Source organism: Pseudomonas sp. FBF18 (genome assembly GCF_024261405.1).
Lineage (GTDB): Bacteria > Pseudomonadota > Gammaproteobacteria > Pseudomonadales > Pseudomonadaceae > Aquipseudomonas > Aquipseudomonas palmensis.
In genome coordinates this window covers 147,452-203,741 of the sequence record NZ_QKRS01000001.1, presented here as the reverse complement: position 1 = coordinate 203,741, position 56,290 = coordinate 147,452, and the positions used below count along the sequence as shown (strand labels likewise).

The 56,290-nt window shown below is 63.8% G+C and carries 54 protein-coding genes, 1 other RNA gene and 1 pseudogene (2 of these 56 cut by a window edge); 14 read left to right on the top strand and 42 right to left on the bottom strand.

The window, feature by feature from the left end:
- Positions 1-2,641 carry the 3' portion of a multidrug efflux RND transporter permease subunit gene (locus tag DN387_RS01030; RefSeq protein WP_054914825.1) on the top strand. 407 nt of this gene lie to the left of the window's left edge, so the window shows 2,641 of its 3,048 coding nt (coding positions 408-3,048); its start codon lies off the left edge, out of view; the stop codon is at positions 2,639-2,641.
- Positions 2,642-2,727: 86 nt separating this feature from the next.
- Here DN387_RS01030 and DN387_RS01025 read toward each other — a convergent pair whose 3' ends face one another.
- The 5 genes from DN387_RS01025 to colR all read right to left on the bottom strand — a co-directional run bounded on the left by DN387_RS01025 (position 2,728) and on the right by colR (position 6,422).
- On the bottom strand, positions 2,728-2,955 hold the full coding sequence (locus DN387_RS01025) for a hypothetical protein (protein WP_043862096.1): 228 nt from the start codon (positions 2,953-2,955) through the stop codon (positions 2,728-2,730).
- Positions 2,952-3,665 (bottom strand): lipopolysaccharide kinase InaA family protein, encoded by a 714-nt coding sequence (locus DN387_RS01020; protein ID WP_043862095.1) that lies wholly within the window; start codon positions 3,663-3,665, stop codon positions 2,952-2,954. The genes DN387_RS01025 and DN387_RS01020 overlap by 4 nt, the downstream gene beginning before the upstream one ends.
- Positions 3,666-3,669: 4 nt before the next feature.
- Positions 3,670-4,350 carry a class I SAM-dependent methyltransferase gene (locus DN387_RS01015; protein ID WP_043862094.1) on the bottom strand — a complete coding sequence of 227 codons (681 nt, stop codon included), beginning with the start codon at positions 4,348-4,350 and terminating at the stop codon, positions 3,670-3,672.
- 97 nt (positions 4,351-4,447) lie between these two features.
- Complete coding sequence (locus tag DN387_RS01010; protein WP_043862093.1) at positions 4,448-5,749, bottom strand: HAMP domain-containing sensor histidine kinase; 1,302 nt, start codon at positions 5,747-5,749, stop codon at positions 4,448-4,450.
- Positions 5,739-6,422 carry a two-component system response regulator ColR gene (gene colR, locus DN387_RS01005; protein WP_043862092.1) on the bottom strand — a complete coding sequence of 228 codons (684 nt, stop codon included), beginning with the start codon at positions 6,420-6,422 and terminating at the stop codon, positions 5,739-5,741. The genes DN387_RS01010 and colR overlap by 11 nt, the downstream gene beginning before the upstream one ends.
- A 181-nt stretch (positions 6,423-6,603) precedes the next feature.
- On the opposite strand from colR, the gene DN387_RS01000 reads away from it, so the two are divergent.
- The gene (locus DN387_RS01000; RefSeq protein WP_054914826.1) at positions 6,604-7,359 is read left to right on the top strand and encodes a phosphatase PAP2 family protein; all 756 of its coding nucleotides are present in this window, start codon (positions 6,604-6,606) and stop codon (positions 7,357-7,359) included.
- 87 nt (positions 7,360-7,446) lie between these two features.
- Here the strand turns inward: DN387_RS01000 and groL are convergent, their stop codons facing one another.
- From groL to DN387_RS00975, 5 genes are all read right to left on the bottom strand, one after another.
- Positions 7,447-9,096, bottom strand: a complete 1,650-nt coding sequence (groL, locus tag DN387_RS00995; RefSeq protein WP_043862090.1) for a chaperonin GroEL — start codon at positions 9,094-9,096, stop codon at positions 7,447-7,449.
- Positions 9,097-9,142: 46 nt separating this feature from the next.
- Positions 9,143-9,436: a co-chaperone GroES gene (locus DN387_RS00990; protein WP_009050540.1), complete on the bottom strand. Its 294-nt coding sequence runs from the start codon at positions 9,434-9,436 to the stop codon at positions 9,143-9,145.
- Between the two features lie 261 nt (positions 9,437-9,697).
- Positions 9,698-10,156: an FxsA family protein gene (locus DN387_RS00985; RefSeq protein ID WP_054914827.1), complete on the bottom strand. Its 459-nt coding sequence runs from the start codon at positions 10,154-10,156 to the stop codon at positions 9,698-9,700.
- A gap of 66 nt (positions 10,157-10,222) precedes the next feature.
- Complete coding sequence (locus tag DN387_RS00980; RefSeq protein WP_054914828.1) at positions 10,223-10,954, bottom strand: HugZ family protein; 732 nt, start codon at positions 10,952-10,954, stop codon at positions 10,223-10,225.
- Positions 10,955-11,055: 101 nt separating this feature from the next.
- Positions 11,056-12,063, bottom strand: a complete 1,008-nt coding sequence (locus DN387_RS00975) for a DUF481 domain-containing protein (RefSeq protein ID WP_043862087.1) — start codon at positions 12,061-12,063, stop codon at positions 11,056-11,058.
- Between the two features lie 143 nt (positions 12,064-12,206).
- Here DN387_RS00975 and DN387_RS00970 point away from each other — a divergent pair, with 143 nt between their 5' ends.
- Positions 12,207-12,560, top strand: a complete 354-nt coding sequence (locus DN387_RS00970; RefSeq protein ID WP_043862086.1) for an MGMT family protein — start codon at positions 12,207-12,209, stop codon at positions 12,558-12,560.
- Positions 12,561-12,603: 43 nt separating this feature from the next.
- Positions 12,604-14,157 (top strand): AmpG family muropeptide MFS transporter, encoded by a 1,554-nt coding sequence (locus DN387_RS00965; RefSeq protein WP_043862085.1) that lies wholly within the window; start codon positions 12,604-12,606, stop codon positions 14,155-14,157.
- Here DN387_RS00965 and DN387_RS00960 read toward each other — a convergent pair.
- The 3 genes from DN387_RS00960 to DN387_RS00950 form a co-directional block, all read right to left on the bottom strand.
- On the bottom strand, positions 14,154-15,398 hold the full coding sequence (locus DN387_RS00960) for an MFS transporter (RefSeq protein ID WP_054914829.1): 1,245 nt from the start codon (positions 15,396-15,398) through the stop codon (positions 14,154-14,156). The genes DN387_RS00965 and DN387_RS00960 overlap by 4 nt on opposite strands.
- Before the next feature lie 195 nt (positions 15,399-15,593).
- Positions 15,594-16,439 carry a mechanosensitive ion channel family protein gene (locus DN387_RS00955; RefSeq protein WP_043862083.1) on the bottom strand — a complete coding sequence of 282 codons (846 nt, stop codon included), beginning with the start codon at positions 16,437-16,439 and terminating at the stop codon, positions 15,594-15,596.
- A gap of 117 nt (positions 16,440-16,556) precedes the next feature.
- Positions 16,557-17,042, bottom strand: a complete 486-nt coding sequence (locus DN387_RS00950) for a YajQ family cyclic di-GMP-binding protein (protein WP_043862082.1) — start codon at positions 17,040-17,042, stop codon at positions 16,557-16,559.
- Positions 17,043-17,158: 116 nt separating this feature from the next.
- Between DN387_RS00950 and DN387_RS00945 the strand changes: the two genes are divergently transcribed.
- The 3 genes from DN387_RS00945 to DN387_RS00935 are packed head-to-tail and all read left to right on the top strand — an operon-like array spanning position 17,159 to position 20,722.
- Positions 17,159-18,076 (top strand): putative 2-dehydropantoate 2-reductase, encoded by a 918-nt coding sequence (locus DN387_RS00945; RefSeq protein WP_054914830.1) that lies wholly within the window; start codon positions 17,159-17,161, stop codon positions 18,074-18,076.
- A 46-nt stretch (positions 18,077-18,122) separates the two neighbouring features.
- Positions 18,123-20,159, top strand: coding sequence for an ATP-binding protein (locus tag DN387_RS00940; RefSeq protein WP_054914831.1), 2,037 nt, complete (start codon positions 18,123-18,125; stop codon positions 20,157-20,159).
- Positions 20,160-20,161: 2 nt separating this feature from the next.
- A complete protein-coding gene (locus DN387_RS00935; protein WP_043862079.1) occupies positions 20,162-20,722 on the top strand; it encodes a cob(I)yrinic acid a,c-diamide adenosyltransferase in 561 nt (186 codons plus the stop codon).
- Positions 20,723-20,800: 78 nt separating this feature from the next.
- Here DN387_RS00935 and DN387_RS00930 read toward each other — a convergent pair whose 3' ends face one another.
- The 4 genes and pseudogenes from DN387_RS00930 to secA form a co-directional block, all read right to left on the bottom strand.
- Positions 20,801-21,745, bottom strand: coding sequence for a Nudix family hydrolase (locus DN387_RS00930; RefSeq protein ID WP_043862078.1), 945 nt, complete (start codon positions 21,743-21,745; stop codon positions 20,801-20,803).
- The gene (locus DN387_RS00925) at positions 21,742-22,374 is read right to left on the bottom strand and encodes a glutathione S-transferase (protein ID WP_054914832.1); all 633 of its coding nucleotides are present in this window, start codon (positions 22,372-22,374) and stop codon (positions 21,742-21,744) included. Before DN387_RS00925 ends, DN387_RS00930 begins: the two co-directional genes overlap by 4 nt.
- Before the next feature lie 101 nt (positions 22,375-22,475).
- Positions 22,476-23,584, bottom strand: a pseudogene (gene argJ / locus DN387_RS00920) (bifunctional glutamate N-acetyltransferase/amino-acid acetyltransferase ArgJ).
- A 232-nt stretch (positions 23,585-23,816) separates the two neighbouring features.
- Positions 23,817-26,552 (bottom strand): preprotein translocase subunit SecA, encoded by a 2,736-nt coding sequence (gene secA, locus DN387_RS00915; protein ID WP_054914834.1) that lies wholly within the window; start codon positions 26,550-26,552, stop codon positions 23,817-23,819.
- 262 nt (positions 26,553-26,814) lie between these two features.
- Here secA and DN387_RS00910 point away from each other — a divergent pair, with 262 nt between their 5' ends.
- Positions 26,815-27,264, top strand: coding sequence for a DUF721 domain-containing protein (locus tag DN387_RS00910; protein ID WP_054914835.1), 450 nt, complete (start codon positions 26,815-26,817; stop codon positions 27,262-27,264).
- A gap of 99 nt (positions 27,265-27,363) precedes the next feature.
- Here the strand turns inward: DN387_RS00910 and lpxC are convergent, their stop codons facing one another.
- From lpxC to rsmI, 18 genes are all read right to left on the bottom strand, one after another.
- Positions 27,364-28,275, bottom strand: coding sequence for a UDP-3-O-acyl-N-acetylglucosamine deacetylase (lpxC, locus tag DN387_RS00905; RefSeq protein WP_043862073.1), 912 nt, complete (start codon positions 28,273-28,275; stop codon positions 27,364-27,366).
- Between the two features lie 112 nt (positions 28,276-28,387).
- A complete protein-coding gene (gene ftsZ / locus DN387_RS00900) occupies positions 28,388-29,578 on the bottom strand; it encodes a cell division protein FtsZ (RefSeq protein ID WP_043862072.1) in 1,191 nt (396 codons plus the stop codon).
- A 56-nt stretch (positions 29,579-29,634) separates the two neighbouring features.
- Positions 29,635-30,888, bottom strand: coding sequence for a cell division protein FtsA (ftsA, locus tag DN387_RS00895; RefSeq protein WP_043862071.1), 1,254 nt, complete (start codon positions 30,886-30,888; stop codon positions 29,635-29,637).
- Between the two features lie 15 nt (positions 30,889-30,903).
- The gene (locus DN387_RS00890; protein ID WP_043862070.1) at positions 30,904-31,770 is read right to left on the bottom strand and encodes a cell division protein FtsQ/DivIB; all 867 of its coding nucleotides are present in this window, start codon (positions 31,768-31,770) and stop codon (positions 30,904-30,906) included.
- A 4-nt stretch (positions 31,771-31,774) separates the two neighbouring features.
- Positions 31,775-32,731, bottom strand: a complete 957-nt coding sequence (locus DN387_RS00885; RefSeq protein ID WP_043862069.1) for a D-alanine--D-alanine ligase — start codon at positions 32,729-32,731, stop codon at positions 31,775-31,777.
- Positions 32,728-34,182: a UDP-N-acetylmuramate--L-alanine ligase gene (gene murC, locus DN387_RS00880; protein WP_043862068.1), complete on the bottom strand. Its 1,455-nt coding sequence runs from the start codon at positions 34,180-34,182 to the stop codon at positions 32,728-32,730. Before murC ends, DN387_RS00885 begins: the two co-directional genes overlap by 4 nt.
- Positions 34,175-35,254, bottom strand: coding sequence for an undecaprenyldiphospho-muramoylpentapeptide beta-N-acetylglucosaminyltransferase (murG, locus tag DN387_RS00875; RefSeq protein ID WP_054914836.1), 1,080 nt, complete (start codon positions 35,252-35,254; stop codon positions 34,175-34,177). The genes murC and murG overlap by 8 nt, the downstream gene beginning before the upstream one ends.
- Positions 35,244-36,455 carry a putative lipid II flippase FtsW gene (ftsW, locus tag DN387_RS00870; RefSeq protein ID WP_173925074.1) on the bottom strand — a complete coding sequence of 404 codons (1,212 nt, stop codon included), beginning with the start codon at positions 36,453-36,455 and terminating at the stop codon, positions 35,244-35,246. Before ftsW ends, murG begins: the two co-directional genes overlap by 11 nt.
- Positions 36,455-37,801 (bottom strand): UDP-N-acetylmuramoyl-L-alanine--D-glutamate ligase, encoded by a 1,347-nt coding sequence (gene murD, locus DN387_RS00865; RefSeq protein ID WP_054914838.1) that lies wholly within the window; start codon positions 37,799-37,801, stop codon positions 36,455-36,457. Before murD ends, ftsW begins: the two co-directional genes overlap by 1 nt.
- Positions 37,802-37,807: 6 nt before the next feature.
- On the bottom strand, positions 37,808-38,890 hold the full coding sequence (gene mraY / locus DN387_RS00860; RefSeq protein ID WP_043862064.1) for a phospho-N-acetylmuramoyl-pentapeptide-transferase: 1,083 nt from the start codon (positions 38,888-38,890) through the stop codon (positions 37,808-37,810).
- A complete protein-coding gene (gene murF / locus DN387_RS00855) occupies positions 38,890-40,257 on the bottom strand; it encodes a UDP-N-acetylmuramoyl-tripeptide--D-alanyl-D-alanine ligase (protein WP_054914839.1) in 1,368 nt (455 codons plus the stop codon). Before murF ends, mraY begins: the two co-directional genes overlap by 1 nt.
- A complete protein-coding gene (locus DN387_RS00850) occupies positions 40,250-41,716 on the bottom strand; it encodes a UDP-N-acetylmuramoyl-L-alanyl-D-glutamate--2,6-diaminopimelate ligase (protein WP_043862062.1) in 1,467 nt (488 codons plus the stop codon). Before DN387_RS00850 ends, murF begins: the two co-directional genes overlap by 8 nt.
- A complete protein-coding gene (locus tag DN387_RS00845) occupies positions 41,716-43,449 on the bottom strand; it encodes a penicillin-binding protein 2 (protein WP_162484872.1) in 1,734 nt (577 codons plus the stop codon). The genes DN387_RS00850 and DN387_RS00845 overlap by 1 nt, the downstream gene beginning before the upstream one ends.
- Entirely contained in the window at positions 43,449-43,742 is a 294-nt protein-coding gene (gene ftsL, locus DN387_RS00840) for a cell division protein FtsL (protein WP_043862060.1), read from the bottom strand. Before ftsL ends, DN387_RS00845 begins: the two co-directional genes overlap by 1 nt.
- On the bottom strand, positions 43,739-44,680 hold the full coding sequence (gene rsmH, locus DN387_RS00835; protein ID WP_088515589.1) for a 16S rRNA (cytosine(1402)-N(4))-methyltransferase RsmH: 942 nt from the start codon (positions 44,678-44,680) through the stop codon (positions 43,739-43,741). The genes ftsL and rsmH overlap by 4 nt, the downstream gene beginning before the upstream one ends.
- Before the next feature lie 2 nt (positions 44,681-44,682).
- On the bottom strand, positions 44,683-45,138 hold the full coding sequence (gene mraZ, locus DN387_RS00830) for a division/cell wall cluster transcriptional repressor MraZ (protein ID WP_043862058.1): 456 nt from the start codon (positions 45,136-45,138) through the stop codon (positions 44,683-44,685).
- 308 nt (positions 45,139-45,446) lie between these two features.
- An RNA gene (rnpB, locus tag DN387_RS00825) (RNase P RNA component class A) lies at positions 45,447-45,806 on the bottom strand.
- A 67-nt stretch (positions 45,807-45,873) separates the two neighbouring features.
- Complete coding sequence (rsmI, locus tag DN387_RS00820; RefSeq protein ID WP_043862057.1) at positions 45,874-46,749, bottom strand: 16S rRNA (cytidine(1402)-2'-O)-methyltransferase; 876 nt, start codon at positions 46,747-46,749, stop codon at positions 45,874-45,876.
- A 188-nt stretch (positions 46,750-46,937) separates the two neighbouring features.
- Here rsmI and DN387_RS00815 point away from each other — a divergent pair, with 188 nt between their 5' ends.
- From DN387_RS00815 to DN387_RS00795, 5 genes are all read left to right on the top strand, one after another.
- The gene (locus tag DN387_RS00815; RefSeq protein WP_054914840.1) at positions 46,938-48,752 is read left to right on the top strand and encodes a penicillin-binding protein activator; all 1,815 of its coding nucleotides are present in this window, start codon (positions 46,938-46,940) and stop codon (positions 48,750-48,752) included.
- Entirely contained in the window at positions 48,752-49,123 is a 372-nt protein-coding gene (locus tag DN387_RS00810) for a YraN family protein (protein ID WP_043862055.1), read from the top strand. The genes DN387_RS00815 and DN387_RS00810 overlap by 1 nt, the downstream gene beginning before the upstream one ends.
- Before the next feature lie 135 nt (positions 49,124-49,258).
- The gene (locus DN387_RS00805) at positions 49,259-49,852 is read left to right on the top strand and encodes a phosphoheptose isomerase (protein WP_043862054.1); all 594 of its coding nucleotides are present in this window, start codon (positions 49,259-49,261) and stop codon (positions 49,850-49,852) included.
- Positions 49,849-50,427, top strand: a complete 579-nt coding sequence (locus tag DN387_RS00800) for a BON domain-containing protein (protein WP_043862053.1) — start codon at positions 49,849-49,851, stop codon at positions 50,425-50,427. Before DN387_RS00805 ends, DN387_RS00800 begins: the two co-directional genes overlap by 4 nt.
- Positions 50,428-50,519: 92 nt before the next feature.
- Positions 50,520-50,738 (top strand): YgdI/YgdR family lipoprotein, encoded by a 219-nt coding sequence (locus DN387_RS00795; RefSeq protein WP_043862052.1) that lies wholly within the window; start codon positions 50,520-50,522, stop codon positions 50,736-50,738.
- 45 nt (positions 50,739-50,783) lie between these two features.
- Here the strand turns inward: DN387_RS00795 and DN387_RS00790 are convergent, their stop codons facing one another.
- The 7 genes from DN387_RS00790 to rplM all read right to left on the bottom strand — a co-directional run bounded on the left by DN387_RS00790 (position 50,784) and on the right by rplM (position 55,669).
- Positions 50,784-51,212: a ClpXP protease specificity-enhancing factor gene (locus DN387_RS00790; RefSeq protein WP_043862051.1), complete on the bottom strand. Its 429-nt coding sequence runs from the start codon at positions 51,210-51,212 to the stop codon at positions 50,784-50,786.
- 17 nt (positions 51,213-51,229) lie between these two features.
- Positions 51,230-51,847: a glutathione S-transferase N-terminal domain-containing protein gene (locus tag DN387_RS00785; protein ID WP_043862050.1), complete on the bottom strand. Its 618-nt coding sequence runs from the start codon at positions 51,845-51,847 to the stop codon at positions 51,230-51,232.
- A gap of 118 nt (positions 51,848-51,965) precedes the next feature.
- Entirely contained in the window at positions 51,966-52,745 is a 780-nt protein-coding gene (locus DN387_RS00780) for a cytochrome c1 (RefSeq protein ID WP_043862049.1), read from the bottom strand.
- The gene (locus tag DN387_RS00775; RefSeq protein ID WP_043862048.1) at positions 52,745-53,956 is read right to left on the bottom strand and encodes a cytochrome bc complex cytochrome b subunit; all 1,212 of its coding nucleotides are present in this window, start codon (positions 53,954-53,956) and stop codon (positions 52,745-52,747) included. The genes DN387_RS00780 and DN387_RS00775 overlap by 1 nt, the downstream gene beginning before the upstream one ends.
- Positions 53,956-54,549 (bottom strand): ubiquinol-cytochrome c reductase iron-sulfur subunit, encoded by a 594-nt coding sequence (gene petA / locus DN387_RS00770; protein WP_043862047.1) that lies wholly within the window; start codon positions 54,547-54,549, stop codon positions 53,956-53,958. Before petA ends, DN387_RS00775 begins: the two co-directional genes overlap by 1 nt.
- Before the next feature lie 284 nt (positions 54,550-54,833).
- Complete coding sequence (gene rpsI, locus DN387_RS00765) at positions 54,834-55,226, bottom strand: 30S ribosomal protein S9 (protein WP_043862046.1); 393 nt, start codon at positions 55,224-55,226, stop codon at positions 54,834-54,836.
- A gap of 14 nt (positions 55,227-55,240) precedes the next feature.
- A complete protein-coding gene (gene rplM, locus DN387_RS00760; RefSeq protein ID WP_043862045.1) occupies positions 55,241-55,669 on the bottom strand; it encodes a 50S ribosomal protein L13 in 429 nt (142 codons plus the stop codon).
- Positions 55,670-55,916: 247 nt separating this feature from the next.
- Here rplM and DN387_RS00755 point away from each other — a divergent pair, with 247 nt between their 5' ends.
- Positions 55,917-56,290: the start of an NADP(H)-dependent aldo-keto reductase gene (locus tag DN387_RS00755; RefSeq protein ID WP_043862044.1), read on the top strand. It continues 667 nt past the right edge of the window; the window shows 374 of its 1,041 coding nt (coding positions 1-374); the start codon lies at positions 55,917-55,919; its stop codon lies beyond the right edge, outside the window.

The window sequence follows — 56,290 nt, the reverse complement described above, 5'->3', positions numbered from 1 at the left end:
GGCGCTGATGTACATCAGCTTCTACAGCAAGGAGCTGAGCAACCCGCAGATCACCGACTACCTGTCGCGGGTGATCCAGCCCAAGCTCGCCACCCTGCCCGGCATGGCCGAAGCCGAGATTCTCGGCAACCAGGTGTTCGCCATGCGCCTGTGGATCGACCCGGTGAAGCTGGCCGGCTACGGCCTGAGCGCCGGCGATGTGACTGCCGCGGTGCGCCGCTACAACTTCCTGTCCGCCGCCGGCGAGGTCAAGGGCCAGTACGTGGTCACCAGCATCAACGCCACCACCGAACTCAAGTCGGCCGAAGCCTTCGCCGCCATCCCGCTCAAGACCAAGGGCGACAGCCGCGTGCTGCTGGGCGATGTGGCACGGGTGGAGATGGGCGCGGAGAACTACGACACGGTCAGCTCGTTCGACGGCACGCCGTCGGTGTACATCGGCATCAAGGCCACCCCGGCCGCCAACCCGCTGGACGTGATCAAGGAGGTGCGCAAGCTGATGCCGGAGCTGGAAGCGCAGTTGCCGCCCAACCTCAAGGCCTCCATCGCCTATGACGCCACGCTGTTCATCCAGGCCTCCATCGACGAGGTGGTCAAGACCCTGGTCGAGGCGGTGCTGATCGTGATCGTGGTGGTGTTCCTGTTTCTCGGCGCGCTGCGCTCGGTGCTGATCCCGGTGATCACCATCCCGCTGTCGATGATCGGCGTGCTGTTCTTCATGCAATTGATGGGCTACTCGCTGAACCTGTTGACGCTGCTGGCGATGGTGCTGGCCATCGGCCTGGTGGTGGACGATGCGATCGTGGTGGTGGAGAACATCCACCGCCATATCGAGGAGGGCAAGACGCCGTTCGACGCCGCGCTGGAAGGCGCCCGGGAGATCGCCATGCCGGTGGTCTCGATGACCATCACCCTGGCGGCGGTGTACGCCCCCATCGGTTTCCTGGAGGGCCTCACCGGGGCCCTGTTCAAGGAGTTCGCCCTGACCCTGGCCGGGGCCGTGGTGATTTCCGGCATCGTCGCGCTGACCCTGTCGCCGATGATGTGTGCCCTGCTGCTGCGCCCGGAGCAGAACCCCAGCGGCCTGGCCCATCGTCTCGACCAGCTGTTCGAGCGGCTCAAGCGCCGCTACCAGACGCTTTTGCACGGCACCCTCGAGACCCGGCCGGTGGTGATCGTTTTCGCCCTGATCGTGCTGTGCCTGATCCCGGTGTTTCTGATGTTCAGCAAGAACGAGCTGGCCCCGGACGAAGACCAGGGCATCATCTTCATGATGGCCACCGCCCCGCAACCGGCCAACCTCGATTACCTGAACGCCTACACCGACGAGTTCATCACGATCTTCAAGTCATTCCCCGAGTACTACTCCTCGTTCCAGATCAACGGCTTCAACGGCGTGCAATCGGGCATCGGCGGCTTTCTGCTCAAGCCGTGGAACCAGCGCAGCCGCACCCAGATGGAGTTGCTGCCCGAGGTGCAGGCCAAGCTGGCGACCATCAGCGGCCTGCAGATCTTCGGCTTCAACCTGCCCTCCCTGCCGGGCACCGGCGAAGGCCTGCCATTCGCCTTCGTGATCAACACGCCGAATGACTACGTGTCGTTGCTGGAAGTGGCGCAACGGGTCAAGGACCGCGCCCAGGCCTCGGGCAAGTTCGCCTTCCTGGACATCGACCTGGCATTCGACAAGCCGGAGGTGGTGGTGGATATCGACCGGGCCAAGGCGGCGCAGATGGGGGTGTCGATGGATGCCCTGGGCGGCACCCTGGCCACGCTGCTGGGCGAGGCCGAGATCAACCGCTTCACCATCGAGGGGCGCAGCTACAAGGTGATCGCCCAGGTCGAGCAGGCCTACCGCGACAACCCCGGCTGGCTGAACAACTACTACGTGAAGAACGAGCAGGGCCGGATGCTGCCCCTGTCGACCCTGATCAGCGTCAGCGACCGCGCGCGGCCGCGCCAGCTCAACCAGTTCCAGCAGCTGAACTCGGCGATCATCCAGGGCTTCCCGCTGGTGAGCATGGGCGAGGCCCTGGAGACGGTGCGCAGCATCGCCCAGCAGGAGGCACCGGCAGGCTTCGCCTTCGACTACAGCGGGCAGGCACGTCAGTTCGTGCAGGAAGGCAGTGCGCTGTGGGTGACCTTCGGCCTGGCGCTGGCGATCATCTTTCTGGTGCTGGCGGCGCAGTTCGAGAGTTTCCGCGACCCGCTGGTGATCCTGGTGACGGTGCCCCTGTCGATCTGTGGAGCATTGATCCCGCTGTTTCTGGGGTGGTCGAGCATGAACATCTACACCCAGGTGGGGCTGGTGACGCTGATCGGGCTGATCAGCAAGCACGGCATCCTGATCGTCGAGTTCGCCAACCAGTTGCGCCTGCACAAGGGGCTGACTGCGCGGGATGCCGTAGAGGAAGCGGCAGCGATACGCCTGCGGCCGGTGCTGATGACCACGGCGGCGATGGTATTCGGCATGGTGCCGCTGATACTGGCGACGGGCGCCGGGGCGGTGAGTCGGTTCGACATCGGCATGGTGATCGCAACCGGGATGTCGGTGGGCACGCTGTTCACGTTGTTCGTGTTGCCGTGCGTGTATACGTTGCTGGCCAGGAAGGAAATGCCAAGTACGGCGCTGGAATCGAGTTGAACGCATCGCGGGTCAAGCCCGCCCACGCAAGGATCACTGCAACCCTGGGGGAGCGGGCTTGACCCGCGATGGGTCGATACACTTCATCACCCGTTGGAGCGCAGCCCCCGGCTCATGCCGAACAGGAACAACAGCAGGTCATGGTCCGGTTGCGCCGTGACGACCGGCTTGGCCGTCCGCGGCAGCGGACACTGCGCGCCCAGGTCGATGGAACTGAGCACCTGCGGACGCGGCTCCTCCCACGCGGCGAAAGCCACCGAAGCCACCGCCAACGCCACAAGCAGAAACAAACCTCGTGCTATTTCTAGTTTCATTGCTCTAAACCTTTGACAGCGCTGCCAAACGCCACTTCGTAAAAGTAGAGCAACTTCTTCCAGTCCGCATCGTTCCACGACGAATGGCGGCGCAGTTGCTTCAGGTCATTGGCGGCCGCACGCTGGCAGCTGATGCGCCGGCGGCACTTCTCCAGGTCCAGCAAGGCGACCTCGGCACGCGCATCCGCGCCCTCGCCGGTCACCTTCACGAAAATATGCTTGCTGTACAGGCAGCCATGCTGCCAGTGCCCGCGGTGCATGCGCGCCAGGTTGCCGGCCAGGTCCTCGAGCACCCGGTCGTGCAGCGCCTCGCCGTGCTGCTCGCGCCCGCCGCCGGCGTACCACAGGTCGATCTCCTCGAAACCATCCAGCGCCTCGCTGACCAGCAGCGCCCGCCACTGGTGCTGGGCATCGCGCTCCACGCCGCAATAGACGATATGCGGCACCCGCACGCCCAACTGCTCGAAACTGCTCAGGGCAGCGAACTCACGCAATACCGTGGGGCGACCGAAGGGGTGCAGCAGGCTGCGGTAGATATGCCCGACCTGGCGCTTGGCATACAGCAGATGGCCCGTCTCGTCGCTCAGGCGCTGCACGCCGCTTTCGCCGCCACGCCGCTGGTTGGGTGCCTCCACCCATTCGCCCTGGCGCTGCCAGAAGTAATCGAATTGATCCGAGACCGCCGTACCGCCCGTTCCTTCCACAGCCATTCCTTCACCCCTTGCGCAATACGTAAACTCGCCACATCGCATAGAACGGCAAAAAGTCCATTCGTTCCTGAATACGGAAACCTGCGGCCTCGAACTCCTGTTCAACCGTAGCAGCTGGTAACACAAAACGGTTCTGGTAACTGCCATCGGCCTGCCCGTTGTTACGGCGTGCTTCCAGGCGTTTACGCCGCCAGGCCTTGATGTTGCCGTCCACCCACAACGAGATGATCACGCTGTCGCGGCTAACCCGTTGAAACTCCGAAAGAATCGCCTTGCGATGGGCCGCTTCGCCAATGTGGTGGAACAGCCGCATGCAGAAAATGCTGTCTACCGCGTTGTCCGGCAGATCGATGGCGAAGGCTGATGTCTGCAAGGGCCGTACCCGTTTGACCACTTCTGCCGGTTGCGACCCGCAGGCGATCTGCAGCATGGCGGCGGAATTGTCGGCGCCGATGATCACGCGGTTGGCCTTTTCGGCCAGCAGCGGCCAGAAACGGCCGGCACCGCTGGGCAGGTCCAGCACCAGGCCAGGCTCGCCGGCCAGCGCCAGGGCACGCCGGGCCAATTGCTCGTCACGCTGGTGGGACAAGCGGCGGGCAATGCCGTCCTGGTGCTTGTGCAGGTACTGTTGAGCGTGCTGCTCGTCGTACTTTTCGGAAAACTTGAGCTTGATGGGACTGCGCATGGTGCATCTCCTGACTCCAATGCCGCCTACCTTAAGCAGGTCGACGTTGGCGTCAGGTCATGCGAACGTGAAAAAAATGTCAGGTTGCGTCGGTAAGTTACAAGGTGTTTCCGGAGGCCTGCGACCCAGCCGTGCCCAATTTCACATGGAACCGGCAACCATGGGGCTCGGCGGCGCTCAGGCTGACGCTCCAGCCCTGGTCCTCGCAGATCCGCTGCACCAGCGACAGGCCCAGCCCGAGCCCTTCCCCGCGTTTTTCGCCGCCGCGCACGAACGGCTGGAACATGGCCTCGCGATGCTCCTCGGGAATTCCCACGCCGCTGTCCTCGACGGTGAAGCCATCGGGCTCCAGGGTGAGGCGGATGTACCCCTGGTCGGTGTAGTGCGCCGCATTGCGCAGCAGGTTGCCCATCACCGATTGCAGGAACGTGGCGTTGTACAGGGTCGGCAGCGCGCCGGTGTCGTGGTAGGTGAGGGTCAGCCCCTTCTGCTCGATGGTGTCGCGCCAGACGCCGATCAGTTCGTTGCCCACCTCACGCAGGCTTGCCCGCGAAGCGACGGCACCCTCGTCGCGCTGGGCGCGGGCGAGCATGAGGAAGGTCTGCACCAGCTCGCGCATTTCTTCGGTGGCCCGCGAAATGCGTTCGACCTGGGCGCGGGCGCGATTGTCGATGGCCGGGTTCTCCAGCAGCAGCTCGCACGAGCTGGCCAGCACCATCAGAGGCGTGCGCAGTTCATGGCTGACATCGCTGGTGAACAGCCGCTCGCGGGTCAGTGCATCACGCAGGCGCCCCAGGGTGGCGTCGAAGGCCACCGCCAGTTGCCCCACTTCGTCGGCCGCGTAGTCCGGCGCCAGGGGCGGCGCCAGGCCCAGCAACTGGTCGCGGTGACGCACCTGGCGCGCCAGCCGGATCACCGGGGCCATCACCCGCCGTGCCAGCACCCAGCCTAGGAACACCGCCAGTGCCAGGCTGAGCACGAAGCCCACCACCACCACGGCGAACAGCACGCGCTCGCGTTCTTCGAAATCGCTCTGGTCCTGCAGCAGCACGTAGTGCCGCCCGTCCACCACCTCGACCATGGCGTGGTACGACAGGTGCTCGCGAAACACTTCATGAAACCCCGGGGTGAGGTGGCGCAGGTCCTTGGGCAGGTCGAAGTCGTCGCGCCCGCCACTGTAGTAGAACAACTGGTCGGGCCGCGGGCGGTGGCTCCACTCCGATACGCTGTCCATCAGCAGCATGCGCTTGAGGTCGCCCCCCAGTACCGAGGAGATCAGGCGCTCTTCCACCAGGTGCACGGTGGCCACGATGCCAAAGGCGAAGGCCCCGGCCACCAGCGCGCTCATCAGCGCGAAGGCGATGATGATGCGCTGGGCAAGGCTTTGCTTAAACTCCATCACGACCCTCGGCCAGTCGATAGCCAACACCGTGCACGGTATGCAGCAGGGGCTTGTCGAATGGCTTGTCGATCACCTGGCGCAACTGGTGGACGTGGCTGCGCAGGCTGTCGCTGTCGGGGCAGTCGTCGCCCCACAGGGCTTCTTCCAGTACCTCGCGGCGCAGCACGTGGGGGCTCTTCTGCATCAGCACTGCAAGCAGCTTGAGGCCGACCGGGTTGAGCTTGAGGAACTTGCCCTGGCGGGTGACCTCCAGGGTGTCGAGGTCGTAGCTCAGGTCGCCGACGTTCAGGCTGCGCCGGCCACCGCCCTGGGCCCGGCGCAGCACAGCTTCGATGCGCGCGGCCAGTTCCGACAGGGCGAACGGCTTGAGCAGGTAGTCGTCGGCGCCGGAGCGAAAGCCCTGCAGGCGGTCGTCGAGCTGGTCGCGGGCGGTCAGCATGATCACCGGGGTATCGCGCCGGGCATCCTCGCGCAGGCGCTTGCACAGCGTGTAGCCGTCGATGCCGGGCAGCATGATGTCGAGCACGATCAGGTCGTAGTGCTCGGTGGCAGCCAGGTGCAGGCCCGACAGGCCGTCCTGGGCGCAGTCGACGGTGTAGCCCTTGAGGCCCAGGTAATCGGCCAGGTTGGCCAGGATATCGCGGTTGTCTTCAACCAGTAGAATTCGCATCGGTACCTCTCCCCCGTCCTCGTTTGCCTGCTTGGCAGGCGCAGCTTAAGGCCATCGTCCAGGCCCCGCCAGCGCCGCATGGATTTAATCGCAACTGACATTTTTTTCACCCCAGCTTCACACATAGCGTAGGCGCGGCGGCACACAATCGGCAGTTTCCATTGCCTGCCTGGACCCTGCCATGCCTGCCACTCCCCCTTTGCCCGCGTCCCGCCCGCTGAACCTGTGGATTGCCCTGGGCATTCCGCTGCTGACCGCCGTGTGCCTGATCCTGCTGGAGCTGACCGACCTGGACATGGCCCTGGCCAACCTCGCGTTCGACCCGCAGGCGGGCCAGTTCATCGGTCGTCACAGCTATTTTCTCGAAGACATCCTGCATGACCGCGCCAAGGAGCTGGTCATCCTGTTCGCGGTGCTGGCCATCGTCGGCTTTGCCGCCAGCTTTGTGCTGCAGCGCCTCAAGAGCTGGCGCCGGGAACTGGGTTGCCTGGTGCTGGCGATGGGCCTGTCGACCGGCTTCGTGACGCCGCTCAAGGCCGCGACGGCGGTGCAGTGCCCCTGGAGCCTGAGCGAATTCGGCGGCCAGGAAACCTACAGCAAGCTGTTAGAGGCCCGCCCCGCCACCGACAAGCCAGGGCGCTGCTGGCCGGGCGGGCATGCGGCCACGGGGTTTACCCTGTTTGCGCTGTTTTTTGTCCTGCGTGATCGCAAGCCACGCCTGGCCAAGGCCGCGCTGGTGTTCGCCTTTGGCCTGGGGGTGGTGTTTTCGGTGGGCAGGATGCTGCAGGGCGCCCACTTCTTTTCGCACAATGTGTGGACCGCAGTGTTCTGCTGGCTGATCGGGTTGGGGTGCTACTGGCTGGTGTTGTATCGCAAGCCGTCACTGGCCGCTTCGCCAGCCAGGCTGGCACCTACAGGATTCGCTGAACGTCTGTAGGAGCCAGCCTGTCTGGCGAAGGGTTTCTGCCAGACATAAAAAAGCCCCGCACAAGGCGGGGCTCTTCTTCAAGCGGGTAAGGCTGGCTTACATCATGCCGCCCATGCCGCCCATGCCACCCATGCCGCCCATGTCAGGCATGCCACCGGCAGCCTTGTCTTCAGGCGCATCGGCAACCATGGCTTCGGTAGTGATCATCAGACCACCGATCGAGGCCGCGGCCTGCAGAGCCGAACGGGTCACCTTGGCAGGGTCCAGGATGCCCATTTCGATCATGTCGCCGTACTCGCCGGTAGCAGCGTTGTAACCGAAGTTGCCCGAACCTTGCTTGACCTTGTCGACTACCACGCTTGGCTCGTCGCCGGCGTTGGCAACGATCTGGCGCAGTGGGGACTCGACGGCGCGACGCAGCAACTGGATACCCACGTTCTGGTCTTCGTTGTCACCCTTGAGCTCGGCAATGGCCTGCAGCGAGCGAACCAGCGCCACGCCACCGCCAGGTACCACGCCTTCTTCGACGGCTGCGCGGGTAGCGTGCAGGGCGTCTTCAACGCGGGCTTTCTTCTCTTTCATTTCAACTTCGGTGCCGGCACCGACCTTGATCACGGCAACACCGCCAGCCAGCTTGGCCAGACGCTCTTGCAGTTTTTCACGGTCGTAGTCCGAGGAAGTCTCTTCGATCTGGGCACGGATCTGCTTGACGCGTGCTTCGATGTCGGCTTCAACGCCAGCACCGTCGATGATGGTGGTGTTTTCCTTGGACAGGGTCACGCGCTTGGCGTTGCCCAGGTGCTCCAGGGTGGTCGACTCCAGGCTCAGGCCGATTTCTTCGGAGATCACGGTACCGCCGGTCAGGACGGCGATGTCCTGCAGCATGGCCTTGCGGCGGTCGCCGAAGCCAGGTGCCTTGACCGCAGCCACTTTCACGATGCCACGCATGTTGTTGACCACCAGGGTAGCCAGCGCTTCGCCTTCGACGTCTTCAGCCACGATCAGCAGCGGACGACCGGCCTTGGCAACGGCTTCCAGTACTGGCAGCAGTTCGCGGATGTTGGAGATCTTCTTGTCGACCAGCAGCAGCAGCGGGCCGTCGAGCTCGGCAACCATGGTGTCCGGCTTGTTGACGAAGTAAGGGGACAGGTAGCCACGGTCGAACTGCATGCCTTCTACAACCGACAGTTCGTTTTCCAGGCCCGAGCCTTCTTCGACGGTGATCACGCCTTCTTTACCGACTTTTTCCATGGCTTCGGCAATGATTTCACCGATGGAGGTGTCGGAGTTGGCCGAGATGGTACCGACCTGAGCGATGGCCTTGGAATCGGCGCATGGCTTGGACAGGTTCTTCAGCTCTTTGACGATGGCGATGGTGGCCTTGTCGATACCGCGCTTGAGGTCCATCGGGTTCATGCCGGCAGCAACGGCCTTGAGGCCTTCGCTGACGATGGCCTGAGCCAGAACGGTAGCGGTGGTGGTGCCGTCGCCCGCTTCGTCGTTAGCCTTGGAGGCCACGTCTTTCAGCAGTTGGGCGCCCATGTTCTCGAAGGCGTCCTTGAGTTCGATTTCCTTGGCAACCGAAACACCGTCTTTGGTGATGGTTGGCGCGCCGAAGCTCTTGGCCAGAACCACGTTGCGGCCTTTCGGGCCCAGGGTCGCTTTTACCGCGTCAGCCAGAACGTTGACGCCAACCAGCATTTTCTTACGGGCGGAATCGCCGAATTTTACGTCTTTAGCAGCCATGATCGTTTAATCCTTGAATACTTTGGAGTAACGGGAAACCAGCGGATCAGCCTTCGATAACGGCGAGAATCTCGTTCTCAGCCATTACCAGCAGGTCTTCGCCGTCAACTTTCACAGTGTTGCTGCCCGAGTACGGGCCGAAAACCACCTTGTCACCCACTTTCACGGCCAGCGCGCGCACTTCGCCGTTGTCCAGGATGCGGCCGGTACCCACGGCGACGATTTCGCCACGGTTGGGTTTTTCAGCGGCCGAGCCTGGCAGAACGATACCGCCAGCGGTTTTCGATTCTTCTTCGCTGCGACGGATGACGACGCGGTCATGCAGAGGACGAAGCTTCATTGTCGATCTCTCCTGATAGTGGTTTTCATCGGCCGGTATCGTTACCGGCGTGTTGATGCTTTCGGCGTAGCCGATCGTGGACCGCGGGGCGGGCCACGCATGTATTGTCTGGGGCAAATGCCCAGAAACCTTGCGGTGACCCATACATGAGGTCGGCCAAGGCGATTACAAGGCTTGCCGATGAAAATTTTTGCAGCCCGGCGCGCCAAATGAAAAACGGCCCCGAAGGGCCGTTTCATGCTACGCGGGCGAGCGCTCGCGTCACGGGTCACGCTTTTCGTATTCGCCTTCGATCACATTGGGCTGACGCGGTGCACCGGGCGGCGCATTGAACGGGTCGTCGCCGAAGGCGCGCTGACGCATGGCCTGGGCTTCGGCGCGCTGGCGCAGCTTGTTGGCCAGCAACCGGCGGCTGAACGGCAACAGCACGATCAGGCCGATCACGTCGCTGATGAAGCCGGGGAGCAACAGCAGACCGCCACCCAGGGCCAGCATCAGGCCGTGGAACATGTCTTCGGCCGGCAATTCGCCGCGCTGCAGGCTCGCCCGCGCACGCAGCGCGGTGGCAAGGCCCGCGACCCGCACCACCAGCACACCAAGGGCCGAGCCCGCGATGATCAGCAGCAGCGCCGGGAAAAATCCGATCGCGGTGCTGACCTTGAAAAACACATACAGCTCGAGCACCGGGAAAAGCAGAAACAGCAGTAGAAAAGCACGCATCAAGGGTTCCTCTACGCAAGATGTCCTTGCAGGTACGACCTTAAATGGTTGCTGGCCGTTGCAATTTCAACCCTCGACCGCCTCGCGAGCAGGCCACTGTTCGGCGCGGGCCAGCAAAACCAGGGCTTCGCGTACTTGTATCGGTGTATTGCAAGACCTTGGAAACGCCAGCCAGTGCAGGCCCTGGCCGATGCGCAGGTGCATGCCCTCGGTATCGATCCCTACCAGCGAGGCCGGTGCGCTGGCAGGCAGGCCGCTGAGCTCGACGTAGTGCGCGATGGCGTTGGCATGGTCGTCGTTCATGTGCTCGACCATGCTCACCTCGGCCTTGCCGGCGAACGGGTTGGCCAGGGTCACGTCGTCCAGCCAGTGAATCGCGCCGAAGCCGCCGATATAGCGATGGCGCACCGGCCTGAGCACCCAGAAGTCGAAGTCGTGGGCGCTGTGGTACTGGCTCGATTCGGGGAAGTAGCGGTAATAGCGCCCGGCGGCGGCCTCGATGGCCTCGGGGTCGGCCAGCTTGTGGGCCTCGGCCATCACGGTAAGACGACCCACCGCCTGCACGTCCTCGGCATCGCGCTCACCTACCAGCAGCGAACACTTGGGGTCTTTTTGCAGGTTGTGGGTGTGCTGGGCAATGCGACTGATCAGGATCAGCGGGTTACCGTCGGCGTCCAGGCAATACGGCACCACGGAACCGAAGGGGAAGCCGGGCATCGATTTGGAATGGGTCGAGAGTACGCCACGGTACTCCTTGAGCAGCAGCTCTCTTGCCTGCCTTGCAGCCTTCGCGCTCACGGGGGTGCTCCTGGGAAAGGTGTGATCGCGACAAGCTAATCATTATCAGTGGCGATTGCCAAGGGGGCCTGCAGGCGCCGGCCCCTGAATGCGAAAGCGGTTTACCAGGCCACGCCGAAGCCGACGGTGTAGCGCGTCTTGTCCAGGTCGCTGTCGCTGGTGCCGCTGATGATGTCCTTCTCGGCCTTCAGGTTCAGCGATGCCCATTCGGTGACCTTGTAGCGCAGGCCCACCTCGGCATCCAGGCTGTAGTCCGCCACGCCGCCCAGCGGCTTGCCAACCTCGCCGTTGGTGAACAGCTCGACCGACTTGCCGATCAGGTAGCGGTTGTAGTCCCACTTCACGCCCAGCGAATAGAAGTTGTCCTTGCCGCCGTCGCTGTACTCGTAGTCGGTGCGGTTGAGCAGCGAACCCAGCGAGAACGCGCCCAGCTCGTCGTCCCAGAACTGGTAGCCCGGGCCGGTACCGACCGTGCGCTGGCGGGTCAGGTCTTCGATGTGGTCGCGCTTGTAGTTCAGACGCCCCTGCCAGAACCACTGCTCGGTAATGAAGCGGTCCAGCGCGTATTCGGCGCTCCAGTTGTTGGTGGTGGTCGTGTCGTTCTTGGTCTCGCGGTTGTACTCGCCCTCGGCGTTATGCCGCCAGCGACCGTGACGGGCAGTGGTCTTGAAGTCGACGTCGTAGTCGTCACTGTCGGTCTCGGCGCGCTTGTAGTCCAGCGCCAGGTCGATGTTGCCCTTCCACAGCATGTCTTCGACCAGCGGCTTGGGCTTCATGATCTGCTGGATGCTGGCCAGTTCAACCGCCTTGGGCGCCTCGCCATTGGCCAGGATCACCTGGCCGTCTTCACCGGCCTGCAGCGACTTGGCCTTCTCGCCGGTGTAGGCGTCCTGCTTGACCAGCAGTTCCTGGTCGCTCTCCAGGGTCTTGACCTTCTTCCAGTCCAGCGCGATGGAGCCACCGTACTCGGTCTGCAGCACCAGCTTGCCACCGTCGAAGACCTTGATCTTGCCGCTGAGCCGGTCGCCGTTCTTCATCCATACGGTATCGGCCACCGCAGGGGCGCAGACACCGGTCATCACAAGGCACAACAAGGCTCTAGAATACATAGGCAGTACAGAAACTCGGGTTCGCAGAAAAATCGGGCATTATCCAGATACCCGCCAGCAGAACAAGGACTGACCCAGCCAATGCCGATGAGTTCAATTCGTATTTGTGCGCCCTGCCCCCTTCACTGCCCCGCAACGCCCCGATGAGCGCGGCCTTGACCGACGCGCAGCAGCGCGCAGAAGACCGACGGACGGCGCTCTACCTGGTGCTGGGCCAACTGCCGCCAGGCAAGGTGGTCAGCTATGGTGAACTGGCGGCCATCGCGGGCCTGGGCCGCGCGGCGCGCTGGGTGGGGCGCACCCTCAGCCAGTTGCCGAGCGACACTCGCCTGCCCTGGCACCGCGTGCTGGGCGCCGGCGGACGCCTGAGCCTGGCCCTTGGCACGCCCTCCGGGGATGAGCAGCGGGCCCGCCTGCGGGCCGAAGGGGTGACCGTCCGGAACAATCGTGTGGATATGTTGCGCCATGGCTGGCGCCCGATGGAGCACAGCGGTTAGAGTGCGCGCTTTGTTTTCGCAAACTTGAGGCAGATGTTGGCCCATGCCCCGTAAAACCTGGCGCGCTGCGCTCGCTGCCTATGCCAGCCCGTCGACCCTGGTGCTGTTGCTGCTCGGCTTTGCCGCCGGCCTGCCCTATATGTTGGTGTTCTCGACCCTGTCGGTATGGCTGCGCGAAGCCGGGGTTGCCCGTGAAACCATCGGTTATGCCAGCCTGATCGGCCTGGCCTACGCCTTCAAGTGGGTATGGTCGCCACTGCTGGACCAATGGCGCCTGCCATTGCTGGGCAAGCTTGGCCGACGCCGTTCCTGGCTGGTGCTGTCACAGATCCTGGTGGTCATCGGCCTGGTCGGCATGGGCTTTTGCGACCCGCAGAAGCACCTGTCGTGGCTGATCGCGCTGGCGGTGCTGGTGGCCTTCGCCTCGGCCACCCAGGACATCGCCGTGGATGCCTACCGCCTCGAGATCGCCGGCGACCAGCGCCAGGCCGCCCTGGCCGCCAGCTACATGGCCGGCTACCGGGTCGCCGCCCTGCTGGCCACTGCGGGCGCGCTGTTCTTTGCCGAAGGGTTCGGCTCCACCGGCTTCAGCTACAAGCACAGCGCCTGGACCGGCACCTATGTGCTGTTCGGCGTGCTGATGGTGCCCGCCCTGATCACCAGCCTGCTGATGCGCGAGCCGCCCGTACCACTGCGTACCCAGCTGTCGGCGGCGCGCTACGGCTTCGGCCACCAGCTGGCCTCGGTCTTCGTGCTGATCATTCTGCTGGTGTCGGTACCGGCGATGTTCACCCAGCTGTACAACACCGATTTCGCCAGCGTGCTGTTCGAAGGCGCCAGCCTGCTCGACCTGCTGCTTGAAGACCGCGCCTTCCTGCGCGCGATCCTCTACATCACCCTCACCACGCTGTGCCTGTCGTCCATGGGGCGACGCGGGCTGGCCCCGGTGCTGACCCCGGTCAACGACTTCATCGTGCGCTACCGCTGGCAGGCGTTGCTGCTGCTGGGGCTGATCGCCACCTACCGCATGTCGGACACGGTGATGGGCGTGATGGCCAACGTGTTCTATATCGACCAGGGCTTCACCAAGGACCAGATCGCCAGCGTCAGCAAGATCTTCGGCCTGTTCATGACCCTGTTCGGGGCCGGCATGGGCGGCCTGCTGATCGTGCGCTTCGGCATCCTGCCGATCCTGTTCATCGGCGGTGTGACCTCGGCGGCGACCAACCTGCTGTTCCTGATGCTCGCCGACATGGGGCCGAACCTGCAGATGCTGGTGGTGACCATCTCGCTCGACAACTTCAGCTCGGGTCTGGCGACCTCGGCCTTCGTGGCCTACCTGTCGAGCCTGACCAACCTGAAGTTCTCGGCCACCCAGTACGCCCTGCTCAGCTCGATCATGCTGCTGTTGCCGCGCCTGATCGGTGGCTACTCAGGCGTGATGGTCGAGAAGTACGGCTATCACGACTTCTTCCTGATCACCGCGATGCTCGGGGTGCCAACGCTGATCCTGATCGCCTTGCACTGGCACCAGGAACTGCGGCGCGGCAAGCTGGCCCCCGTGGAGCCCGAGACCACCGAGCGCCCCGGAGCCTAGGCCAGCGACGCCAGTTCGGCGTCGTCCTGCAGCACCGTGCGCAACGGCCACAGCGCCAGCAACCCGGCGCAACCTGCCGCCAGGGCGAAGCTCAACAGGCTCGCCCCTGCCCCCAGCATCGCCAGCAAGGCGCCGCCCAGGCCCAGCAAGGCGATGGTGATCATGCCCAGCATCGCCGACACCAGGCCCTTGCTCTGCTCGCTGGAGAACAGCGTCATGCGGTACAGCACCGCGTTGGCGATGCCCAGGCCCAGTGCGTACAGCGACATGCCCGCCACCAGGCTGAACACCGAAGGGTACAGCCAGGTGCCCAGCATGGCCGCGCCCAGGCCGATCAGATACGGCCACAGGGCCTTGCGGATCAGCACGCGCAGGCTGTAGCGCTCGGCAATGCGGTTGATGATCAGGTTGCCCGCAATCAGGCCGCCGAACACCGGCAATTGCCACAGTGCATAGTCCAGGGTGCTCAAGCCCTCGTCATGAATCAGCAGCACCGGCGACAGACCGATCCAGCCGATCAGCGGCAGGCCCACCAGGCCCAGGGCAGCGCTGCCGGCAACGAAGCGGCGGTTGCCCAGCAGTTGCCCGTAACCGGCCAGCAAGGGCAGCAGGTGGATGGGCTGGAAGGCCAGGCGCGTACCGTCGCGCCGCTCCACCCCCAGGGTTTCAGGCATGAAGCGGTACAGCGCGCACCAGGTCAGCACGGCGAACCCTGCGAACAGTACGAACAGCCAGCGCCACGACACCCACTCCAGCAGCACGGTGCCTACCAGTGGGCCGAGCAGCGGCGAAAGCAGCGCGATGTTGGCCAGCAGGGCCATCATGCGCACCGCATCCGCCTCGCTGAAGGCTTCGTTCAGGGCCGGGTAGCTGACCGTGACCACAAAGCCCAGGCCGATGCCCTGCAACAGGCGCAGCAGGTTGAACAGCTCGATGCCCTCGACCCAGTAGGTGGCCAGGCAGGCCAGGCAGAAGATGGCGCACCCCCACAGCAGCAGCGGACGCCGCCCGTAGCGGTCGGCCAGCGGGCCGATCAGCCACTGCAGCAGCACACCGCCAAGCAGGTAGAGGTTCAGCGCATGGGGGATGAATTCGGGGCTGGCATTCAGGTCGCCCACCACCGTGGGCATGGCAGGCATCACCACGTCGCTGGCCAGGTAGGTCAGCAACTCGAACAACGCCAGGGTCATGGCGAAACAGAATGCCCGGAACGGGGTGATGTTTATCAGCGGGGTAAGCATGGCAAGGCCTGGCAGGGAAAATCAGCCAGCCTGTATGCCAGAAAAGGCAAAGGTCGGACAGTAACAAGAAGTGAACAAGTGTAATCGGTGCACCCGAATCGCGGGGCAAGCCGCGCTCCCACGCGGTCATCACTGTCTCCAGACACATGATGTACCTGTGGGAGCGGGCTTGACCCGCGATGAGCTCGAGGCGTGTTACTGCACGGCCGCTTCCTGCACCACACGGATTACCCGCTGCGGAAACGGGATGTCGATGCCCTCGGCCTTCAACCGGTCGCGCGCATGCTCGTTGAGCATGAACATCACGTCCCAGTAGTCAGCCGTCTTCACCCATGCTCGCAGCGACACGGTGATCGAGCTGTCGCCCAGTGCCGAAATCACCGCCTGGGGCGCGCCCGGTTCCTGCAGCACCCGTGGGTCATTGGCCAGGTCCAGCAGCACCTTGCGCGCTACCTGCAGATCGGCCTCGTAGTCCACGCCCACATCGAACACCACCTTGCGGGTCGGCTGGCGGTTGGTGTTGGTGATGATGCCGTTGGACAGGCTGCCGTTGGGCAGGATCACCGTCTTGTTGTCACCGGTACGCAGCACCGTGTGGAAGATCTGGATGCTGTCCACGGTACCGCTGACCCCCTGGGCCTCGATCCAGTCGCCCAGGCGGAACGGACGGAACAGCAGGATCAGCACCCCACCGGCGAAGTTCGCCAGGCTGCCCTGCAAGGCCAGGCCGATGGCCAGGCCGGCGGCACCGATGGCGGCCACGAACGAGGTGGTCTCGATGCCGATCATCGAGGCCACGCTGACCACCAGCAGGATCTTCAGAATGATGTTCGCCAGGCTGCTGATGAAGCCTTGCAGCGCCAGGTCGGCGTTGCGCAGGGCCAGCAGCTTGCCCAGGCGGTAGGTGACCTTGTTGATCACCCACCAGCCGATGGCCAGGGTCAGCAGCGCCAGCAACAGGCGACTGCCATATTCCATGATCATCGGGATCCAGGTCTGCGAAGTCCTGACCAGCTGATCCACTTCAGCGTTCAAATCCATAGGTTGTCTCCTGATGCCGGGCGGCAAAAAACGGGGAAAGCGTGGCGCCGCAATCGTTTCAGCGGCCGCAGAAACCTCGGACGCCGAAACGGCGCCAAGGTTCCGGGTACACGGGGATCAGTCGCGGAAGTTGTTGAACTGCAGCGGCATGCCGAACTCCTTGGCACGCAGGGCCGCGATGGCTTCCTGCAGGTCGTCGCGTTTCTTGCCGGTGACACGTACCTGCTCGCCCTGGATGGCGGCCTGGACCTTGAGCTTGGCGTCCTTGATGTGGGCGACGATCTTCTTGGCCAGTTCCTTGTCGATGCCTTCCTTCAGCGTCGCTTCCTGCTTCATCACCTTGCCCGATGCGAAGGCATCCTTGACCTCCAGGCACTGCACGTCGATCTTGCGCTTGACCAGCGCCAGCTTGAGGATGTCGATCATCGCCTCGAGCTGGAACTCGGCCTCGGCGGTGAGGTTGACGGTCAGTTCCTTTTCCTTGAACTCGAAGCTGCCCTTGCCCTTGAGGTCGTAGCGGCGGTCGAGCTCCTTGACCGCGTTTTCCACGGCGTTGGTGACTTCGTGCTTGTCCAGTTCCGATACCACGTCGAACGACGGCATATCCATTCTCCAAAAAAATAAACGCACGCTCATGGGCCCCTGGTCGCAGAGCATGATGGAGCGTGCCGGGTTTGACGGTTAAAATGCGGGTTCATTATAACGGTTGCGAAACGCAGATGAGCAGCACCTGGCATATTCTCGGCGCCGGCAGCCTGGGCAGCCTCTGGGCCTGCCGCCTGGCACAGGCCGGCAAGGCGGTCCGCCTGATCCTGCGCGACCCTGCGCGCCTGCACGCCTACGAGGCAGCGGGCGGCCTGAGCCTGGTACACAACGGCCAGGCGCAGCGCCACGCGATCCCCGCCGAAACCGCCGATGCAGGCACGCCTATCCACCGGCTGCTGGTGGCCTGCAAGGCCTACGACGCGCCCGCGGCAGTGGCGCAGCTGGCGCCGCGACTGGCGCGCAATGCCGAGCTGGTGTTGCTGCAGAACGGCCTGGGCAGCCAGGACGAAGTCGCCAGCCAGGTCCCCCACGCACGCTGCATCTTCGCCTCCAGCACCGAGGGCGCGTTTCGCGAAGCCGACTGGCAGGTGAACTTTGCCGGGCATGGCTTCAACTGGCTGGGCGACCCGGCCAACCCACTGCCGCCCGATTGGCTCGACGACCTGACCGACGCCGGCATCCCGCACCAGTGGACCCCGGACATCCTCACCCGGCTGTGGCGCAAGCTGGCGCTCAACTGCGCCATCAACCCACTGACCGTGCTGCATGCGTGCCGCAACGGCGGCCTGGCCGAGCATCACTGCGAGGTGGCCACGCTGTGCGCGGAGCTGGCCGAGCTGCTGCAGCACTGCGGCCAGCCCGAAGCCGCCACCGACCTGCAGGTCGAGGTCGAACGGGTCATCCAGGCCACGGCGGCGAACTACTCTTCCATGTACCAGGACGTGCGCCAGGGCCGACGCACCGAGATCCACTACCTGCTCGGCCACGCCTGCCGCGTTGCCGCCCGCCACGGCCGCCATCTGGCGCACCTTGAACGGCTGCACCGGCGCCTGGTCGAACACCTGAAAGCACGCGGGTTGCCCAGCGACTGAGGGCAACGCTACCCTGCCCCTCCACCCACAGGATCACGCCGTCACCATGCCCTTGCGCGAACGCCTGGAAAACCTGCCGGTCGGCCAGAAGCTGCTGGCCGCCCTGCTGGTGCTGCTGATCACCATTCTGCTGGTGGCCAACCTGACCTTCATCAGCGCCGCCTACTGGATCTCCCAGGAGGCCATGGCGCCCCAGGCCCTGCAGACCATCGGCCGCCTGGTATCGCACCCGGAGCTGGCACAGCGCGCCGCCGACTCGCCAGAGGCGGCCAACGACCTGCTCAAGGAACTGGACAGCTACACCCCGCTGCGCGCCGCCGCGCTGTATGGCAGCGACGGCAAGCTGCTGGCGCAGTTGCAGCACGGCGAACCCCTGGCTGTGCCCAAGCGCTACCGCAACATCGAGAGCTGGCGCCTGACCGAGTTTCGCAGCACCCAGCTGGTAACCCTGCCGCGCCCCGGCAACCCGCCCGGGCATCTGCTGCTGGTGGCCAGCAGCGAGCTGCCGATGGCCTTCTATACCGGCACACTGACCGCCAGCCTGGGCATCCTGGTGTTCAGCATCCTGCTATGGATGCTGATTGCGCGGCAGATCAAGCGCCTGATCACCCAGCCGATCTACCAGCTCGAACAGCTCTCGCGCCAGGTGACCCGCGAAGAGAACTATGCCCTGCGCGCGCGCCCCGGCAACCGCGACGAAATCGGCAGCCTGGCCGAGGCGTTCAACACCATGCTGTCGCGCATCGAAGCCCGCGAACAGCAACTCAAGCGCGCCCGCGACGAATTCCAGACCGCCTATGACCAGGCCCAGGGCCTGGCCGAGGAAACCCGTCACACCAACCGCAAGCTGGAACTCGAAGTACAGGTGCGCAGCAAGATCGAGCGCAAGCTCACCGGCTTTCAGAACTACCTCAACAGCATCATCGACTCCATGCCCTCGGCACTGATCGCCCTGGACGAACAGCTCTACGTGACCCAGTGGAACCAGGAGGCCAGCGCGCTTTCCGGCACGCCGCTGGACGAGGCGCTGAACCAGCCTATCTTCCTCGCGTTCGAGCCGCTCAAGCCGTTCCTGCCGCAGCTCAAGGAAAGCGTCGAGAAGCACCGCGTGGCCAAGATCGAGCGGGTCACCTGGACCAGGGGCGACGATGCGCGCCACTACGCCCTGACCTTCTACCCGCTGATGGGCGGTGGCGGGCGCGGCGTGGTGATTCGCATCGACGACATCACCCAGCGCCTGTCGCTCGAAGAGATGATGGTGCAGTCGGAGAAGATGCTCTCGGTCGGTGGCCTGGCTGCTGGCATGGCGCACGAGATCAACAACCCGCTGGGGGCGATCCTGCACAACGTGCAGAACATCCGTCGACGCCTGTCCCCCGACCTGCCGAAGAACCTGGAGCAGGCCAGCGAAACCGGCATCGACCTGGGTACGGTCAACCAGTACCTGGAAAACCGCCAGGTACCCCAGTTGCTCGATGGCATCCAGCAGGCCGGCGCACGGGCGGCCAAGATCGTCACCCACATGCTCAGCTTCAGCCGCCGCAGCAACCGCCAGATGGCACCGTGCGACCTGCCGGCATTGATCGACCAGGCGGTGGAGATCGCCGGCAACGACTTCGACCTGACCGAAGGCTTCGACTTCAAGGGCCAGGCCATCGTGCGCCAGTTCGACCCGGCCCTGGGCCCGGTGCCCGGCACCGCCAACGAGCTGGAACAGGTGCTGCTCAACCTGCTCAAGAACGCCGCCCAGGCGATTCACCAGCGCGAAGACGACAGCGAACCGGGGCGTATCATCCTGCGCACCCGGCTCAACCCGCCGTGGGCCGAGATCCAGGTCGAAGACAACGGCGTGGGCATGCCCGAGGCGGTGCGCAAGCGCACCTTCGAGCCGTTCTTCACCACCAAGGAAATCGGCCAGGGCACTGGCCTGGGCCTGTCGGTGTCGTATTTCATCATCACCAACAACCACAAGGGCCAGATGGAGGTGCAGTCGGCGCCGGGCCAGGGCACGTGCTTCACCTTGCGCCTGCCGCTGAGCAACCTGCCGATGCCACCCCCCGGCCCGCCAACGATGGAGTCATGAGCATGGGTTTTCGCTTGTCGAAGATTTACACCCGCACCGGCGACAAGGGCGAAACCGGCCTGGGCGACGGCCGTCGCGTCGCCAAGGACCATCCGCGCATCGAGGCCATCGGCGAGGTGGACACGCTCAACAGCCAGCTGGGCGTGTTGCTGGCAGGCCTGGCCGAGCAACACCTGGACGAGGTGGTCGAAGTGCTGGCGCCGTGTCAGCATCGGCTGTTCGACCTGGGTGGTGAGCTGGCGATGCCCAGTTACCAGGCCTTGAACGAGGCCGAGGTGCAGCGCCTGGAAGCGGCGATCGACCACTGGAACGAAGAGCTGGGGCCTCTGGAGAACTTCATTCTGCCGGGCGGTTCGGCGCTGATTGCCCAGGCCCATGTATGCCGCAGCCTGGCCCGCAGTGCGGAGCGGCGGTGTCAGCAGTTGAATGCGGCAGAGCCGCTGGCGGGGGTGGGGCTGGCGTACATCAATCGGCTGTCGGACTTGCTGTTCGTGGCGGCGCGGGTGATTGCGCGGCGCCAGGGGGTGGCGGAGGTGTTATGGCAGGCTGCGGCCAGGCCATGACGCCGCTTCGCCGGCAAGGCCGGCTCCTACAAAGGTCAGCGCCGTCTGTAGGAGCCGGCCTTGCCGGCGAGGCTTCACTCAGGCCTCAGGCCAGAACGCCCGAATTCCGGCCACGCCTTGGGCGCCGAACTGCCAGGCCCGCTCGCAATCAGCCGGCCCCACGCCACCCAGCACATACACCGGCCGGTTGAAGCCTTCGATCAGCTCGCTGGCCTGCTCCCAGCCCAACGGTACCGCCTCGGGATGCGTCTGGGTCGCCTGCACCGGCGACAGGGTGACGAAATCCACCCCCATCTGCTCGGCCAGCGCCAGTTCTTCGGCGTTGTGACATGACGCGGCCAGCCAGCGCTCCCTGGGGAACGGTCGGCCCTTGGGCGCGTATTTGCGCAACTGCTCGGCCGTAAGGTGCCACCCTGCCGCCGGGAAATCGCCCAGCCACTCCAGCGGCCCCTTGAGCATCAACTGCGCCTTGCCGGCACACAGCCCCACCGCATCCACCGCCACATCGCGGTACTTGGGGTCGTAGCCGTTGGGCGCACGCAACTGCACCAGCTTGATCCCGCCGGCAATCGCCTTCTGGATGCCGCGCAGCAACTGCGGGGCTTCCAGTTCGCCCGGGGTGATCAGGTAGTGGCCAGGCAACCGCGCGGCCGCCACGATGGGCTGGTTGGCTTCAGGGAAGTCGTATTGCGGCAGTTCGCGTGGCGACACCCAGGCCAGTGGCTGGCCTTCGGCGCCATGGGGCTCGCCGGTAAAGCCGTCGACCTCCCACACGTCCAGCAGCACCTGCTTGTCGGGGTAGTCGTGACGCACCTTGATCAAGGGCCGCGCACGGGTCACGACGATGCCCAGTTCCTCGTGCAGCTCGCGGGCCAGGGCGATCTCGACCGCCTCCCCCGCCTCCACCTTGCCGCCGGGAAACTCCCACAGGCCGCCCTGATGCTGGCTGTCGGCACGGCGCGCAATCAGGATGCGCCCGTCGGTGCCACGGATCACCGCAGCGGCAACATGCACCCGCTTCACGACGCACGCTCCGCCAGCGCAGCCTTCTGCCAGGCCTGGAAGGCCGGCCACTGGTAGATGGCCTCGACGTAGGCGGCGGCTGCCGCTGGCAGTTCGACACGGTAGCTGCGCAGGCGCACCGCCACCGGGGCGAAGAAGGCGTCGGCCAGGCTCAGTTCGCCGAACAGGTACGGGCCCGGGGTCTTGGCCACCAGACGGCACTCGGACCACAGCGCGACGATGCGGTCGATGTCGATCTGCACCTCGAGTGGAATGCTCTCAAGGGCCTGATCGTGGTCCAGGTTCATCGGCATGGTGCTGCGCAGGGCAAAGAAGCCACTGTGCATCTGCGCGCAGGCCGAACGCGCCTGGGCCCGGGCAGCGATGTCGCTGGGCCACAGGTTGGCTTCAGGGTGGCGCTCGGCCAGGTACTCGGCGATTGCCAGAGAATCGGCGATGGTGCCGTGTTCGGACTTGAGCAGGGGCACCTTGCCGGTGGCGGAGTGCGCCAGGATGCGCTGGCGGGTATCGGGCTGGTTGAGGGTGATCAGCAGTTCGGTGTAGGGCACCCTGGCCAGCTCGAGGGCCAGGGCGGCGCGCAGCGACCAGGAGGAATACAGCTTGTCGCCGATGATCAGTTGGTAGCTCATGGGTGGGCTCCATCGGGATGTGCGGGGGCCTATCGCGGGTCAAGCCCGCTCCCACAGGGTTACTGCAATCCTTGAGGGAGCGGGCTTGACCCGCAATACGGTCAGGTACGGTATTCGGCGTTGATCTTCACATACTCATGGGACAGGTCGGTGGTCCAGATCGTCTCGCTGCAGTCGCCACGCCCCAGGTCGATGCGGATGGTGATCTCTTCCTGGGCCATCACGGCCGAGCCCTGGGCCTCGGTGTAGGTGGCGTTGCGGCCGCCTTTGCTGGCGATGCACACATCGTCCAGGTACACGTCGATCAGGCTCACGTCCAGGTTCGGCACGCCAGCACGGCCCACAGCTGCCAGGATCCGGCCCCAGTTCGGGTCGGAGGCGAACAGCGCGGTCTTGATCAGCGGCGAATGCGCCACGGCATAGCCGACGTCCAGGCATTCCTGATGATTGCCACCACCGTTGACCTGAACGGTCACGAACTTGGTCGCGCCTTCACCGTCACGCACGATGGCCTGGGCCACTTCCATGCACACCTCGAACACCGCCTTTTTCAGCGCGTCGAACAGCGGGCCGCGGGCTTCGATCACTTCAGCCACGTCGGCCTTGCCGGTGGCGATCAGCATGCAGCAATCGTTGGTCGAGGTATCGCCGTCGATGGTGATGCGGTTGAACGACTTGTTGGCGCCGTCCAGCAGCAGGTCCTTGAGCACGGCCGGCGCCACCTTGGCGTCGGTGGCGATGTAGCCGAGCATGGTCGCCATGTTCGGGCGGATCATCCCGGCGCCCTTGCTGATGCCGGTCACGGTGATGGTCACGCCGTCATGCTGGAACTGGCGGCTGGCACCCTTGGGCAGGGTGTCGGTGGTCATGATGCCGGTGGCGGCCTCGGCCCAGTTGTTTTCCGACAGGTCGTCCAGGGCGGCCTGCAGCGCGCCTTCGATCTTCTCGACCGGCAGTGGCTCACCGATCACACCGGTGGAGAACGGCAGCACCGCATCGGCGTCGACCCCGCCAGCTCGGCCAGCCTGGCGCAGGTGCGCTCGGCAGCGGCCAGGCCGGGGGCGCCGGTACCGGCGTTGGCGTTGCCGGTGTTGGTCAGCAGGTAACGCACACTGCCCTGCACGCGCTGCTTGGCCAGGATCACCGGGGCAGCGCAGAACGCATTGAGGGTGAACACGCCGGCAACGCTGGAGCCTTCGGCGCAGCGCATTACCACAACGTCCTTGCGCCCGGGGCGCTTGATGCCCGCAGAGGCAATACCGAGTTCAAAACCTGGAACCGGGTGCAACGTTGGCAAAGGACCAAGACCGACAGCCATGAAAGCGCTCCTAGAAAAAAGGCGCCGGCTCGAGATACCGGCGCTTGAGATGGAACAACGCCGCGACGGTTGGGCCCGTCGCGGCGCGGTGTTCAGATATCAGCAGGGGGCAACGGCGGTGCGATCAGTCGATCTTGCCGTGGCACTGCTTGAACTTCTTGCCCGAACCACACCAGCAGGGTTCGTTGCGGCCCAGCTTCTGCTCATTGCGCACCGGCGCTGCGGCCACGGCGACGTCGGCACCCTCCTCAAGCAGCTCGCCCGCTTCCAGGCCAGGGGCCTCGGCGTGCTGGAACTGCATGCGCTGGGCCAGCTCTTCGGCTTCGCGGCGCAGGCGTGCTTCCTCTTCGATCGGGTCTTCGCGGCGAACCTGAACGTGCGAGAGCACGCGGATGGTGTCGCGCTTGATCGAGTCCAGCAGTTCCTGGAACAGGGCAAACGACTCGCGCTTGTATTCCTGCTTCGGGTTCTTCTGGGCGTAGCCACGCAGGTGGATACCGTGGCGCAGGTGATCCATGGTCGACAGGTGGTCTTTCCACAGGTCGTCGATCACACGCAGCAGGATCTGCTTCTCGAAGGTACGCAGGGCATCGGCGCTGGCCTGCTCTTCCTTCTCGTTGTAGGCCGCCATCAGCTCGGCCATCAACTTCTCGCGCAGGGTCTCTTCGTACAGGTGGTCGTCTTCGTCCAGCCACTGCTGGATCGGCAGCTTGACCCCGAAATCGCTGGCCAGTGCCGCTTCCAGGCCCGGCACGTCCCACTGCTCGGGCAGCGACTGTGGCGGGATGTGCTGGGCCACGGTGGCATCGAGCACTTCCTGGCGGAACTCGGCGATGGTGTCGCCGATGTTGGTCGCCGCCAGCAGGCTGTTGCGCATGTGGTAGATGACCTTACGCTGCTCGTTGGCCACGTCGTCGAATTCGAGCAGTTGCTTGCGGATGTCGAAGTTGCGACCTTCGACCTTGCGCTGGGCTTTCTCGATGGCGTTGGTGACCATGCGGTGCTCGATGGCCTCGCCGGACTGCATGCCCAGGGCCTTCATGAAGTTCTTGACCCGGTCGGAGGCGAAGATGCGCATCAGGCTGTCTTCCAGCGACAGGTAGAAGCGGCTCGAGCCCGGGTCGCCCTGACGGCCGGAACGGCCACGCAGCTGGTTGTCGATACGGCGCGATTCGTGGCGCTCGGAGGCGATCACGTGCAGACCACCGGACTCGATCACCTGCTGGTGACGCTTCTGCCAGTCGGCCTTGACCTGGGCAACCTGCTCGGGCGTCGGGTTGTCCATGGCAGCCACTTCGACTTCCCAGTTGCCGCCCAGCAGGATGTCGGTACCACGACCGGCCATGTTGGTGGCGATGGTCAGTGCACCCGGGCGACCGGCCTGGGCGATGATCTCGGCTTCCTTCTCGTGGAACTTGGCGTTCAGGACCTTGTGATCGATGCCTTCCTTGATCAGCAGGTTGGACATGTGCTCGGAGGTTTCGATGGTGGCGGTACCCACCAGCACCGGACGCCCGGAAGCCATGCTCTCCTTGATGTCGGCGATGATCGCGGTGTACTTCTCTTCGGCGGTCAGGTAGACCAGGTCGTTGAAGTCCTTGCGCGCCAGCGGCTTGTTCGGCGGGATCACCATCACGTTGAGCTGGTAGATCTGGGCGAATTCGAACGCTTCGGTGTCAGCGGTACCGGTCATGCCGGACAGCTTGTTGTACAGGCGGAAGTAGTTCTGGAACGTGGTCGAGGCCAGCGTCTGGCTCTCGGGCTGGATGTTCAGGTTTTCCTTGGCCTCGATGGCCTGGTGCAGGCCCTCGGACAGGCGACGGCCCGGCATGGTGCGGCCGGTGTGCTCGTCGATCAGCAGGATCTGGCCGTCCTGCACGATGTACTCGACGTTGCGGTGGAACAGCTTGTGGGCACGCAGGCCGGCATACACGTGGGTCAGCAGGCCCAGGTTGTGCGCCGAGTAGAGGCTCTCGCCCTCGGCCAGCATGCCGACCTGGGTGAGCATCTCTTCGATGTACTGGTGGCCGGCTTCGTTGAGTTCGACCTGGCGGGTCTTCTCGTCGATGCTGTAGTGGCCTTCCTGGGTGACCTGGCCTTCGACCTCTTCGATGTGCTGCTTGAGCTGCGGGATCAGCTTGTTGATCTCGATGTACAGCTTGGAGCTGTCTTCGGCCTGGCCGGAGATGATCAGCGGGGTACGGGCTTCGTCGATCAGGATGGAGTCGACTTCGTCGATCACGGCGAAATTCAGCTCGCGCTGGAATTTCTCTTCCATGCTGAACGCCATGTTGTCGCGCAGGTAGTCGAAACCGAATTCGTTGTTGGTGCCGTAGGTGATGTCGGCGGCATAGGCGATGCGCTTTTCTTCCGGCGGCTGGAACGGGGTGACCACACCCACGGTGAGGCCCAGGTATTCATACAGAGGGCGCATCCAGTTGGCGTCGCGGCGGGCCAGGTAGTCGTTGACCGTGACCACGTGCACGCCCTTGCCGGACAGCGCGTTGAGGTACACGCCCAGGGTCGCCACCAGGGTCTTGCCTTCACCGGTACGCATCTCTGCGATCATGCCCTCGTGCAAGGTCATGCCACCGATCAGCTGTACATCGAAGTGACGCATGCCCATGACCCGCTTGCCGGCCTCGCGCGCAACGGCGAAGGCTTCGGGCAACAGTTGGTCAAGGGTCTCGCCTTTGGCCAGGCGCTCTTTGAACGCTGCGGTCTTGGCCCGCAACTGCTCGTCCGTCAGGGCGACCATCTGCTCTTCGAAGGCATTGACGATCTGTACCGTCTTGAGCATGCGTTTGACTTCACGCTCGTTCTTGCTTCCAAAAAGTTTTTTTAACAAAGGCGCAAACATATTGGCAGGATCTTCCACACGTAGGGATGGAGGGCGGCCCCGTGAGTCGCCCGTGCAGCCCTTATGGCCGCATGCGAACGAGCATTCTACCCGGAAACGATGGTGAGGAAAGTGGCGGATTTCCACGATGCTGGCACAGCGCTTTTGACGGGGCTTTTTTACAATAAGGCCTTTTTCGCCAACTTCAACCCATCGTCACATGAAGAATTACCGGCGGGGCGATCTGTTAAGATGGCGCCACTGTATTTTTCGGACCCTGCCCATGGCTTTTCGCCCCCTGCCCGCCCGTGCACCCGCCGTGCTTTTGCGTGAAGCGCGACCGCTCAAGGCCCTGTTCAGCCAGGCCCAGCGCCTGGCCCAGCTGCAGCGCCTGGTGGAGAGCCAGTTGCAGCCGGCAGCGCGCGAGCATTGCCATGTGGCCTCCTGGCGCGAGGGTACGCTGCTGCTGATCGTCACCGACGGGCACTGGGCCACGCGCCTGCGCTACCAGCAGAAACGCCTGCTGCGCCAGTTGCAGATGATGGAGGCCTTCAGCAGCCTGACCCGCATCAATTTCAGGGTGCAGCCGGTGGCCGGTGTGGCACCCGCGGCGGGGCACCCGATGGACATCTCGACACGTTCGGCGCAGAACATCCACGCTACGGCCGAAGGGATCACCGACCCCAAGCTCAAGGCGGCGCTGGAGCGCCTGGCCAGGCACGGCAAGGGATAGACGAGCGCACAGCGCTCGCAAACCTGCGAGTGCGCGGCAATAAAAAAGGGCCACCCGAAGGCAGCCCCAAAAAATAACTAAAGAAGAGAGAGTTCGTACTTACACTGCCGCAACCGGACGCATGTAAGAGATCGGTGCCGTGCTGGCATCTTCGAACGTCACCACTTCCCACGCATCGGTTTCCTCGATCAGCTTGCGCAGCAGCTGATTGTTCAGCGCGTGTCCGGACTTGTAGCCCTTGAACTCGCCGATCAGGCTGTTGCCCAGCAGGTAGAGGTCGCCAATCGCATCGAGGATCTTGTGCTTGACGAATTCGTCTTCGTAGCGAAGGCCGTCTTCGTTGAGCACGCCATCCTTGTCCACGACGATGGCGTTTTCCACGCTGCCGCCGAGGGCGAGGTTGTGCTTGCGCAGGTACTCGATGTCACTCATGAACCCGAAGGTACGGGCGCGGCTGACTTCCTTCACGAACGAGGTGCTGGAAAAGTCCACGCTGGCACTCTGGGTCCGGTTGTGGAACACCGGGTGGTCGAAATCGATCTCGAAACTCACCTTGAACCCTTCGAAAGGCAGGAAAGTGGCGCGCTTGTCGCCGTCTTCCACTGTCACTTCACGCAGGATGCGGATGAACTTCTTGGCTGCGTCCTGTTCTTCCAGGCCGGCAGATTGAATCAGGAATACAAAGGGCCCGGCGCTGCCGTCCATAATTGGCACTTCGGACGCGGAGAGCTCGACGTAGGCGTTATCGATGCCCAGGCCAGCCATGGCCGAGAGCAGGTGCTCTACCGTGTCTACCTTGGTATCGCCATTGACCAGTGTCGTGGACATGGTCGTCTCGCCGACGTTTTCCGCACGGGCAGGGATCTGCACCACAGGGTCGAGGTCGGCACGGCAAAATACGATGCCGGTATCCACAGGGGCGGGCTTGAGGGTCAGGTAAACCTTTTCCCCGGAGTGCAGGCCGACACCTGTGGCACGGATGATATTTTTCAGGGTGCGTTGTTTAATCATGGCATTGGCCGCTTCAGCGCAAATTGCGAACTGGTATCAACAAAGGCTGAGGATAATAGCAGACCCGGCCTTTGCTGAACACCAATCACCTTCATAGCCCTGATAAATTCCATTAATCGGCCTGACGACGCAGGAAAGCCGGGATATCCAGATAATCCAGGTCGTCCTGCGGGTTCAGCTTCTGTGCCGCAGCGGCCCCGGCGTGAGCCTGGTTGCGCATGACGGTCGGACGCTCCAGATCGCGGTAGTTGACCGAAGGTTGCTCCGGACGGGCCGGTGCAGGGGCTGGGGTCTGTACAGCGGACGCTTGCAGGGTGTTGTCGATGACCTTGACCGGTTTCTCGATCTTGGCACCCAGGCCGGTGGCTACCACGGTGACGTGCAGCTCGTCGCGCATGTCCGGGTCAATGACGGTACCGACCTTGACCATGGCGTGGTCGGAGGCGAATGCCTCGATGATGCTGCCCACATCGGAGTATTCACCCAGCGACAGGTCAGGACCTGCGGTGATGTTCACCAGGATGCCGCGGGCGCCCTGCAGGTTGACGTCTTCGAGCAGCGGGTTGCGGATGGCCGCCTCGGTCGCTTCACGCGCACGGTTCGGACCGCTGGCGCAGCCGGTACCCATCATGGCCATGCCCATCTCGCTCATCACGGTACGCACGTCGGCGAAGTCGACGTTGATCATGCCCGGACGCTTGATGATGTCGGAGATACCGCGAACGGCACCGGCGAGCACGTCGTCAGCCTTGGCGAAGGCCGACAGCAGGCTGGCATCCTTGCCCAGGATGGTCAGCAGCTTCTCGTTCGGAATGGTGATCAGCGAATCGACGCTGTCGGCCAGGGCACGGATGCCCTCGTCGGCGATCTGCATGCGCTTGCGACCTTCGAACGGGAACGGACGGGTCACCACTGCAACGGTGAGGATGCCCATTTCCTTGGCCACTTCGGCGATGATCGGAGCAGCACCGGTACCGGTACCGCCGCCCATGCCGGTGGTGATGAACACCATGTTGGTGCCTTGCAGCACTTCGGCGATGCGCTCACGGTCTTCCAGCGCGGCCTGACGACCGACTTCCGGATTGGCACCTGCACCCAGGCCCTTGGTCACGCCGGTACCCAGTTGCAGGATGGTGCGCGCGCCGATGTTTTTCAGCGCTTGAGCATCGGTGTTGGCGCAGATGAATTCGACGCCTTCGATGTTGCTCTTGACCATGTGATTGACGGCGTTGCCACCGCCGCCACCGACGCCGATCACTTTGATGACCGGGCTTTGCGGGACGTTGTCTACGAGCTCGAACATTTTCCCTCTCCTTTCAGTTCTCTAGTTTTTTGCGCCTACTACTACTGCTTTGAAACTTAAAAGTTGCCCTGGACCCAGCGCTTGAGTCGCTCAAGCACCGGGGCCTTCGGTTCATCGCCATAGCTGTTGCTGCTGATACCGGTCAGGGTCACGCCTTCGGACTGCTTCTGCAGGCCATAGGTCAGAAGGCCCACGCCGGTGGAATAGATGGGGTTGCGCACCACGTCGCTCAGGCCCCGCACGGTGTAAGGCACGCCCAGGCGTACCGGCATGTGGAAAATCTCTTCGGCCAGTTCCACCGCGCCTTCCATCTTGGCGGTACCGCCGGTGAGCACGATGCCGGCCGGCACCAGGTCTTCGTAGCCACTGCGACGCAGTTCGGCCTGGATCAGGGTGAACAGTTCGTCGTAGCGTGGCTCGACCACTTCGGCCAGGGCCTGGCGCGACAGTTCGCGCGGCGGACGATCGCCCACGCTAGGCACCTTGATGGTTTCGCCGGCACCGGCCAGCTTGGCCAGGGCACAGGCGTAGCGGATCTTGATCTCTTCGGCGTACTGGGTGGGGGTACGCAGCGCCATGGCGATGTCGTTGGTCACCTGGTCGCCGGCAATCGGAATCACCGCCGTGTGGCGGATGGCGCCCTCGGTGAAGATCGCGATGTCGGTGGTACCGCCGCCGATGTCCACCAGGCACACGCCCAGCTCTTTTTCGTCATCGGTCAGCACCGAGTAGGCCGAGGCCAGTTGCTCGAGGATGATGTCGTCGATTTCAAGGCCGCAGCGGCGCACGCATTTTTCGATGTTCTGTGCTGCATTGACCGCACAGGTGACCACGTGCACCTTGGCTTCCAGGCGCACGCCGGACATGCCCAGCGGCTCGCGCACGCCTTCCTGGTTGTCGATCACGTAGTCCTGCGGCAGGGTGTGCAGCACCCGCTGGTCGGCCGGGATGGCCACGGCCTGGGCCGCGTCCAGCACCCGCTCCAGGTCCGCCGCGCTGACTTCGCGATCGCGGATGGCGACGATACCGTGGGAGTTCAGGCTGCGGATGTGATTGCCCGCCACGCCGACGAACGCCGAGTGAATCCGGCAGCCAGCCATCAGCTGGGCCTCTTCGACGGCGCGCTGGATCGACTGCACGGTGGATTCGATATTGACCACCACGCCCTTTTTCAGCCCGCGCGATGGATGGGTGCCGATACCGACGATTTCTAGGGTGCCATCGGCGGCCACTTCGCCCACCAGTGCAACCACCTTGGACGTACCGATATCCAGCCCGACGATCATTTTGCCGCTATGCGCATTTGCCATGGGTCCTGCCTCTCTCTAATTCTTCGCAACAGCGGGTTGGGCTGTCGTCGGTGCATTCGGTTCCCGCCAGCCAACGGCCAGGCCATTGGCGTAACGCAGATCGATGCGGGCGATGTTCGTGATCTGTTCTTTGAGCGTCTTGTCGTAAATGGCAATGAAGCGGCGCATCTTTTCCACCAGATGGTCGCGCCCCAGCAGCAACTCGATACCCGGCCCGGCGCTGCCGGCACCAGTGGTCAGGAACCAGCTGCCCCGCTCGCGCAGTTCCAGCCGGGCGATCGAGAAGCCCATGGGCCGCAACATCTGGCTCAGTACCTGATATTGCTGCATCACTTGCTGCTGCGCCCGCTGCGGCCCGAACAGCTGCGGCAGGTGCTCGTAGTTGGCCAGCTCGCGCGGGGTGAAGGCCTGGCCCTGGTTGTTGAGCAGGGCCTCGTCGCCCCAGCGCGCCACCGGCAGCTGTTCCTCGAGGCGGATCACCACTTCGTCCGGCCACACGCGACGCACTTCGGCATGCGCGATCCACGGCATCTGCTCGAGCTCGGTGCGCATGCTGGCCAGGTCGACGGTGAAGAAGCTGGCGGCCACATAGGGCGCGATACGCTGCTGCACGGCCTGCTGGCTGATGTAGCTCAGGTCGCCCTGCACGGCGATCTTGGTGATCGGCCGGTCGGCATACGGCATCAGGCGCTGTGCGCCCTCGTAGGCACCGAACCCGGCCACTACCAGCAGAACCGGCCACAGCAGACGCTTGAACACGCTGAAATTGGCCTTGGGCAGGCGCGCCGACAGTGGCTCCTTGGCCACCATCCGGCTGGCACCGCGCGGCACCGGCTTGCGGCCGGTGGCGGGTTGCTGATGACGTACCATCGCGCCTTGCATGGGCTTAACCTCGCGCCTCGACGCTGGCCGCCAGGATCGCCAGCACCAACTGCTGGAAGTCCAGGCCGGCCGCGCGTGCCGCCATTGGGACCAGGCTGTGATCGGTCATGCCTGGTGCGGTGTTGACTTCCAGAGGCCAGAAGTTGCCCTGCTCGTCCTGCATCACGTCCAGACGACCCCAGCCGGCAATGCCGATGGCGTCGCACGCACGTGCGGTCAGTTCGATCAGTTCCTGTTCCTTGGCAGCGTCCAGGCCGCACGGAATGCGGTACTGGGTATCGTTGGCGACGTACTTGGCGTCGTAGTCGTAGAACGTGTGCGGGGTGCCCAGCGCAATCGGCGGCAGCACCTGGCCGCGCAGCACGGCAATGGTGAACTCCGGACCGTGAATCCATTGTTCAACCAATACTTGCGAGTCGTAGGTGGCGGCGTCCTTCCAGGCAACGATCAATTCTTCGACGCTGCTCACTTTCGCCATACCGATACTGGAGCCTTCATGGGCCGGTTTGACGATCAAAGGGAAGCCCAGTTCCGCGCCCGCAGAAATACAGTCTTGCTCGCTGGCCAGCACCGCGTGGTGCGGGGTTGGAATACCCAGGCTTTTCCACACCTGTTTGGTGCGCAATTTGTCCATCGCCAGGGCCGACGCCAGGATGCCGCTGCCGGTGTAGGGGATACCCAGGCACTCGAGCAGGCCCTGCATGCTGCCGTCTTCACCGCCACGGCCGTGGAGAATGATGAAGGCGCGGTCGAGCTTCTCGCGCTGCAGACGGTCGAGCAGATCGTCACCCACATCGATGGCGATCACCTCGACGCCGGCGCTGGTGAGCGCCTCGATCACTGCGGCGCCGGACTTGAGCGACACCTCGCGCTCGGCGCTCTTGCCGCCGTACAGCACGCCGACACGGCCGAAGGCCTTCGGGTCGATGGTCGAGTGCAGCTTGGAGTATTGAGCAGTCATTTGGCCTTCCCTGCGGTGGCAACCGCGCCCGCGAACAATGGGCTTTTCAACAATTGCGGGGCCAGGCCACCGATGTCGCCGGCACCCTGGCACAGCAGGATGTCACCGGCACGCAGCAGCGGCTTGACCAGTGGCGCCAGCTCGATGCCGCGCTCGATGTAGATCGGGTCCAGCTGGCCACGCTGACGGATGCTGTGGCACAGCTGGCGGCTGTCGGCCCCCGGGATCGGCTCTTCGCCGGCCGGGTAGACTTCCATCAGCAGCAGCACGTTGGCATCGGCCAGCACCTGCACGAAGTCGTCGTACAGGTCGCGGGTACGGCTGTAGCGGTGCGGCTGGTAAACCATCACCAGGCGGCGCTCCGGCCAGCCACCGCGCACGGCCTTGATCACGGCCGCCACTTCGGTGGGGTGGTGACCGTAGTCGTCCACCAGCATCACGCTGCCACCGTCGACCGGCAGTTCGCCGTACACCTGGAAACGTCGGCCCACGCCCTGGAAGCCCGAAAGCCCCTGCACGATGGCCTCGTCGCTGATGCCCTCGTCGGTGGCGATGGCAATGGTGGCCAGTGCATTGAGCACATTGTGGTTGCCCGGCATGTTCACCGACACGTCCAGCGGCTCGCGGTCACGGCGCAGCACGGTGAAGTGGGTCTGCATGCCCGACTGGCGCACATTGATCGCGCGCACGTCGGCTTCCTCGGCAAAGCCGTAGGTCACTGCCGGGCGCTTGACCAGCGGCAGGATCTCGCGCACCACCGGATCATCCAGGCATACCACGGCCAGGCCGTAGAACGGCAGGTTGTGGAGGAACTCGACGAAGGTCTTCTTCAGCTTGTTGAAGTCGCCTTCATAGGTCGCCATGTGGTCGGCGTCGATGTTGGTGACCACGGCCACCAGCGGCTGCAGGTGCAGGAAGCTGGCGTCGCTTTCGTCGGCTTCGGCAATCAGGTAGCGGCTGGTACCCAGTTGTGCATTGGTACCTGCTGCATTCAGCCGGCCACCGATCACGAAGGTCGGGTCCAGGCCGCCGGCGGCGAACACCGAGGCCAGCAGGCTGGTGGTGGTGGTCTTGCCGTGGGTACCGGCTACCGCGATGCCGTGACGATAGCGCATCAGTTCGGCGAGCATCTCGGCACGCGGTACCACGGGGATACGCCGCTCAAGGGCCGTCGCCACTTCCGGGTTGGCCGTATTGATGGCACTGGACACCACCAGTACATCGGCACTGGCGGCGTTCTCGGCGCGGTGGCCAAGGAAGATTTCGGCACCAAAGGACTCCAGGCGCTCGGTGACCGGCGAGGCCTTGAGGTCCGAGCCGGAAACCTGGTAACCCAGGTTGAGCAATACCTCGGCAATACCGCACATGCCCACGCCGCCGATACCGACGAAGTGGATGCGGCGGATACGGCGCATTTCAGGTTGCGGGATGGCTTTCTGGCTTTCAACCATGGGCCACCTCCAGGCAGATATCGACCACGGTGCTGGTAGCCGCGGGTTTGGCCAGGCGTCGTGCGGTGCTGGCCATGGTGTCGAGTTTTTGCGGTTGCATCAGTACCTCGTTCAGGCGTTCAGCGAGCTGCGCTGCGCCAATTGTCGCTTGCGGCATCAGGAAGGCGGCGCCTTCACGTGCCAGATAGTGGGCGTTGTGGGTCTGGTGATCGTCGATGGCATGGGGCAGCGGCACCAGCATCGAGGGCAGACCGGCCGCAGCCAGTTCGCTGACGGTCAGCGCACCGGCCCGGCAGATCACCAGGTCGGCCCAGCCATAGGCGTGGGCCATGTCTTTGATGAACGGCTCTACCTGAGCCTCGATCCCGGCCTCGCGATAGCGCTCGGCGGTAATCTGGTCATGCTGCTTGCCGGCCTGGTGGAACACCTCGGGGCGCAGGGCCTCGGGTACCAGGGCCAGGGCCTGCGGCAACAGTTTGTTCAACGGCTCCGCGCCCAGGCTGCCGCCCAGCACCAGCAGGCGCGCGCGGCGACCGGCCAGTGGCTCGCGCACAGGCTCCAGGAACAGTTCGCCGCGCACCGGGTTGCCGGTGGTGCGCAGTTTGTCGCTGGCCTCGAAGGTGTTCGGGAAAGCTTCGCAGACTCGGCCTGCCAGCGGCACCAGCAGCCGATTGGCGGTACCGGCCTTGGCGTTCTGCTCGTGGATCACCACGGGCACGCCAGCCAGCTTCGCCGCCACACCGCCCGGGCCGGTCACATAGCCGCCAAAGCCGACCACACACACCGGCTTGAGCCGACGGATGATGCGCCGCGCCTGCAGCACCGCCTTGAACAGGGTGAACGGCGCCTTGAGCAGCGACAGCTTGCCCTTGCCACGCAAGCCGGTGACCTGGATCAGGTGCAGTTGCAACCCGGCCTGGGGCACCAGCTCGTTTTCGATACCGCGTGGGGTGCCCAGCCAGTGCACGGTGTAACCGCGTGCCTGGAACTCACGGGCGCAGGCCAGGGCCGGGAACACGTGGCCCCCGGTGCCGCCTGCCATGATCAATACGTTTTTGCCTTCAACGGCCATGTCTTGGCTCCTCGGCAAAATCGCTCTCATCGAATTCATGCTCTTCGCTGCCCAGGTGCGTGCGGCTCTCCCACTCGATGCGCAGCAGCAGGCCCATGCACACGCAGCAGATCACCAGCGAGCTGCCGCCGTAGCTGAGGAACGGCAGGGTCAGGCCCTTGGTCGGCAGCAGGCCGACGTTCACCCCGATGTTGATCAGGAACTGGCCGATCCACAGGAAGGCCAGGCCGTAGGCCATGTAGGCGGCAAAGAACTGCTTGGCTTTCTCGGCCCACAGACCGATGTACATCGCGCGCAGGCTGACGAACACGAACAGCGCAACGGTCAGCAGCGAACCGACCACGCCCAGCTCTTCGGCCAGTACCGAGAACACGAAGTCGGTGTGTGCTTCGGGCAGGTAGAACTGCTTCTGCACGCTGTTGCCCAGGCCCACGCCCAGCCACTCACCGCGGCCGAAGGCAATCAGGGCCTGGGTCAGCTGATAGCCGGAACCGAATTGATCCGACCAGGGGTCGGTGAAGGTGATCAGGCGGGCCATCCGGTAGGGCTGCGCCTGTACCAGAATGAACACCGCCGCCACCGCCAGCACCACCATCAGGCTGAAGCGGAACAGCCCCACCCCGCCCAGGAACAGCATCGCCGCGGCGGCGCCCATCATCACCACCGTGGCGCCGAAGTCCGGCTCCATCAGCAGCAGGCCGGCCATCGGCAGCAGCACGATGAACGGCTTGAAGAAGCCCATCCAGCTCTCGCGCACCTCGGTCTGGCGGCGCACCAGGTAACCAGCCAGGTAGATCACCACGAACACCTTGGCGATCTCGGAAGGCTGCACGTTGAAGAAGCTGAAGCCGATCCAGCGCATCGAGCCGTTCACTTCGCGGCCGATGCCCGGCACCAGTACCAGCACCAGCAACCCGAAGGCACCGACCAGCATCATGAAGCCCATGCGCTGCCAGGTGGCGATCGGCACCATCATGGTGACGACGCAGGCGACCAGGCCGATGGCCACGTACACCAGGTGACGGATCATGTGGTAAAGCGGGTTGCCCGACTGCAACGCGGCCACTTCCGAGGAGGCCGAGGTGATCATCACCAGGCCAAGGCCCAGCAGCGCCAGGCAGCCAGCGAGCATGGCGAAATCGAGGTCGATGCCGCGACCGGTGACCAGGGGGGACGGATAAGGCTTGATGATGCCGAAGATCATGCCAGCCCCTCCACGGCCTGGGCGAACAGGCGCCCACGCTCTTCGAAGTTCTTGAACATGTCCAGGCTTGCGCAGGCAGGCGACAGCAGCACGGCGTCGCCTGGCTGGGCGAGCGCGGCGCCCTGCTGCACGGCTTCGTCGAGGCTGCCGACGCGAATCAGCGGCACGCTGTCGCCCAACGCCTGGGCCAGGCGCTCGGCATCACGGCCCAGCAGCACCACGGCGCGGCAGTGCGCCGCCACCGGGGCACGCAGCGCCGAGAAGTCCGCGCCCTTGCCGTCGCCGCCGGCCACCAGCACCAGCTTGCCGTCGATATCCGCACCCAGGCCTTCGATGGCCGCCAGCGCGGCACCGACGTTGGTGGCCTTGGAGTCGTCGTACCAGCTCACGCCGTCACGCTCGCGCAGCCACTGGCAACGGTGGGCCAGGCCGGCAAAGGTGCGCAGGCTGGCCAGCATGGCGTCGAACGGCAGGCCTGCGGCATGCCCCAGGGCCAGCGCCGCGAGGGCGTTGGACTGGTTGTGCGCACCACGGATCTTCAGCTCGCGCACCGGCATCAGGGTCTGGAACTCGAACGCCAGGTACTTCTCGCCGTTCTCTTCGCGCAGCCCGAAGCCCTTGAAGTCGGGCACATTCAGGCCGAACGTCCAGCACGGCACGTTTTCCATCGGCAGCGGACGGCTCAGGGCATCCTGGCGGTTGACCACCACCTGCCGTGCGCCACGGAAGATCCGGTGCTTGGCCAGGTGATAGGCCGGCAGGCCGCTGTAGCGGTCCATGTGGTCTTCGCTGACGTTGAGCACGGTGGCCACTTCGGCATTCAACTGATCGGTGGTCTCCAGCTGGAAGCTCGACAGCTCCATCACGTACAGCTCGATGGCGTCGTCCAGCAGGTCCAGTGCCGGGGTACCGAGGTTGCCGCCCACTGCCACACGTTTGCCTGCCGCAACGGCCATCTCCCCGACCAGGGTGGTGACGGTGCTCTTGGCATTGGAACCGCTGATGGCAATGATCGGCGCCTTGGCATTGCGCGCGAACAACTCGATGTCGCCCGACAGCTTCACGCCGCGCGCGGCCGCCTGCTGCAGGGCCGGGGTCGCAAGGGCCAGGCCGGGGCTGACGTACAGCTCGTCGGCACGGCACAGGAACTCCACATCCAGTTCGCCACAACGCACTTCCACCTGCGGGTAGTCGCGACGCAAGGTCGCCAGCTCCGGCGGGTTCTCGCGGGTATCGGCCACCGCAAACGCAATGCCCCGGTTCGCCAGGAAGCGAACCAGGGACATGCCGCTCTTGCCGAGGCCGACAACGATGCGGAAGTGGTCAGACGCGATCAGGGACACTCGTTTCTACCTCAGTTTCAGGGTGGCAAGGCCGAACAGCACGAGAATCACGGTGATGATCCAGAAGCGGACGATCACCCGAGGCTCGGGCCAACCCTTGAGTTCAAAGTGGTGGTGGATCGGTGCCATGCGAAACACGCGCTTGCCGGTCAGCTTGAAGGAAGCCACCTGGATCACCACCGACAGGGTCTCCATCACGAACACGCCGCCCATGATGAACAGCACGATCTCCTGACGCACGATCACGGCAATGGTGCCCAACGCGGCACCCAGTGCCAGGGCGCCGACGTCACCCATGAACACCTGCGCCGGGTAGGTGTTGAACCACAGAAAGCCCAGGCCCGCGCCGATCAGCGCGCCGCAGAACACGATCAGCTCGCCGGCGCCCGGCACGTAGGGGATCAGCAGGTATTCGGCGAACTTCACGTTGCCCGACAGGTAGCAGAAGATACCCAGCGCACCACCGACCATCACCGTCGGCATGATCGCCAGGCCGTCCAGGCCGTCGGTCAGGTTGACCGCGTTGCTCGAACCCACGATGACGAAATAGGTCAGCACCACGAAGCCGATGCCCAGCGGGATGGTGACATCCTTGAGCATCGGCACGATCAGGGTGGTTTCCACGCTGGTGGGCGCGGTCATGTACAGGAAGATCGCCGCGCCCAGGCCGAACACCGATTGCCAGAAGTACTTCCAGCGGCTTGGCAGGCCACGCGAGTTCTTCTCGATCACCTTGCGGTAGTCGTCGACCCAGCCGATGGCGCCGAACAGCAGGGTGACGATCAGCACCACCCACACATAACGGTTGGTAAGGTCGGCCCACAGCAGCGTGCTCACGCCGATGGCGGACAGAATCAGCGCACCGCCCATGGTCGGGGTGCCGGACTTGGAGAGGTGCGATTGCGGGCCGTCATTGCGCACGGCTTGACCGATCTGGCGAATCTGCAGGGTACGAATCATCCAGGGGCCCAACCACAGGGCCAGCGACAACGCGGTCAGTACACCCAGAATCCCGCGCAGGGTCAGGTACTGAAAGACCGCGAAGCCTTTGTAGAACTGTTGCAGATACTCAGCCAGCAGCAGCAGCATTAATGTTTCTCCCCGCTGGAACCGCACAAGGCCGCCACGACGTTTTCCATCGCAGCGCTGCGCGAACCCTTGATCAAAATGGTGGTGTTGTTGGCCTGCTCGACGCGAACGGCGTCGATCAAGTCAGCTTGAGTGGCGAAATGATGGGCCCCGGTGCCAAATGCCTTGACCGCTTCGGCCATCATCGGGCCCACGGCATAAAGTGCTGCAACCTTGCCCCTGGCGTATGCGCCGACCTGCCGATGCCCTTCCTCGGCCCACTGGCCCAATTCGCCGATATCCCCGAGCACCAGGACGGTACGCCCGGAAAAGCCGGCGAGTATATCAACGGCAGCGCACATGGAGGTGGGGTTTGCGTTGTAACTGTCGTCGATCACGCGCACACCGGTGGGCGCCATGTGCACCACGGTGCGGCCCTTGACCGGCTGCACCGCGTCAAGACCCTCGACGATGCCTTCCAGTGTCACGCCGAAAGCCTGTGCGGCAGCCGCGGCGGCCAGGGCGTTGCTGACATTGTGAGTGCCCAGCAGGTTGAGCTGGACGCGGGCGTTGCCCAGCGGGCTGCGCAATTCGAAACCGGGGCAGCCCCGTTCGTCGTGACGAATGTCGGTGGCATTAAAATCTGCGTCGGCATTGGCCAGGGCGAAAGTGATCACAGGGTGATGGCCGGCGCGCTGTTTCCAGATGCCGAACGCCTTGTCATCCAGGTTCAATACCGCCACGCCATCCTGGCCCAGGCCTTCGAGGATCTCGCCCTTGGCTTCGACGATTTTCTCCGGCCCGCCGAACTCACCCACATGAGCGGTACCGGCGTTGTTGATGATCACCACCTGCGGCCGGGTCAGGCCGACGGTGTAGGCGATTTCGCCGATGCGCGAGGCGCCCAGCTCGATGACCGCCGCCGTATGGTGCGGGGCCAGTTCTAGCAGGGTCAGCGGTGCGCCGAAGTCGTTGTTGAGGTTGCCACGGGTGGCCAGTACCGGCCCGCGGGTGCGCAGGATGCTGGCCAGCATCTCCTTGACCGTGGTCTTGCCACTGGAGCCAGTGATTGCGGCAACCGGCTTGTCGAAGGCGGCGCGATTGAGCGCCCCCAACTGGCCCAGGCCCAGGCGGGTATCGGCAACCACCAGTTGCGGCAGGCTGCTGCCCGGCACTTCGTGCTGCACCAGCGCCGCGACGGCGCCCTTGGCTGCCACTTCGTCCAGGTAATCGTGACCGTCGAAACGCGGCCCGGCCAGGGCGACGAACAACTGGCCAGGGGTGATCGCGCGGCTGTCGATGCTGACGCCATCGAAGGTTGCATCCTGGCCATGCAGGCGGCCCTGCAGCGGCGCTACCAACTGGCTGAGGGACATTGACTCAAGCATTCGGGGCCTCCCAGGCTGCTAGGGCTCTCTCGGCCTCGACCAGGTCGGAGAAGTCATGGCGCTCGCCGTTGATCTCCTGGTAATCCTCGTGCCCCTTGCCCGCCAGCACGATGACGTCGTCGGCAGCGGCGGTGGCAATCAGGTGCGCAATCGCCGGGCCACGGCCGGCGATGAACTCGACGCTTTCACCCCGGGCGAAGCCTGGGCGGATATCGTCGAAAATCTGCTGGGGCGCCTCGCTGCGCGGGTTGTCGTCGGTGACCAGCACGCGGTCGGCCAGGCGCTCGGCCACTTCGGCCATCAGCGGGCGCTTGCCGCGATCGCGGTCGCCGCCGCAGCCGAACAGGCACAGCAGCTTGCCTTGCGCATGGGGACGCAGGGCTTCGAGGACCTTTTCCAGGGCATCGGGGGTGTGGGCGTAATCGACCACCACCAACGGCTTGCTGCCACCGCCCAGGCGCTGCATGCGCCCTACGGGGCCTTCGAGCTGCGGCGTGACCTTGAGAATTTCGTCCAGCGGATGATCCATCGCCATCAGCGTGCCGACCGCGGCCAGCATGTTGCTGAGGTTGAAGCGCCCGAGCAGGCGGCTGCGCAGCATATGCTCGCCCTGTGCCGTTACCAGCACCGCACGCACGCCATCGTCGTCGAACTTCGCTTCGCGGCAGTACAGCGAGGCGGCAGGGTCGACGAGGCTGTAGCTGATCAGACGCGAATCACCCTTCTGCGCCGCCAGCTCACGCCCGAAGGCATCGTCCAGATTGACCACCCGCGAACGCAGGTCGGGCCAGGCGAACAGGCGCGCCTTGGCGGCCTGGTAAGCCTCCATGCTGCCGTGGTAGTCCAGGTGATCGCGTGACAGGTTGGTCATTACCACGATGTCGAAGGCCAGTGCCGCTACCCGGCCCTGTTCCAGCGCATGGGAGGACACTTCCATGGCCACGGCCTTGGCGCCAGCCTTCTTCAGGTCGCCCAGGGTCGACTGCACGGCAATCGGATCTGGCGTGGTCAGCCGGCCACTTTGCAGCTGGCCGTAGAAACCGGTACCCAGGGTGCCGATCAGGCCGCAGTGCTGGCCCAGCAGGTCGAGCGCCTGGGCCACCAGCTGGGTGACGCTGGTCTTGCCGTTGGTGCCAGTCACGCCGATCAGCTCGAGCTGGCGGCTCGGCTCGCCATAGAAGCGCCCCGCGATATCCGACAGCTGGGCAATCAGGCCCTTGACCGGAATCATCGGCACATCGGTGATCGGCAGCACGGTGGTGTTCTGCACTTCATAGGCCACGGCTGCCGCGCCGCGCTTGAGCGCATCGGCAATATGCTCGCGCCCGTCGACACGCGCACCCGGCACCGCCAGGAACAAGTCCCCGGCACGGACCTTGCGGCTGTCCAGGGTCAGTTCGCGGATCAACGGGTCGTTGTTGCCGCTCAGGGCAAACAGCTTACTCAATGGCATCGACATCAACCGCGCCCTCCCTTGGCGGGCGCAGCACCGGCCTGCTGCTGTGGAGTAGGAGCCGGCAGGTTGTCTGGCGGCACGTTCATCAGTCGCAGGGTGCCGGACATGACCTTGCTGAATACCGGCGCCGATACCAGGCCGCCGAAGTAGCCACCCTTGCTCGGCTCGTCGATCACCACCACGATGGCATAGCGCGGATCGCTCATCGGGCCGAAGCCGGTGAACAGCGAGCGGTAGGCGTTCTCGGTGTAGCCCTTGGAACCGACCGTGGCCTTACGGGCCGTACCCGACTTGCCGCCCACGTGATAGGAAGGCACCTGCGCACGGAACACGCCACGTGGCGCTTCGATGACCTGCTGCAGCATGCCCTGGATGGTCTTGGCGGTATCCTCGGGCACCACCTGGGTGGCTTCCGGGGTCTTGTCCACCTTGAGAATGCTCAGCGGTACCATCTTGCCGTTGTTGGCCAGCGCGGCGTAGGCATGCACCAGCTGCAACGCGGTCACCGACAGGCCGTAGCCGTAGGACAGGGTCGCGGTCTCGGCCTTGCGCCACTCGCGGTGGTTGGGCAGGTTGCCGACACGCTCGCCCGGGAAGCCCAGGCCGGTGTACTGGCCCAGGCCCAGTTGCGACATCACGCGGTAGATGGATTCGCCACCGATATCGAAGGCGATCTTGCTCATGCCCACGTTACTGGAGTTGATCAGGATGCCGGTCAGGTCGAGGATCGGGCCTTCGCTCCTGGACACGTCACGAATGGTGTAGCGGCCCAGCTGCAGGGTGCCCGGATAGACCTCGACCTTGTCGGTCGGCTTCCAGCGCCCACTTTGCAGGGCGGCGCTCATGGAGAAAGGCTTGACCGTGGAGCCCGGCTCGAACACGTCGATGATGGCACGGTTGCGCATCGCCGCCGGGAACATGCTGCGGCGGTTGTTGGGGTTGTAGGTGGGCTGGTTGACCATGGCCAGCACTTCGCCGGTCTTCACATCCATGATCACCAGGCTACCGGCCTTGGCTTCCTGTTCGGCAATCGCGTTACGCAGTTCGCGGGTGGCCAGGTACTGCAGACGCAGGTCGATGGACAACGCCAAGGTCTTGCCGGCCTTGGCGTTCTTGGTGACCTGTACGTCCTTGATCAGCCGGCCGCGCCGGTCCTTGATCACCTGCCGCTTGCCGGGCACCCCGGCCAGCCACTCGTCGTAGGCGAGCTCCACCCCCTCGCGACCGTGATCGTCGAGGTCGGTGAACCCGACCATGTGCGCAGCGACATCGCCGGCTGGATAGAAGCGGCGGAACTCTTCGATGCCATACACGCCGGGCACCTTGAGGTCGAGCACCACCTGGCCCTGCTCCGGGGTAAGGCCGCGGACCAGGTAGATGAATTCCTTGTTGGCCTGCTGTTCGAGGCGCTCGGCCAGTTGCTGCGGGTTCTGCTTGAGCGCGGCGGCAAGCGCCGGCCAGCGGTCCTTGGCAGCCTGCATCTCCTTGGGGTTGGCCCACAGGGTGGTAACCGGCGTACTCACGGCCAGCGGCTCGCCGTTGCGGTCGGTGATCAGCCCGCGGTGCGCAGGAATCGGAATGTGACGCAGGCTGCGGGCATCGCCCTGCCCCTTGAGGAAGTCGCGGTCGACCACCTGCAGGTCGACGATACGCCAGGCAATGGCCCCCACCATGATCACCAGCAGGCCGACCACAACGCGGAACCGCCACGGGTAGAGTGCGCCTTCAAGTTTCATCATGGCGCCACCATCCGTACTTCGTCAGCGGCGGGAATGCGCATGTGCAGCTGTTCGCTGGCCAGATTCTCGATGCGGCTGTGGGCGGTCCAGGTGCTCTGTTCCAGAATCAACCGGCCCCACTCGGCCTGCGCCTTGTCGCGTTCGTTGAGCTCGCCGTACAGGGTATTGAGCAACTGGCGGTTCCAGTGCGCACTGTAGGACACCGCCACCGACGAAACGAGCACGCCAATGAACAGCAGCAGCATCAGGAAGCTGCCGCCTGGCAAGGGCTTGGCGAAAAGCCTGCTCAACGCAGCTTCTCCGCCACACGCATGACCGCGCTACGCGAGCGCGGGTTGGCCTTGAGCTCGGCCTCGGAGGCGAACTGCGCCTTGCCATGGACCTTGATCTTGGGCTCGAAGGGCTTGTGTTGTACCGGCAGGTTGCGCGGCAGGTTGTCGGCCTCTCCCTTGGCCAGCTTGCGCATGAACAGCTTGACGATGCGGTCTTCCAGCGAATGGAAGCTGATGACCACCAGACGGCCACCGATCTCGAGCGTGTCGAGGGCAGCCTCGAGCCCGGCTTCGAGGTCGCCCAGCTCGTTGTTGACGTGAATGCGCAGCCCCTGGAAAGCACGGGTGGCGGGGTTCTTGCCCTTTTCCCACGCGGGGTTGGCGACCTTGAGCACTTCGGCGAGGTCGGCGGTACGGGTAAAGGGTTGCTGCTCGCGACGGGCGACCACGGCGTTGGCCATGCGCTTGGCGAAACGCTCTTCGCCGTACTCCTTGAACACGCGGGCGATTTCTTCGGCCGGCGCGGTGGCGATGAACTCGGCTGCGCTGACACCACGACTCGGGTCCATGCGCATGTCCAGCGGGCCGTCGTTCATGAAACTGAAGCCGCGCTCGGGGTCATCGAGCTGCGGCGAGGACACGCCCAGGTCGAGCAGGATGCCATTGACCTTGCCGGACAGGCCCCGCTCGGCGACTTCGGCGCCCAGCTCGGCGAAACTGCGCTGCACAATGACAAAGCGGCCGTCTTCGGCCGCCAGCGCTTGCCCGGTGGCAATCGCTTGTGGGTCCTTGTCGAACCCCAGCAGCCGACCCTGCGGCCCCAGGTGCTGGAGAATCAGCCGGCTGTGCCCGCCACGCCCGAAGGTGCCATCCAGATAGCAGCCATCGGCGCGTACGGCGAGAGCCTCGACGGCTTCGTCAAGCAGTACGGTGATGTGTTTGAAGCCACTATCTATAGTCACAGGATCAGATCACGCAGTTCATCAGGCATCGCGCCCGGTTGTTGAATGGCCACCAGGTCAGCTGCAGCAACAGCGTTCCAGGCGTCCTCGTCCCACAGTTGGAATTTGTTCAGTTGCCCCACCAGCATCGCCCGCTTGTCCAGCTTGGCGTACTCGCGCAGACGCGGTGGCACCAGGAAACGCCCACTGCCGTCGAGCTCCAGATCCACCGCATTGCCGATCAGCAGACGCTGCAGGCGACGGTTCTCTTCGCGTAACGACGGCAAGGCACGCAGCTTGGCTTCGATCAGTTCCCACTCATCCAGCGGATACACGCACAAGCAGGGGTCAACCGCGTCGATCGTCACGATCAACTGCCCGGAACTGCGCGAATCGAGCTCGTCACGGTACCGGCTCGGCATTGCGAGACGGCCTTTTGCGTCGAGGTTGATTGCGTTGGCTCCGCGAAACACGGCTGCACTTCCCTAAATGTTAGCTTTTTTGTGTCTGAAAACCCACTTCATGCCACTTTCCGCCACTTGCGCACACTATAGGAATCCGCCCACCACACCGTCAAGGCGCGCTTATAAGGAAAACCCTTACAGATCGGCGATTTAGAGCAACAAGGCGATACAAAGAGGAGAATCGAGAGGGGTTTTGACGGGGAAAGGCAAATTCACTCAAACGGATAGAGTGCAAAGTTAAAGTGATTTATGAAGAGTAAGATTTTTTTGGTATTACCAGAACACATCTGCTATCGAATCAAGCAGGAAGGGAAAAGGTGGAGAGTCGATCTGTAAGCCGGGTTCTGTCGAGGACAGTCATTCCTCTACGACGGCCATCACTGGACGCCTTTAGCAACCTACCCGGTTCCAACGCGGGCCGCGCCATATGGAACCCTATTTGGTCTTGCTCCGAGTGGGGTTTACCTAGCCACGGACTGTTGCCAGCCGTGCGGTGCGCTCTTACCGCACCTTTTCACCCTTACCGGCACCGAAGTGCTTAGGCGGTTATTTTCTGTGGCACTTTCCGTAGGCTCACGCCCCCCAGGCATTACCTGGCACTCCGCCCTATGGAGCCCGGACTTTCCTCCCCCCTCTTTTGCGGAACAAAAGAAGGCAGCGACTGTCCAATCGACTCTCCGCCGCAAAGGTTAACGGCAGCGGGCCCCGAGAACAAGCGATAAAACAAATAATATCACTATGACATTAGTGGTCTTTCTGTTTTTCCAACGCTATTTGATACAAAACATTCTTCCGCACCCCGGTAATTTCCGCCGCCAGGGCTGCTGCACGCTTGAGCGGCATCTCTGCCAGCAGAAGATCAAGCACGCGCATCACTTCGCTGCTCACGGCCTCTTCGTTCTCCGGGGCGGTCCAGCCCGCCACCAGCACCACGCACTCCCCACGCTGCTGATTGCTGTCGTTTTCGACAAACGCGCGCAGCTCGGCCAGGGGCAGCCCCTTCAGGGTCTCGAAGGTCTTGGTCAGCTCACGAGCCAGCAACGCCGGCCGTTCGCCGCCAAACACCGCCTCCATGTCCTGCAGACACTCCAGAATGCGGTGCGGCGCCTCATAGAAAATCAGCGTACGGGGTTCTTCCTTGACCTGGCTCAGGCGCGCGCGGCGACCTACCGCCTTGGCCGGCAGAAAACCCTCGAAGATGAACCGGTCGGACGGCAGGCCCGCCGCCGACAACGCCGCGATCAGTGCGCAGGCGCCCGGTACCGGCACCACATCGATGCCCGCCGCTCGCGCCTGGCGCACCAGGTGGTAGCCCGGGTCAGAGATCAGCGGCGTACCGGCATCGGAGATCAACGCCACATCGTCGCCGGCCAGCAGGCGCGTGATGAAGCGGCTGCCCTCGTCGCGCTCGTTGTGCTCGTGACAGGCGGCCAGCGGCGTGTTGATGCCGAAGTGCTGCAGCAGGCGGACCGAGTGGCGCGTGTCCTCGGCCGCGATCAGCGCCGCCTCGCGCAGTACCTTCAAGGCCCGGGCGCTCATGTCATCCAGGTTGCCAATGGGCGTAGCCACCACGAAAAGCTTGCCGGCAGTGGAATTGGAAGCACCTGGAGCATCGGTCACAGCACACACCTGTAAATAGAGAACAAAGCGCCATTGTAGCCCGTAACGCGGCAACAATGCGTTACCCACAGCGGCGGCACGCCTGCGCAGGGCGACCTATATTGAAGGATTAACGCCAGCAAGATCGCGCCCCGGCCAGCGCTTGGGTACAATTGCAGGTTAATTTGATCGAGTAACAGGATTTTTACATGATCGCTTGCCTGCGGCTGCTCTCAGCCCTCTGCCTCGCTGCCCTGCTGGCAGCCTGCGCCAGTTCGCCCTCGTCCAGCCTGGGTGAGCTGCCGCGCACTCCGGATGCCAGCATCGAGCAACTGCTCGACCAGGCCGCCACCAGCAAGACACCTGAAAAGGCTGCACTGCTGCGCCTGAGCGCCGCTGACCTGGCCTACCACCAGAAAGACTTCGCACGGGCCTCGCGGATCCTCGAGCTGGTGCCACTGGACACCCTCAAGCCGGCCCAGCAAGTGTTCGCCAGCACCCTTGGCGCCGAGCTGGCGATGAGCCGCAACCAGCCCAAGGCCGCCCTCACCGCCCTGAGCCACCCGAGCCTGGCCCGGTTGGACGAACTGCCGCCCGAGCTTCAGGTGCGCACCCGCAGCGTGCACGCCGCCGCCCTGGAAGCCGATGGCCAGACCCTGGATGCCGCGCAACAGCGCGTCGCCATGGCTCCCCTGCTCAGCGGCGCCGCCGCCAGTGCCAACCACGAGGCCATCTGGAACCTGGTTGCCGCCCTGCCCACCGAACAACTGCAAGGCACCGGCACCGACGTGATGGCCGGCTGGACCAGCCTGGCCCTGGCCGTCAAGAGCGCCGGCACCCTCGAACAGCAGCAGGCCGCCATCGAAGCCTGGCGCAACCAGCACGCCGGCCACCCTGCCGCCGTGCAACTGCCACAGCCCCTACTCAAACTCAAGGAACTGGCCAGCCAGCCGCTGACCAAGATCGCCCTGCTGCTGCCCCAGGAAGGCCCGCTGGCAGGTGTTGCCCGCGCCCTGCGCGACGGTTTCATGGCGGCGCACTTCCAGGCCCAGCAGGCCGGCCAGAAGCCGCCTTCGGTCGAAGTCTTCGACAGCTCGCGCCTGACCTCGCTCGATGACTTCTACCGCAAGGCCCAGGCCAGCGGTGTCCAGCTGGTGGTAGGCCCGCTCGAGAAGAACCTGGTCAAGCAGATGAGCGCCTACCCGCAACTGCCGATCACCACCCTGGCACTGAACTACAGCGACGCCGGCCAGACCGGCCCGGCGCAACTGTTCCAGTTCGGCCTGGCCGCCGAAGACGAAGCCCGCGAAGTCTCGCGCCGCGCCCAGGCCGACGGCATGCGTCGTGCCGTGGCCCTGGTGCCGAGCGGCGAATGGGGCGATCGCGTACTCAAGGCCTTCCGCCAGGACTGGGAAGCCAAGGGCGGCACCCTGATTGCCGCTGCCCACGTGTCGCAGCCGGTGGCCCTGGCCCAGCAGATCGCCGACCTGTTCCAGCTGCGCCAGAGCGAAGGCCGCGCCAAGAGCCTGCAGAGCACCGTGGGCGGCAGTGTCTCGGCACAGCCATCGCGTCGCCAGGACATCGATTTCATCTTCCTGGCCGCAACCCCGACCCAGGCCCAGCAGATCAAGCCGACACTGAACTTCCAGTACGCCGGTGACGTACCGGTGTACGCCACCTCCAACGTGTACAGCGCCAGCGGCAACGTCAACGAGTACAACGACATGAACGGCATTCGCTTCTGCGAAACGCCGTGGCTGCTCGACACCGGCAACAGCCTGCGCCAGCAGGTGGTACGCCAGTGGCCGCAAGCGGCCGGCAGCATCGGTCGCTTGTACGCGATGGGTGCCGATGCCTACAGCCTCGCGCCGCGCCTGGGCCAGCTCAAGGCACTGCCGGACAACCGTATCGAAGGCCTGTCCGGCAGCCTGAGCATGAACGCCAACCAACGCATCGAACGCCAGTTGCCATGGGCCGAGTTCACCGGCGGTCAGGTCAAGCGCCTGCCGGACACCCCGCGCTGATGCCCGACGGTTCTCGCCAGGCCGCGGGTATCGCGGCCGAACAGCAGGCCCTGCATTACCTTCAGGCGCAGGGCCTGCAGTTGCTGGCGCAGAACTGGCGATGCAAACGCGGCGAGCTTGATCTGGTCATGCTTGACGGCGATACAGTAGTATTCGTCGAAGTCCGCTACCGGCTGCACGCGGGCTTTGGCGGAGCACTGGCCAGCGTCGATACCCGCAAACAGCAAAAACTGGTGCTAGCGGCCCAGTATTTTCTGCAGCAGGAGGCGCGCTGGGCCAACCAGCCCTGTCGTTTCGACGTGATTGCCCTGCAGGGCCGCGGCCACTCGGGCACACCGCTCGACTGGCTGAAGAACGCTTTCGACAGTTGAACCCGCCCCGCTTGATGCATCCGTTACCCACTCAACTTTTTTGCTCTTTGTTTCGCGGGCTGCACAGTCATGTGCCGCAGGGTCTTCAAGACGTTGCGACACGCCCGACCAGCCGCCCCACTTAAGGTCACACAGATGGACATGCAATCCCGAATTCGCCAGCTATTCCAGGCCAGCATCAACACCAAGCAACAGGCGATGGAAGTCCTTGCACCACACATCGAGCAAGCCAGTCAGGTGATGGTCAACGCGCTGCTCAACGAGGGCAAGATGCTCGCCTGCGGCAACGGCGGCTCGGCGGGCGATGCCCAGCACTTCTCGTCCGAACTGCTCAACCGCTTCGAGCGCGAGCGCCCGAGCCTGCCGGCCATCGCGCTGACCACCGACAGCTCGACCATTACCTCGATCGCCAACGACTACAGCTACAACGAGATCTTCTCCAAGCAGATCCGCGCCCTGGGCCAACCGGGCGACGTGCTGCTGGCGATTTCCACCAGCGGCAACTCGGCGAACATCATTCAGGCGATCCAGGCCGCACATGATCGCGAAATGATTGTCGTAGCTCTGACCGGACGCGATGGCGGCGGCATGGCCTCGCTGCTGCTGCCCGAAGATGTGGAGATTCGCGTACCGGCCACCGTCACCGCACGCATCCAGGAAGTCCACCTGCTGGCGATCCACTGCCTTTGCGACTTGATCGACAGCCAATTGTTCGGGAGTGAAGAATGACCCCTAATCGCCTTGGCCTGATGGCCCTGACCCTGTGCCTGAGCATCACCGGCTGCAGTTCGGTGATTACTGCCAGCCGCGAAAACCCGATCGAGGACGATCGCGGCACTCGCACCTTCGGCAGCAAGATCGACGACTCGCTGATCGAAACCAAGGTAGCGGTGAACGTGGCCAAGGCCAGCCCGGACCTGGACAAGAACTCGCACATCGTCGTCACCAGCTTCAACGGCATCGTGCTGCTGGCCGGGCAGACCCCGCGCGCCGACCTCAAGAGCCTGGCCGAGCAGACCGCCGGTCAGGTGCAGCGGGTCAAGAAGGTGCACAACGAACTTCAGGTGCTGCCGCCCTCCTCGCTGCTGGCACGCAACAATGACGCCTGGCTGACCACCAAGATCAAGGCCCAGATGCTGACCGACAGCAACATCCCCGGTTCGCGCATCAAGGTGGTGACCGAGAACGGCATCGTCTACCTGCTGGGCCTGCTGACCCAGCAGGAAGCCAATCAGGCCACCAACCTGGTGCAAGGCGTGTCGGGTGTGCAGAAGATCGTCAAGCTGTTCGAATACATTGACTGACCGCGGCTTCACGCCCTTCGCCGGCCTCACCGGTGAAGGGCGTGAAGCCGCCGGCGCACCGCAACCCCCACCGACACCCCACAGGAATACCCATGAAGAACGGCCTGTTCGCCACCCTGCTGATCGCTACCTTCGCCACCCTGGCCGGCTGCTCCACCCCAAGCCTGATCACCCTCAATGATGGCCGTGAGTTCCAGGCGGTCGACGCGCCGAAACTCGAACGCAGCTCCGGCTTCTACGAGTTCCAGCAGCTCGACGGCAAACGCACCCGTGTGAACAAGGATCAGGTGCGCACCATCACCGACCTGTAAGCACACAGGCCCAAAAAAAAGGCGACCCCGCAAGGTCGCCTTTTTTCATTTCACCACTTTCAGGCTCGGACGCCCACTTGGCCGCGGCGGCTGCCCGCCACTCGGCGGGCCGTCATCATCCGGCTCGACGCCCTCGTCCTCGAGGTCGTCATCCTCCATCAGGGGCGGCTCGAGCTCGAACACCATGCCCTGGCCATTCTCACGGGCATAGATACCCAGGATGGCGCCGGCAGGCACGTACAGCGTGTGGGCAACCCCACCGAAACGCCCCTCGAAGCTCACGGCTTCGTTATCCATGTGCAAGTGACGCACGGCATTGGGCGACACGTTCAAAACGATCTGGCCATCGCTGGCGAAGCCCTGAGGCACCTGCACCGCAGGGTACTCGGCATTGACCAGCATGTGCGGCGTGCAATCGTTGTCCACGATCCACTCATACAAGGCTCGCACCAGATACGGACGACTGGAGTTCATCAACGGCTCCTTAAAACCTAACGCATATCGCGTTCAGCGGCGGACAGGCTGGCCTTGAAGGCTTCCCGCGCAAACTGACGCTCCATGTAATCGAGCAGCGGCTTGGCTGGCCGCGGCAGTTCGATACCCAATACCGGCAAACGCCACAGTATGGGCAATAGACAACAATCCACCAGGCTTTGCTCCTCACTCAGGAAACAAGGCTTGTCGGCGAACAACGGCGAAACGCCGGTAAGGCTCTCGCGCAGCTCCTTGCGCGCCTGCACGCGGGCAGGCTCCTTGCTGCGCGGGTCGAGAATCAGGTCCACCAGCGAACACCAGTCACGCTGGATACGGTGGATCAGCAGGCGGCTGTTGGCACGCGCCACCGGGTAGACCGGCAACAGCGGCGGGTGCGGGTAGCGCTCGTCGAGGTATTCCATCACCACGGTCGACTCATACAACGCCAGGTCACGATCAACCAGGGTCGGCACGCTGCCATACGGGTTGGCTTCCAGCAGCTTGGGCGGCTGGCGCCCGGCTTCGACACTGATGATCTCGACGCCGACACCTTTCTCGGCGAGAACGATGCGCACCCGATGAGAATAATGATCAGCGGGGTCGGAGTAGCAGGCTAACCGATTGGTCACGCCCATGGGGGTCCTCCTCGCGTGTTGAACTTATGAAATTACAAATGCAAACGCGCCCTGGGGGCCCTCCATACTGCAGAGGGACCCCAGGGCGCGCGTTAAACTAACAGATTTTACCCTGTGATCAGTGCACGTCCTTCCAGTATTCGCGCTTGAGCAGGTAGGCGAACACGAAGAAGAAGGCCAGGTACAGCAGCACGTAGGTGCCGATGCGCTGGCTCTGCAGCTTGACCGGGTTGGCCGAGTAGGCCAGGAAGGTCACCAGGTTCTTGACCTTCTCGTCGAACTGCTCGTCGGTCAGGGTACCGGATTTCGGCACGATGGTCAGCTGATCGCACGCTTCGTGGGTCAGCGGGGCACCGGTGAGCGGGTCAAACTGCTTCTTGCCCTCGACCACGGTCTGGATCTGCTTGCAACCGACCACCTGACGCCCCTGCAGGCCCACCAGCACGTTTGGCATGCCAACGTTGGGGAAGACCTTGTTGTTCACACCCCAAGGGCGTGACGGGTCCTCGTAGAAGGCCCGCAGGTAGCTGTACAGCCAATCGGTGCCGCGTACCCGCGCCACCAGGGTCAGGTCGGGCGGCGCCGCACCGAACCAGGCCTTGGCGTCGGCCGGCTGCATGCCGATGTTCATGTGGTCGCCGATCTTGGCGCCGGTGAACACCAGCTTCTCGAGCATCAGCTCGTGCGGGATGCCCAGGTCATCGGCGACACGCTCGTAACGCTGGAACTTGGCGCTGTGGCAACCCATGCAATAGTTGGCAAAGGTCCGTGCGCCGTCCTGCATGGCGGCCTTGTCGGTCAGGTCGATGTCGACCTTGTCCAGTTCCACGCCGTGTTCGGCGGCGAAGGTCAGCGAAGGCATCACTGCCAGGAGCAATACTGCAAATAGCTTTTTCATCAGCCAGTCACCCTTTCCGGAACCGGTTTGGTCTTCTCGAGCCTGGTGTAGAACGGCATCAGAATGAAGTAGGCGAAATACAGGAAGGTACATACCTGCGACAGCAAGGTGCGGCCCGGGGTTGGCGCCAGCACGCCGAGCACGCCCAGGATCACGAAGGAGATGCAGAACACCCACAGCCAGGCCTTGCTCATCCAGCCCTTGTAGCGCATCGACTTGACCGGGCTACGGTCCAGCCATGGCAGCACGAACAGCACCGCGATCGCAGCACCCATGGCGATCACGCCCAGCAGCTTGTCGGGTACCGCACGCAGGATCGCGTAGAACGGCGTGAAGTACCACACAGGGGCGATGTGCTCCGGGGTCTTGAACGCGTTGGCCTGTTCGAAGTTGGGTTTCTCCAGGAAGTAGCCGCCCATTTCCGGGAAGAAGAACACGATCATGCAGAAGACGAACAGGAACACCACCACGCCGACGATATCCTTGACGGTGTAGTACGGGTGGAACGGGATGCCGTCCAGCGGAATGCCGTTCTCGTCCTTTTTCTTCTTGATGTCCACGCCATCCGGGTTGTTCGAACCCACTTCGTGCAGCGCCAGGATGTGCAGCACCACCAGGCCGAGAATCACGATCGGCAGGGCCACCACGTGCAGGGCGAAGAAGCGGTTCAGGGTAATGCCGGAGATCAGGTAGTCGCCACGGATCCACTGGGTCAGGTCGCCGCCGATGACCGGGATGGCGCCGAACAGCGAGATGATCACCTGGGCACCCCAGTACGACATCTGGCCCCAGGGCAGCAGGTAGCCCATGAAGGCCTCTGCCATCAGCGCCAGGTAGATCAGCATGCCGAACAGCCATACCAACTCGCGTGGCTTCTGGTACGAGCCGTAGAGCAGGCCACGGAACATGTGCAGGTAGACCACGATGAAGAACGCCGACGCACCCGTGGAGTGCAGGTAGCGCAGGATCCAGCCGTATTCGACGTCACGCATGATGTATTCGACCGAGGCGAACGCCTCTTCGGCCGAAGGGGTGAAGCTCATGGTCAGCCACACGCCGGTCACGATCTGGTTGACCAGGACCAGCAGGGCCAGGGAGCCGAAGAAATAGAAGAAGTTGAAGTTCTTCGGTGCGTAGTACTTGCTCAGGTGATCTTCCCACATCTTGGTGGCGGGGAAGCGGGCGTCAACCCAGTCCATGAACTTACTCATCACGCGTTCTCCTGATCGACGCCGACGACGATGATGTCATCCGACTCGTACGAGTGCGGTGGCACTGGCAGATTGAGCGGCGCTGGCTGGGACTTGTAGACGCGGCCGGCGAGGTCGTAGTGGGAGCCGTGGCATGGGCAGAAATAGCCACCCACCCACTTGGGACCCAGGTCGACAGGCGCCACTTCGGGACGGAAGGTCGGCGAGCAGCCCAGGTGGGTGCACAGGCCGACGAGCACGAGGATTTCCGGCTTGATCGAGCGGTTCGACGGGTCGACGTAGGCCGGCTGCTCCGACGCCTTGGACTCGGGGTCGGAGAGCTCACCGGTGATCTTCTTCAGGTTGCCCAGGATCTCCTCGGTGCGGCGGACGATGAACACGGGTTGGCCGCGCCATTCAGCAATCATCTGCTGGCCGGGCTCCACCTTGGCGATGTTGACCTTGACCGGTGCACCGGCAGCTTTCGCCTTGGCACTGGGAAACCATGACCCTACGAACGGGACCGCAGCCCCCACCGCTCCTGCAGCACCCACCACGGACGTGGCTGCTACCAGGAAGCGACGCCGGCCTGCATTGACGCCGTCATTGCTCATTCAGTCCTCTCCCATCAGCTTTGTGGCCTGTTGCAACAGGCATCTACTAAGTAAATTTCGAACTGCTAAAAATAAATTTCGAACTGCTAAAAATTTGCCGCATGGTAATGAAAAGACCCATCGAAGACAAGGTTATTACCCGGCATAAAGGCTGTATCCCTTATAGCACTTGACCTGCGTCTATGCGGCAAGTTGTCACACAGGGTCGGCAGCCCCTTTTATTCAAGACATAAAAAAAGCCCGGTTCCACCAGGAACCGGGCTTTTTTTGAACGCCGAAGCGAATTAACGCTTGGAGTACTGAGGACGCTTACGTGCTTTACGCAGACCCACTTTCTTACGCTCGACTTCACGAGCGTCACGGGTAACGAAGCCAGCTTTGCGCAGAGCGCCACGCAGGGTTTCGTCGTAGTCCATCAGTGCACGTGTGATACCGTGACGGATAGCGCCCGCTTGACCGCTGACACCACCACCGATGACGGTGACGTAGATGTCGAACTTCTCGGTGGTTTCGGTGAGTTCCAGCGGCTGGCGAACTACCATGCGCGCGGTTTCACGACCGAAGAAGGTCTCGAGGGAGCGGTTGTTGATGGAGATGCTGCCAGTACCCGGACGCAGGAAAACGCGTGCGGTTGCAGTCTTGCGACGGCCAGTGCCGTAATTTTGAGTCGCCGACATAATGAACTATTCCGTTAAATCTTCAGTTCTTGGGGCTGCTGAGCAGTATGAGGGTGTACAGCGCCCGCATAGACTTTCAGCTTACGGTACATGTCGCGACCCAGCGGGTTTTTAGGCAGCATGCCCTTTACCGCGGTCTCGATCACGCGCTCAGGCGCTTTGGCGATCAACTTCTCGAAGTTGATTTCCTTGATGCCGCCCGGGAAACCGGAGTGGGAGTAGTACATTTTGTCCGAAGTCTTGGCACCAGTAACACGTACCTGCTCGGCATTGATCACGACGATGTAGTCGCCGGTGTCAACGTGAGGGGTGTATTCTGGCTTGTGCTTGCCACGCAGACGGCTCGCGATCTCAGTGGCCAGACGACCCAGGGTCTTGCCAGCAGCGTCAACGACGAACCAGTCGCGTTTTACTGTTTCCGGTTTAGCAGTAAAAGTTTTCATTCTTTATAGCCTCAGGGGCCGTCCCGCAATTTTAAGACGGCAGATCTTACTGAATAGTGCGTACTTTGACAAGGTCAAAGGCAGCCGGATACGGACGCTATCGGGGGCTCGGGTCAGCACGTCCAATACTCGGCAAGATTCTTCGGCGGCGGGGCATCACTTCCACTGCTGAGAGAGGTGCAGAATTATCCAGATTGCAGAAAAAATATCAACCTGCTTTTATGCTTCTTTTGCCGTGGAGATCGTCATGGAGTATCGCCAGCTGGGTCGCACCGACCTCAACGTGAGTGCATTGTGCCTGGGCAGCATGACCTGGGGCGAGCAGAACGACCAGGCCGAGGGCTTCGCCCAGATCGAACGGGCCAAGGCGGCCGGGATCAATTTCATCGATACCGCGGAGATGTACCCGGTGCCACCGCGCCCGGAAACCTACTCGGCCACCGAGCAGATCATCGGCAACTGGTTCAGCCAGCGCGGCGATCGCGCCGACTGGATCCTGGCCAGCAAGGTGGCCGGCCCCGGCAACGGCATCAGCCACATTCGCGACGGCCAGCTCAAGCACAACCGCCAGCACATCGTGGCGGCCCTGGACGCCAGCCTCAAGCGCCTGCAGACCGACTG

What these genes read in the sequence shown, in the direction of transcription:
- DN387_RS00975 (WP_043862087.1), bottom strand. Translation starts at nt 12,063, where the DNA reads ATGTATTCTAGAGCCTTGTTGTGCCTTGTGATGACCGGTGTCTGCGCC.
- murG (WP_054914836.1), bottom strand. Translation starts at nt 35,254, where the DNA reads ATGGCCGTTGAAGGCAAAAACGTATTGATCATGGCAGGCGGCACCGGG.
- rplM (WP_043862045.1), bottom strand. Translation starts at nt 55,669, where the DNA reads ATGAAAACTTTTACTGCTAAACCGGAAACAGTAAAACGCGACTGGTTC.
- DN387_RS00890 (WP_043862070.1), bottom strand. Translation starts at nt 31,770, where the DNA reads ATGCAAGGCGCGATGGTACGTCATCAGCAACCCGCCACCGGCCGCAAG.
- DN387_RS01000 (WP_054914826.1), top strand. Translation starts at nt 6,604, where the DNA reads ATGCCTGCCACTCCCCCTTTGCCCGCGTCCCGCCCGCTGAACCTGTGG.
- ftsA (WP_043862071.1), bottom strand. Translation starts at nt 30,888, where the DNA reads ATGGCAAATGCGCATAGCGGCAAAATGATCGTCGGGCTGGATATCGGT.
- DN387_RS00940 (WP_054914831.1), top strand. Translation starts at nt 18,123, where the DNA reads ATGCCCTTGCGCGAACGCCTGGAAAACCTGCCGGTCGGCCAGAAGCTG.
- DN387_RS00850 (WP_043862062.1), bottom strand. Translation starts at nt 41,716, where the DNA reads ATGTCGATGCCATTGAGTAAGCTGTTTGCCCTGAGCGGCAACAACGAC.
- secA (WP_054914834.1), bottom strand. Translation starts at nt 26,552, where the DNA reads ATGTTTGCGCCTTTGTTAAAAAAACTTTTTGGAAGCAAGAACGAGCGT.
- DN387_RS01025 (WP_043862096.1), bottom strand. Translation starts at nt 2,955, where the DNA reads ATGAAACTAGAAATAGCACGAGGTTTGTTTCTGCTTGTGGCGTTGGCG.
- DN387_RS01020 (WP_043862095.1), bottom strand. Translation starts at nt 3,665, where the DNA reads ATGGCTGTGGAAGGAACGGGCGGTACGGCGGTCTCGGATCAATTCGAT.
- DN387_RS01010 (WP_043862093.1), bottom strand. Translation starts at nt 5,749, where the DNA reads ATGGAGTTTAAGCAAAGCCTTGCCCAGCGCATCATCATCGCCTTCGCG.
- murC (WP_043862068.1), bottom strand. Translation starts at nt 34,182, where the DNA reads ATGGTTGAAAGCCAGAAAGCCATCCCGCAACCTGAAATGCGCCGTATC.
- DN387_RS00800 (WP_043862053.1), top strand. Translation starts at nt 49,849, where the DNA reads ATGACCCCTAATCGCCTTGGCCTGATGGCCCTGACCCTGTGCCTGAGC.
- DN387_RS00960 (WP_054914829.1), bottom strand. Translation starts at nt 15,398, where the DNA reads ATGCTTACCCCGCTGATAAACATCACCCCGTTCCGGGCATTCTGTTTC.
- DN387_RS00910 (WP_054914835.1), top strand. Translation starts at nt 26,815, where the DNA reads ATGGCTTTTCGCCCCCTGCCCGCCCGTGCACCCGCCGTGCTTTTGCGT.
- colR (WP_043862092.1), bottom strand. Translation starts at nt 6,422, where the DNA reads ATGCGAATTCTACTGGTTGAAGACAACCGCGATATCCTGGCCAACCTG.
- DN387_RS00990 (WP_009050540.1), bottom strand. Translation starts at nt 9,436, where the DNA reads ATGAAGCTTCGTCCTCTGCATGACCGCGTCGTCATCCGTCGCAGCGAA.
- petA (WP_043862047.1), bottom strand. Translation starts at nt 54,549, where the DNA reads ATGAGCAATGACGGCGTCAATGCAGGCCGGCGTCGCTTCCTGGTAGCA.
- DN387_RS00985 (WP_054914827.1), bottom strand. Translation starts at nt 10,156, where the DNA reads ATGCGTGCTTTTCTACTGCTGTTTCTGCTTTTCCCGGTGCTCGAGCTG.
- DN387_RS00965 (WP_043862085.1), top strand. Translation starts at nt 12,604, where the DNA reads ATGCCCCGTAAAACCTGGCGCGCTGCGCTCGCTGCCTATGCCAGCCCG.
- DN387_RS00845 (WP_162484872.1), bottom strand. Translation starts at nt 43,449, where the DNA reads ATGAAACTTGAAGGCGCACTCTACCCGTGGCGGTTCCGCGTTGTGGTC.
- DN387_RS00805 (WP_043862054.1), top strand. Translation starts at nt 49,259, where the DNA reads ATGGACATGCAATCCCGAATTCGCCAGCTATTCCAGGCCAGCATCAAC.
- DN387_RS00955 (WP_043862083.1), bottom strand. Translation starts at nt 16,439, where the DNA reads ATGGATTTGAACGCTGAAGTGGATCAGCTGGTCAGGACTTCGCAGACC.
- DN387_RS00780 (WP_043862049.1), bottom strand. Translation starts at nt 52,745, where the DNA reads ATGAAAAAGCTATTTGCAGTATTGCTCCTGGCAGTGATGCCTTCGCTG.
- DN387_RS00945 (WP_054914830.1), top strand. Translation starts at nt 17,159, where the DNA reads ATGAGCAGCACCTGGCATATTCTCGGCGCCGGCAGCCTGGGCAGCCTC.
- DN387_RS00795 (WP_043862052.1), top strand. Translation starts at nt 50,520, where the DNA reads ATGAAGAACGGCCTGTTCGCCACCCTGCTGATCGCTACCTTCGCCACC.
- mraY (WP_043862064.1), bottom strand. Translation starts at nt 38,890, where the DNA reads ATGCTGCTGCTGCTGGCTGAGTATCTGCAACAGTTCTACAAAGGCTTC.
- DN387_RS00970 (WP_043862086.1), top strand. Translation starts at nt 12,207, where the DNA reads ATGAGCGCGGCCTTGACCGACGCGCAGCAGCGCGCAGAAGACCGACGG.
- rpsI (WP_043862046.1), bottom strand. Translation starts at nt 55,226, where the DNA reads ATGTCGGCGACTCAAAATTACGGCACTGGCCGTCGCAAGACTGCAACC.
- groL (WP_043862090.1), bottom strand. Translation starts at nt 9,096, where the DNA reads ATGGCTGCTAAAGACGTAAAATTCGGCGATTCCGCCCGTAAGAAAATG.
- DN387_RS00815 (WP_054914840.1), top strand. Translation starts at nt 46,938, where the DNA reads ATGATCGCTTGCCTGCGGCTGCTCTCAGCCCTCTGCCTCGCTGCCCTG.
- DN387_RS00775 (WP_043862048.1), bottom strand. Translation starts at nt 53,956, where the DNA reads ATGAGTAAGTTCATGGACTGGGTTGACGCCCGCTTCCCCGCCACCAAG.
- DN387_RS00790 (WP_043862051.1), bottom strand. Translation starts at nt 51,212, where the DNA reads ATGAACTCCAGTCGTCCGTATCTGGTGCGAGCCTTGTATGAGTGGATC.
- murF (WP_054914839.1), bottom strand. Translation starts at nt 40,257, where the DNA reads ATGCTTGAGTCAATGTCCCTCAGCCAGTTGGTAGCGCCGCTGCAGGGC.
- lpxC (WP_043862073.1), bottom strand. Translation starts at nt 28,275, where the DNA reads ATGATTAAACAACGCACCCTGAAAAATATCATCCGTGCCACAGGTGTC.
- DN387_RS00810 (WP_043862055.1), top strand. Translation starts at nt 48,752, where the DNA reads ATGCCCGACGGTTCTCGCCAGGCCGCGGGTATCGCGGCCGAACAGCAG.
- DN387_RS00785 (WP_043862050.1), bottom strand. Translation starts at nt 51,847, where the DNA reads ATGGGCGTGACCAATCGGTTAGCCTGCTACTCCGACCCCGCTGATCAT.
- ftsZ (WP_043862072.1), bottom strand. Translation starts at nt 29,578, where the DNA reads ATGTTCGAGCTCGTAGACAACGTCCCGCAAAGCCCGGTCATCAAAGTG.
- DN387_RS00885 (WP_043862069.1), bottom strand. Translation starts at nt 32,731, where the DNA reads ATGACTGCTCAATACTCCAAGCTGCACTCGACCATCGACCCGAAGGCC.
- DN387_RS01015 (WP_043862094.1), bottom strand. Translation starts at nt 4,350, where the DNA reads ATGCGCAGTCCCATCAAGCTCAAGTTTTCCGAAAAGTACGACGAGCAG.
- DN387_RS00935 (WP_043862079.1), top strand. Translation starts at nt 20,162, where the DNA reads ATGGGTTTTCGCTTGTCGAAGATTTACACCCGCACCGGCGACAAGGGC.
- DN387_RS00950 (WP_043862082.1), bottom strand. Translation starts at nt 17,042, where the DNA reads ATGCCGTCGTTCGACGTGGTATCGGAACTGGACAAGCACGAAGTCACC.
- DN387_RS00925 (WP_054914832.1), bottom strand. Translation starts at nt 22,374, where the DNA reads ATGAGCTACCAACTGATCATCGGCGACAAGCTGTATTCCTCCTGGTCG.